56 protein-coding genes and 1 pseudogene (1 of these 57 cut by a window edge) are annotated in these 55,615 nt (G+C 69.8%); 30 read left to right on the forward strand and 27 right to left on the reverse strand.

Annotated elements, in window-relative coordinates:
• The first annotated feature begins 325 nt into the window (after positions 1-325).
• Positions 326-1,246, forward strand: a complete 921-nt coding sequence (locus AB0M67_RS36670) for an AEC family transporter (RefSeq protein WP_365751949.1) — start codon at positions 326-328, stop codon at positions 1,244-1,246.
• A 67-nt stretch (positions 1,247-1,313) separates the two neighbouring features.
• On the opposite strand, the gene AB0M67_RS36675 is transcribed toward AB0M67_RS36670, so the two are convergent.
• A complete protein-coding gene (locus AB0M67_RS36675; protein WP_365751950.1) occupies positions 1,314-2,324 on the reverse strand; it encodes a 1-aminocyclopropane-1-carboxylate deaminase in 1,011 nt (336 codons plus the stop codon).
• Between the two features lie 297 nt (positions 2,325-2,621).
• On the opposite strand from AB0M67_RS36675, the gene AB0M67_RS36680 reads away from it, so the two are divergent.
• From AB0M67_RS36680 to aspA, 10 genes are all read left to right on the forward strand, one after another.
• Positions 2,622-3,119 (forward strand): SPW repeat protein, encoded by a 498-nt coding sequence (locus AB0M67_RS36680; RefSeq protein WP_365752011.1) that lies wholly within the window; start codon positions 2,622-2,624, stop codon positions 3,117-3,119.
• 106 nt (positions 3,120-3,225) lie between these two features.
• Positions 3,226-3,873: a peptide deformylase gene (locus tag AB0M67_RS36685; protein ID WP_365751951.1), complete on the forward strand. Its 648-nt coding sequence runs from the start codon at positions 3,226-3,228 to the stop codon at positions 3,871-3,873.
• Positions 3,874-4,031: 158 nt separating this feature from the next.
• Complete coding sequence (locus AB0M67_RS36690) at positions 4,032-4,895, forward strand: helix-turn-helix transcriptional regulator (protein ID WP_365751952.1); 864 nt, start codon at positions 4,032-4,034, stop codon at positions 4,893-4,895.
• A gap of 271 nt (positions 4,896-5,166) precedes the next feature.
• Positions 5,167-6,117: a TauD/TfdA family dioxygenase gene (locus tag AB0M67_RS36695; protein WP_365751953.1), complete on the forward strand. Its 951-nt coding sequence runs from the start codon at positions 5,167-5,169 to the stop codon at positions 6,115-6,117.
• A 126-nt stretch (positions 6,118-6,243) separates the two neighbouring features.
• Entirely contained in the window at positions 6,244-6,732 is a 489-nt protein-coding gene (locus AB0M67_RS36700; protein ID WP_365751954.1) for a carbonic anhydrase, read from the forward strand.
• A gap of 215 nt (positions 6,733-6,947) precedes the next feature.
• Positions 6,948-7,103 (forward strand): hypothetical protein, encoded by a 156-nt coding sequence (locus tag AB0M67_RS36705; protein WP_365751955.1) that lies wholly within the window; start codon positions 6,948-6,950, stop codon positions 7,101-7,103.
• Positions 7,104-7,135: 32 nt separating this feature from the next.
• Positions 7,136-7,945 (forward strand): FadR/GntR family transcriptional regulator, encoded by an 810-nt coding sequence (locus tag AB0M67_RS36710; RefSeq protein WP_365751956.1) that lies wholly within the window; start codon positions 7,136-7,138, stop codon positions 7,943-7,945.
• Positions 7,946-8,061: 116 nt separating this feature from the next.
• On the forward strand, positions 8,062-9,453 hold the full coding sequence (locus AB0M67_RS36715) for an amino acid permease (RefSeq protein ID WP_365752012.1): 1,392 nt from the start codon (positions 8,062-8,064) through the stop codon (positions 9,451-9,453).
• 2 nt (positions 9,454-9,455) lie between these two features.
• Positions 9,456-10,526, forward strand: a complete 1,071-nt coding sequence (locus tag AB0M67_RS36720; protein ID WP_365751957.1) for an asparaginase — start codon at positions 9,456-9,458, stop codon at positions 10,524-10,526.
• A 78-nt stretch (positions 10,527-10,604) separates the two neighbouring features.
• Positions 10,605-12,023: an aspartate ammonia-lyase gene (aspA, locus tag AB0M67_RS36725; protein WP_365751958.1), complete on the forward strand. Its 1,419-nt coding sequence runs from the start codon at positions 10,605-10,607 to the stop codon at positions 12,021-12,023.
• Positions 12,024-12,066: 43 nt separating this feature from the next.
• On the opposite strand, the gene AB0M67_RS36730 is transcribed toward aspA, so the two are convergent.
• Positions 12,067-12,699 carry a winged helix-turn-helix domain-containing protein gene (locus AB0M67_RS36730; protein WP_365751959.1) on the reverse strand — a complete coding sequence of 211 codons (633 nt, stop codon included), beginning with the start codon at positions 12,697-12,699 and terminating at the stop codon, positions 12,067-12,069.
• 87 nt (positions 12,700-12,786) lie between these two features.
• On the opposite strand from AB0M67_RS36730, the gene AB0M67_RS36735 reads away from it, so the two are divergent.
• The 3 genes from AB0M67_RS36735 (at position 12,787) to AB0M67_RS36745 (ending at position 15,027) form a co-directional block, all read left to right on the forward strand.
• Complete coding sequence (locus AB0M67_RS36735) at positions 12,787-13,044, forward strand: hypothetical protein (protein ID WP_249950002.1); 258 nt, start codon at positions 12,787-12,789, stop codon at positions 13,042-13,044.
• 175 nt (positions 13,045-13,219) lie between these two features.
• Positions 13,220-14,092, forward strand: coding sequence for a serine protease (locus tag AB0M67_RS36740; protein ID WP_365751960.1), 873 nt, complete (start codon positions 13,220-13,222; stop codon positions 14,090-14,092).
• Between the two features lie 71 nt (positions 14,093-14,163).
• Positions 14,164-15,027 carry an SMP-30/gluconolactonase/LRE family protein gene (locus AB0M67_RS36745; RefSeq protein WP_365751961.1) on the forward strand — a complete coding sequence of 288 codons (864 nt, stop codon included), beginning with the start codon at positions 14,164-14,166 and terminating at the stop codon, positions 15,025-15,027.
• An 11-nt stretch (positions 15,028-15,038) separates the two neighbouring features.
• Here AB0M67_RS36745 and AB0M67_RS36750 read toward each other — a convergent pair whose 3' ends face one another.
• The 4 genes from AB0M67_RS36750 to AB0M67_RS36765 all read right to left on the reverse strand — a co-directional run bounded on the left by AB0M67_RS36750 (position 15,039) and on the right by AB0M67_RS36765 (position 19,982).
• Complete coding sequence (locus AB0M67_RS36750) at positions 15,039-15,623, reverse strand: hypothetical protein (RefSeq protein WP_351395341.1); 585 nt, start codon at positions 15,621-15,623, stop codon at positions 15,039-15,041.
• Between the two features lie 61 nt (positions 15,624-15,684).
• Entirely contained in the window at positions 15,685-16,590 is a 906-nt protein-coding gene (gene htpX, locus AB0M67_RS36755; RefSeq protein ID WP_365751962.1) for a zinc metalloprotease HtpX, read from the reverse strand.
• A 147-nt stretch (positions 16,591-16,737) separates the two neighbouring features.
• Positions 16,738-18,480 (reverse strand): glycoside hydrolase family 6 protein, encoded by a 1,743-nt coding sequence (locus tag AB0M67_RS36760; RefSeq protein WP_365751963.1) that lies wholly within the window; start codon positions 18,478-18,480, stop codon positions 16,738-16,740.
• On the reverse strand, positions 18,477-19,982 hold the full coding sequence (locus AB0M67_RS36765; RefSeq protein ID WP_365751964.1) for a cellulase family glycosylhydrolase: 1,506 nt from the start codon (positions 19,980-19,982) through the stop codon (positions 18,477-18,479). Before AB0M67_RS36765 ends, AB0M67_RS36760 begins: the two co-directional genes overlap by 4 nt.
• Positions 19,983-20,242: 260 nt before the next feature.
• Here AB0M67_RS36765 and AB0M67_RS36770 point away from each other — a divergent pair, with 260 nt between their 5' ends.
• The 4 genes from AB0M67_RS36770 to AB0M67_RS36785 all read left to right on the forward strand — a co-directional run bounded on the left by AB0M67_RS36770 (position 20,243) and on the right by AB0M67_RS36785 (position 27,852).
• The gene (locus tag AB0M67_RS36770; protein ID WP_365751965.1) at positions 20,243-23,200 is read left to right on the forward strand and encodes a glycoside hydrolase family 48 protein; all 2,958 of its coding nucleotides are present in this window, start codon (positions 20,243-20,245) and stop codon (positions 23,198-23,200) included.
• Positions 23,201-23,613: 413 nt separating this feature from the next.
• A complete protein-coding gene (locus AB0M67_RS36775; protein WP_365752014.1) occupies positions 23,614-25,170 on the forward strand; it encodes a M4 family metallopeptidase in 1,557 nt (518 codons plus the stop codon).
• Between the two features lie 148 nt (positions 25,171-25,318).
• Positions 25,319-26,833: an MFS transporter gene (locus AB0M67_RS36780; protein ID WP_365751966.1), complete on the forward strand. Its 1,515-nt coding sequence runs from the start codon at positions 25,319-25,321 to the stop codon at positions 26,831-26,833.
• A complete protein-coding gene (locus AB0M67_RS36785) occupies positions 26,830-27,852 on the forward strand; it encodes a glutathione S-transferase C-terminal domain-containing protein (protein ID WP_365751967.1) in 1,023 nt (340 codons plus the stop codon). The genes AB0M67_RS36780 and AB0M67_RS36785 overlap by 4 nt, the downstream gene beginning before the upstream one ends.
• A gap of 71 nt (positions 27,853-27,923) precedes the next feature.
• Here the strand turns inward: AB0M67_RS36785 and AB0M67_RS36790 are convergent, their stop codons facing one another.
• The 4 genes from AB0M67_RS36790 to AB0M67_RS36805 form a co-directional block, all read right to left on the reverse strand.
• The gene (locus tag AB0M67_RS36790; protein ID WP_365751968.1) at positions 27,924-29,117 is read right to left on the reverse strand and encodes an MFS transporter; all 1,194 of its coding nucleotides are present in this window, start codon (positions 29,115-29,117) and stop codon (positions 27,924-27,926) included.
• A 50-nt stretch (positions 29,118-29,167) separates the two neighbouring features.
• Positions 29,168-29,323: a hypothetical protein gene (locus AB0M67_RS36795; protein WP_365751969.1), complete on the reverse strand. Its 156-nt coding sequence runs from the start codon at positions 29,321-29,323 to the stop codon at positions 29,168-29,170.
• A gap of 165 nt (positions 29,324-29,488) precedes the next feature.
• Positions 29,489-30,211 (reverse strand): hypothetical protein, encoded by a 723-nt coding sequence (locus AB0M67_RS36800; RefSeq protein ID WP_365751970.1) that lies wholly within the window; start codon positions 30,209-30,211, stop codon positions 29,489-29,491.
• 3 nt (positions 30,212-30,214) lie between these two features.
• Complete coding sequence (locus AB0M67_RS36805; RefSeq protein WP_365751971.1) at positions 30,215-30,838, reverse strand: sigma-70 family RNA polymerase sigma factor; 624 nt, start codon at positions 30,836-30,838, stop codon at positions 30,215-30,217.
• A gap of 329 nt (positions 30,839-31,167) precedes the next feature.
• On the opposite strand from AB0M67_RS36805, the gene AB0M67_RS36810 reads away from it, so the two are divergent.
• On the forward strand, positions 31,168-31,977 hold the full coding sequence (locus tag AB0M67_RS36810; RefSeq protein ID WP_365751972.1) for an SAM-dependent methyltransferase: 810 nt from the start codon (positions 31,168-31,170) through the stop codon (positions 31,975-31,977).
• Here the strand turns inward: AB0M67_RS36810 and AB0M67_RS36815 are convergent.
• From AB0M67_RS36815 to AB0M67_RS36840, 6 genes are all read right to left on the reverse strand, one after another.
• Positions 31,950-32,879 carry an ion transporter gene (locus AB0M67_RS36815; RefSeq protein WP_365751973.1) on the reverse strand — a complete coding sequence of 310 codons (930 nt, stop codon included), beginning with the start codon at positions 32,877-32,879 and terminating at the stop codon, positions 31,950-31,952. The genes AB0M67_RS36810 and AB0M67_RS36815 overlap by 28 nt on opposite strands.
• A 156-nt stretch (positions 32,880-33,035) precedes the next feature.
• Positions 33,036-34,067: a hemolysin family protein gene (locus AB0M67_RS36820; protein ID WP_365751974.1), complete on the reverse strand. Its 1,032-nt coding sequence runs from the start codon at positions 34,065-34,067 to the stop codon at positions 33,036-33,038.
• Entirely contained in the window at positions 34,064-35,398 is a 1,335-nt protein-coding gene (locus tag AB0M67_RS36825; RefSeq protein WP_365751975.1) for a hemolysin family protein, read from the reverse strand. The genes AB0M67_RS36820 and AB0M67_RS36825 overlap by 4 nt, the downstream gene beginning before the upstream one ends.
• A 188-nt stretch (positions 35,399-35,586) precedes the next feature.
• Positions 35,587-36,888 carry an LCP family protein gene (locus AB0M67_RS36830; RefSeq protein WP_365752015.1) on the reverse strand — a complete coding sequence of 434 codons (1,302 nt, stop codon included), beginning with the start codon at positions 36,886-36,888 and terminating at the stop codon, positions 35,587-35,589.
• A 231-nt stretch (positions 36,889-37,119) separates the two neighbouring features.
• Positions 37,120-38,088, reverse strand: a complete 969-nt coding sequence (locus tag AB0M67_RS36835) for a M56 family metallopeptidase (protein WP_365751976.1) — start codon at positions 38,086-38,088, stop codon at positions 37,120-37,122.
• 3 nt (positions 38,089-38,091) lie between these two features.
• Entirely contained in the window at positions 38,092-38,517 is a 426-nt protein-coding gene (locus tag AB0M67_RS36840; protein WP_365751977.1) for a BlaI/MecI/CopY family transcriptional regulator, read from the reverse strand.
• Positions 38,518-38,706: 189 nt separating this feature from the next.
• Between AB0M67_RS36840 and AB0M67_RS36845 the strand changes: the two genes are divergently transcribed.
• The 3 genes from AB0M67_RS36845 to AB0M67_RS36855 all read left to right on the forward strand — a co-directional run bounded on the left by AB0M67_RS36845 (position 38,707) and on the right by AB0M67_RS36855 (position 40,450).
• Positions 38,707-39,282 (forward strand): TerD family protein, encoded by a 576-nt coding sequence (locus tag AB0M67_RS36845; RefSeq protein WP_365751978.1) that lies wholly within the window; start codon positions 38,707-38,709, stop codon positions 39,280-39,282.
• A gap of 66 nt (positions 39,283-39,348) precedes the next feature.
• On the forward strand, positions 39,349-39,927 hold the full coding sequence (locus tag AB0M67_RS36850; RefSeq protein WP_365751979.1) for a TerD family protein: 579 nt from the start codon (positions 39,349-39,351) through the stop codon (positions 39,925-39,927).
• 67 nt (positions 39,928-39,994) lie between these two features.
• Positions 39,995-40,450, forward strand: coding sequence for a TerB family tellurite resistance protein (locus tag AB0M67_RS36855; RefSeq protein WP_365751980.1), 456 nt, complete (start codon positions 39,995-39,997; stop codon positions 40,448-40,450).
• A 43-nt stretch (positions 40,451-40,493) separates the two neighbouring features.
• On the opposite strand, the gene AB0M67_RS36860 is transcribed toward AB0M67_RS36855, so the two are convergent.
• The 4 genes from AB0M67_RS36860 to AB0M67_RS36875 all read right to left on the reverse strand — a co-directional run bounded on the left by AB0M67_RS36860 (position 40,494) and on the right by AB0M67_RS36875 (position 44,183).
• Entirely contained in the window at positions 40,494-41,327 is an 834-nt protein-coding gene (locus tag AB0M67_RS36860; protein ID WP_365752016.1) for a YhjD/YihY/BrkB family envelope integrity protein, read from the reverse strand.
• Positions 41,328-41,516: 189 nt separating this feature from the next.
• Positions 41,517-42,269, reverse strand: a complete 753-nt coding sequence (locus AB0M67_RS36865; protein ID WP_365751981.1) for a PIG-L family deacetylase — start codon at positions 42,267-42,269, stop codon at positions 41,517-41,519.
• Entirely contained in the window at positions 42,266-42,958 is a 693-nt protein-coding gene (locus tag AB0M67_RS36870) for a DUF1796 family putative cysteine peptidase (RefSeq protein WP_365752017.1), read from the reverse strand. Before AB0M67_RS36870 ends, AB0M67_RS36865 begins: the two co-directional genes overlap by 4 nt.
• A 28-nt stretch (positions 42,959-42,986) precedes the next feature.
• Entirely contained in the window at positions 42,987-44,183 is a 1,197-nt protein-coding gene (locus AB0M67_RS36875; RefSeq protein WP_365751982.1) for a hypothetical protein, read from the reverse strand.
• Between the two features lie 368 nt (positions 44,184-44,551).
• Between AB0M67_RS36875 and AB0M67_RS36880 the strand changes: the two genes are divergently transcribed.
• Entirely contained in the window at positions 44,552-45,370 is an 819-nt protein-coding gene (locus AB0M67_RS36880; protein WP_365751983.1) for a lipase family protein, read from the forward strand.
• A 59-nt stretch (positions 45,371-45,429) separates the two neighbouring features.
• Here AB0M67_RS36880 and AB0M67_RS36885 read toward each other — a convergent pair whose 3' ends face one another.
• Complete coding sequence (locus tag AB0M67_RS36885; protein WP_365751984.1) at positions 45,430-45,786, reverse strand: PRC-barrel domain-containing protein; 357 nt, start codon at positions 45,784-45,786, stop codon at positions 45,430-45,432.
• Positions 45,787-45,992: 206 nt separating this feature from the next.
• On the opposite strand from AB0M67_RS36885, the gene AB0M67_RS36890 reads away from it, so the two are divergent.
• Positions 45,993-47,054 carry an acyl-CoA desaturase gene (locus AB0M67_RS36890; RefSeq protein WP_365751985.1) on the forward strand — a complete coding sequence of 354 codons (1,062 nt, stop codon included), beginning with the start codon at positions 45,993-45,995 and terminating at the stop codon, positions 47,052-47,054.
• Positions 47,055-47,103: 49 nt separating this feature from the next.
• A complete protein-coding gene (locus AB0M67_RS36895; RefSeq protein WP_365751986.1) occupies positions 47,104-47,592 on the forward strand; it encodes a GNAT family N-acetyltransferase in 489 nt (162 codons plus the stop codon).
• 27 nt (positions 47,593-47,619) lie between these two features.
• On the opposite strand, the gene AB0M67_RS36900 is transcribed toward AB0M67_RS36895, so the two are convergent.
• From AB0M67_RS36900 to AB0M67_RS36915, 4 genes are all read right to left on the reverse strand, one after another.
• On the reverse strand, positions 47,620-47,991 hold the full coding sequence (locus tag AB0M67_RS36900) for a VOC family protein (RefSeq protein ID WP_365751987.1): 372 nt from the start codon (positions 47,989-47,991) through the stop codon (positions 47,620-47,622).
• Positions 47,992-48,099: 108 nt separating this feature from the next.
• Positions 48,100-48,810 (reverse strand): phosphatase PAP2 family protein, encoded by a 711-nt coding sequence (locus tag AB0M67_RS36905; protein WP_365751988.1) that lies wholly within the window; start codon positions 48,808-48,810, stop codon positions 48,100-48,102.
• The gene (locus AB0M67_RS36910; protein WP_365751989.1) at positions 48,807-49,439 is read right to left on the reverse strand and encodes a phosphatase PAP2 family protein; all 633 of its coding nucleotides are present in this window, start codon (positions 49,437-49,439) and stop codon (positions 48,807-48,809) included. The genes AB0M67_RS36905 and AB0M67_RS36910 overlap by 4 nt, the downstream gene beginning before the upstream one ends.
• Complete coding sequence (locus tag AB0M67_RS36915) at positions 49,439-50,161, reverse strand: DedA family protein (protein ID WP_365751990.1); 723 nt, start codon at positions 50,159-50,161, stop codon at positions 49,439-49,441. The genes AB0M67_RS36910 and AB0M67_RS36915 overlap by 1 nt, the downstream gene beginning before the upstream one ends.
• Before the next feature lie 125 nt (positions 50,162-50,286).
• Between AB0M67_RS36915 and AB0M67_RS36920 the strand changes: the two genes are divergently transcribed.
• Positions 50,287-50,661, forward strand: coding sequence for a BlaI/MecI/CopY family transcriptional regulator (locus tag AB0M67_RS36920; RefSeq protein ID WP_365751991.1), 375 nt, complete (start codon positions 50,287-50,289; stop codon positions 50,659-50,661).
• Positions 50,658-51,611, forward strand: coding sequence for a M56 family metallopeptidase (locus tag AB0M67_RS36925; protein ID WP_365751992.1), 954 nt, complete (start codon positions 50,658-50,660; stop codon positions 51,609-51,611). The genes AB0M67_RS36920 and AB0M67_RS36925 overlap by 4 nt, the downstream gene beginning before the upstream one ends.
• 201 nt (positions 51,612-51,812) lie before the next feature.
• On the opposite strand, the pseudogene AB0M67_RS36930 reads toward AB0M67_RS36925, so the two are convergent.
• Positions 51,813-52,220: pseudogene (locus AB0M67_RS36930) on the reverse strand (hypothetical protein); the annotation flags it as partial.
• Between the two features lie 352 nt (positions 52,221-52,572).
• Here AB0M67_RS36930 and AB0M67_RS36935 point away from each other — a divergent pair.
• Positions 52,573-53,481 carry an SRPBCC family protein gene (locus AB0M67_RS36935; protein ID WP_365751993.1) on the forward strand — a complete coding sequence of 303 codons (909 nt, stop codon included), beginning with the start codon at positions 52,573-52,575 and terminating at the stop codon, positions 53,479-53,481.
• A gap of 183 nt (positions 53,482-53,664) precedes the next feature.
• Positions 53,665-54,765 (forward strand): acyltransferase family protein, encoded by a 1,101-nt coding sequence (locus AB0M67_RS36940; protein WP_365751994.1) that lies wholly within the window; start codon positions 53,665-53,667, stop codon positions 54,763-54,765.
• An 84-nt stretch (positions 54,766-54,849) separates the two neighbouring features.
• Here the strand turns inward: AB0M67_RS36940 and AB0M67_RS36945 are convergent, their stop codons facing one another.
• Complete coding sequence (locus AB0M67_RS36945; protein WP_351395259.1) at positions 54,850-55,305, reverse strand: TerB family tellurite resistance protein; 456 nt, start codon at positions 55,303-55,305, stop codon at positions 54,850-54,852.
• 176 nt (positions 55,306-55,481) lie between these two features.
• Here AB0M67_RS36945 and AB0M67_RS36950 point away from each other — a divergent pair, with 176 nt between their 5' ends.
• A protein-coding gene (locus tag AB0M67_RS36950) for a dienelactone hydrolase family protein (RefSeq protein ID WP_365751995.1) crosses the window boundary here: on the forward strand, positions 55,482-55,615 show its 5' portion. It continues 616 nt past the right edge of the window; 134 of the gene's 750 nt are visible here — the first part of the coding sequence; its start codon is at positions 55,482-55,484; its stop codon lies off the right edge, out of view.

The following is a 55,615-nucleotide window of genomic DNA, read 5'->3' on the forward strand; positions in this document are numbered from 1 at the left end:
GTACTGGGGAGACCCTCCGCCTTGCGATCGCACGCACCGGACGCCGCAGGCCCCGCCCTGCGGGCGGACGGCGCTACTTTCGCAACACGCCCTAGGGCCTGATTCTCGGTGGTCGTGGCCTTGTGCGGATCCGGCCGGAGGAAAGGATCATGGCTTTCACCCGAGTGGCGGAGCGTGCCGTGTTCTTCCGCGCCCCCCGGGCGGGCCGGTCTCGGTGCGCGAGATCACGTTGACCTCGGGGGGCGTTCCTCGGGAAGGTTGGGTGCATGACGCATGTATCCGTACCGTCGCCCGGGGCTGTCCTCTCCACCCACGGGGGCGTGCGGTGCGCGGGGTACTGACCGGATTCGGCGTCATCGCGGTCGTCATCGGTGTCGGTTATCTGATAGGCCGTCGCAGATATCTCGGGGACAACGGGCGCGAGGTGCTCACCAAGCTCGCCTTCCACGTGGCCACGCCGGCACTGCTGTTCACCACGCTCGCCCAGGCCGATCTGTCGGTGGTGCTCTCCAGCAGGCTGCTGATCACCGCGCTCAGTACGGTGGCCGCCGCCGGGGTGTTCGTGGCGGTCGCGGTCGTACGCCGCTGGGACGTGGGGGCCACCACGATCGGCGCGCTCTGCTCCAGCTATGTCAACGCCGGGAATCTCGGCATTCCGATCGCCGTCTATGTCCTCGGCGACGCCTCGCTGGTGGCGCCCGTACTGCTCTTCCAGCAGATCGTGGTCACACCGATCGCGCTCACGGTGCTCGATCTCTCGGGCTCCGGCGAGAAGCGACCGGTGTGGCAGCGGGTGACCACACCGCTGCGCAACCCGGTCGCGGCCAGCTCGCTGTGCGGAGTCGCCGTGGCGGCGACGGGGGTGACGGTGCCGGGCCCGGTGCTTGACCCGCTGGTACTGATCGGCAATATGTCCGTCCCCGCGGTGCTGCTGGCCTTCGGGATCTCGTTGTACGGCAGCGCCCTGCCGGGCCGGGGCCCCGACCGCCTGCCCGTGGTGCTGTCCGCGGTCCTGAAGTCCGTGGGGCAGCCACTGGTGGCCTGGGCGCTCGGGGCGCTGGTCTTCGGGCTGCACGGCGCGGCCCTGCTCGATGTCGTGGTGACCTCGGCCCTGCCGGCCGCGCAGAACCTCTATACGTACGCGTCCCGCTACCGCGTCGCCGAACGGCTGGCCCGTGAATCGATTCTGCTGTCCACGATGCTGTCGGTGCCCGGACTGGTCGTGGTGGCGGCGTTCCTCGGCTGACGGCGGCGGCCCAGCCACCCGGCCGGGCGGCGGCCCAGTCACCCGGTCACTCACTCGCGCGGTCATGTCATCGGTCGAACGCGCCGCTGTACGCGTTGAGCGCGGGCTGGCCGCCCAGATGCGCGTACAGCACCGTCGACTCCGCACCGATCTCGCCCGTACGCACCAGATCGATCAGCCCGGCCATGGACTTGCCCTCGTACACCGGGTCGATGATCATCCCCTCCAGCCGGCCGGTGAGCCGGATCGCCTCCAGCGTCGACGCCACAGGGACGCCATAGCGGTCGCCCGCCCACCCTTCGAGCACGCTGATCTCGTCGTCGCGCAACTCGCGCCGCAGCCCGATCAGATCGGCGGTGCGCCGGGCGATGCGCTCGACCTGCGCGCGGGTCTCGTCGATCCTCGCGGAGGCGTCGATGCCGATCACCCGCCGCGGGCGGTCCTGGCCCGCGAATCCGGCGATCATCCCGGCCTGTGTGGAGCCCGTGACGCTACAGACGACGATCGTGTCGAAGAAGACGTCGTGCTCGGCCTCCTGGCGCTCCACCTCGTACGCCCAGTTCGCGAACCCCAGCCCGCCGAGCGGGTGTTCGGAGGCTCCGGCCGGGATCGGGTACGGTGCGCCGCCCTCGGCCCTCACCTCGTCCAGCGCCCGCTGCCAGGAGTCCTTGATTCCGATACCGAACCCCGCCGGGCCGAGCCGGACATCGGCGCCCATGACGCGGGACAGCAGGATATTGCCGACCTTGTCGTTCGCGGGATCGGGCCAGTCGACCCACTTCTCCTGGATGAGCCGGGCCTTGAGACCGAGATGAGCGGCGACGGCCGCCACCTGCCGGGTGTGGTTCGACTGGTACCCCCCGATCGATACCAGCGTGTCCGCGCCCTGGGCCAGTACATCGGGAACGATGTACTCCAGCTTGCGCGTCTTGTTCCCGCCGAAGGCGAGAGGGGAGTTGCAGTCCTCGCGCTTGGCCCAGACGCGGGCGCCGCCGAGGAACTCGGTCAGCCGGTCCAGCCGGTGGATCGGGCTGGGTCCGAAAAGCAGGGGATGGCGCGGGAAATCCTCGACGGCCACGGGGAAGTCCTCTCTGCGGGAAGGCGTCTCCCGGTACGGCTTTCCCCGTGGCGCGCCCCGCCAAGAGTCGGCCGGGCTCCCCAGCCGCGCCGCCAGCAAGGCCGGCAGCCCGCCCAGCGAGCCCGCCGGCCTGCTGGAGGAGGGCGGAACAGCGGTTGAGACGGTTGAGCAATAAAGGATATTTGGGTCTTCTTATCCCACCACTACACAAAAGCTGCCAAAGCGCGCAGAATGGATCTGGTGCGGCTCGATGCCGCGCACCACGGTCAGACTTCGCGAGCGAAGGAGGCGAGTCGTATGGCCGACGTCTCACACCCGAGGCAGGACGTCTCACAAACGAGGCAGGATGTCTCACATACGAGGCAGGACCTGGCCGGCCACCCAGATGTCCCGGAGATGCGGGAGCGCTACAACCGCATGCTCGGCGGACGCGACGTGGCGCTCGTCGACGGGCCGCTGTTTCTCGTCGGCCTGTTCTGCGCCCTGTCGCCCTGGATCGTCCACTTCAACACCACCCAGCCGGCGCTGGCCACGCACAACCTCATCATGGGAATCGCGCTCGTGGTTCTGGCGGTGGGCTTCACTGTCATGCCGCAGCGCATGTACGGCCTCAGCTGGGCCATGTGCGCCATGGGGGTGTGGCTGATCATCGCGCCCTGGATCGTCGGTACCGGTCCTGACAAGGGCATCATCTGGACAAACGCGGTCATCGGAGCGCTGACCATCCTGCTCGGACTGGTGTGCGCGGGCGCGGCGATGAAGAAGAGGGGCCGCAGCGGCCGGACGGCGGCCTGAGTCGAGTGGTTCGGCCCGTCCCGGGATGCCGGGCGGGCCGGCCATCGCCCCCCACTCTCGCTGTCCCTCTCCCGAAGTCCGGGGTGAAGTCTGGGACAGTGGGGCCATGCAGGCCATCACGCGCACCGAACTCACCGATCTCGTCGACTCCGTTCTCGACGGGCCCACCCCGCTTTCCATCGTCTCCGCGGGCGATCCCGTGCTGCGGCGCCCCGCGGTCCCGTACGAGGGGCAGTTGGGAGAGGCCCGGCTGGAGCATCTGGTGCGTGTGATGCGCGAGACGATGCATGCCGCGCCCGGCGTTGGACTGGCGGCGCCTCAGGTCGGGATTCCCCTGCGGCTCGCGGTCATCGAGGACTCCGCCGAGGTGATTGACGAGGTGCGCACCGCGCGGGGCCGGGTGCCGCAGCCGTTCCGGGTGCTCGTCAACCCGTCGTACGAGCCGATCGGCGACGGCCGGGCCGCGTTCTTCGAAGGCTGTCTGAGCGTCCCCGGCTGGCAGGCCGTGGTCGTACGGCACGCGCGGGTCCGGCTGCGCGGACAGGACGAGCGGGGACGGGAGCTCGACGAGGAGTTCTCGGGATGGCCCGCCCGAATCGTCCAGCACGAGACGGACCATCTCGGCGGAACGCTCTACCTCGACCTCGCCGAGATGCGCTCGCTGTCCAGCACCGAGCACGCCGTCGAGCGGTGGTCGGAGCCCACCCCCGCCCTGGCCGCGGAGGAACTGGGCTTCACCCTTCCCACGTCCTGACGGGTCTTGGCCCACCGCGCCGCGAACACCGCTCGGGCGTCGCTCCAGGAGTTCCGAACGAGCCGTCAGATACCCATGTCCACACGCGAGTCGCTGTGGCAGACTTCCCCGATGTAACGGTGGCGCTCGGGGGGTGCTGTGGTGCGTAGAGGTGGGACGTGAGCGAGCCGCGCTCCGCGCCGACGATCGGCCAACTCGTCCTCAGCAAGCAGTTGCAGACCCTGCGCGAGGGCGCGGGCCTGAGCCGGGAGCAGGCGGGCAGGCTGCTGCGTGTCACCGCCGCCACCGTCCGCCGGATGGAGACGGCCGAGGTCTCGCTCAAGATCCCTTATGTGCAGATCCTGTTACCCGCCTACGGCGTGCCCGCCGACGATGCCGAGATCTTTCTGCGGCTGGCGGACGAGGCGAACGAACCGGGCTGGTGGCAGCGGTTCCACGACATACTCCCCGACTGGTTCAGCGGATACGTGAGCCTCGAAGAGGCCGCCACGACCATTCGCTCCTACGAACCGCACTTCGTGCCCGGACTGCTCCAGACCGAGGAGTACGCCCGCGAGGTCCTCACCGCGGGCGCCCTGGGCCGGATGACCGACCCCGGCAGGATCGACCGCCATGTCGCGCTGCGCAAGCGGCGCCAGGCGCTGCTGACCCGTGCCAACGCCCCTGCCCTCTGGGTCGTGCTGGACGAAACGGTGCTCCGAAGACCCGTTGGCTCCTCGGCGGTGATGCGGGCACAGATCGACCGGCTGCTGGAGGCGACGGAGCTGCCCAATGTGACGATCCAGATAGCCGAGTTCGCCTCCGGCCATCACCCCGGCACCTACAGTCCGTTCGTGCTGTTCCGCTTTGATATGCCAGAAGTGCCCGACATGGTGTACATCGAGTATCTGACCGGTGCCCTCTATCTCGATCAGAACGCGGAGGTCACCGAGCACAAGCAGGTCATGGACCGGATGGTGACCCACGCGGAGTCCGCGAGCCGGACCAGACAGCTCCTCGCCGGGTTCCGCCGGGAGATCTGAGGTACGGTGCCTGTCATGGGTACGTACTCGACCTTCCGTGCAGTGGAGCCGCGCCACAGCGGCCCCCGCGGTGAGTGCGCGCCCCGCGGCCACAGCTTTCTGCGCCGCCGCGGCCGGGTGGGATCTCCCCCGGCCCGTTCCTGTCGCTGATCCGCGACACCGCCCGTAGCGCCCTCCGGCCCGTCGTTGTCAGCGGGCCCGTCCGCTCCGGGATCTCGCCTCCGCCGAACCGCCCTGTGTGATGCCCGCTGTCGTTCCCCCGAGGAGACCCGTGACCATCGCCGCCCCCGCCACCGCCTCCGAACCGTCCCTGTCACCCGTACTGCGTGATCACCGCGTACCCGCCGACGGCCTGTACGAAGGCCCTCGTTCACTGCGCCGTGTCCCGGAGAAGTGGGAGGACCGGCCGTACGAACTCTTCGACGTCGTCCCGCAGGGGCGGATCATCGGCGCCGAGATCCGCGGGCTCGATCTGTCCGTCCCGCCGGCCCCCGCTGTACGCGAAGAGCTCAACCGGGCGCTGCTGGAGTGGGAGGTGCTCTTCTTCCGGGGGCAGCGTCTGTCCTCGGAAGCGCAGCGCGCCTTCGCCCGTAACTGGGGCGAGTTGGAGACCAATCCGCTGCTGGCGACCGGCGACGCCCCGGAGGTGGTCCGCTTCGACCGGAGCGCGGTGCCCACCTTCGAGAATGTCTGGCACGCTGATGTGACGTTCCGCGAGCGACCCGCGCTGGGCGCGGTGCTGCAACTGCGCGAGGTGCCGCCGGTCGGCGGTGACACCATGTGGGCCGACATGGCGGTCGCGTACGACAATCTGCCGCAGGGTGTGAAGGACCGGATCGACGGCGCCCGCGCCGTGCACGACTTCGTCCCGGGCTTCGTCCGGTTCTCCCCGCCCGCTCAACTGGCCGCTTTCCAGGAGCGGTTCCCGCCGGTCGAGCATCCCGTCGTACGGCGCCACCCGGAGACCGGCCGGCGGACGCTGTTCGTCAACACCTCCTTCACCACCCGGATCGTGGGGCTGGAGCGTGCGGAGAGCGACCGGCTGCTGCGCCTGCTGTTCCAGCAGGCCCATGTGCCGGAGTACCAGGTGCGGTTCCGCTGGCAGGCGGGGGACGTCGCCTTCTGGGACAACCGCGCCACCCAGCACTACGCGGTCAATGACTACGCTCCGCACCGCCGGGTGGCCGAGCGCGTCGCCATCGCGGGCGACCGGCCCTTCTGACCGCCGGCGGTGGCCCCCGCGGATTGCCGGAGCGTTGCAATGTCGTGGCGGGGCGGATTGTCGCCTTCTGTAGTCGAATGCCGGGCCTCTACCCTGACCCCGTCAGCTACGGAAAGTGGGACAGACATGTCCGTCACCGACGAATACCTCGCCAACAACGCGAAGTCCGCGGCTTCCTACGGGGGCGCTCTGCCCCTTCCCCCCTCCCGGCGACTCGCCGTGCTCGCCTGCATGGACGCGCGCCTCAACGTCTACCGGATCCTCGGTCTGTCGAACGGCGAGGCGCACATCATCCGTAACGCCGGGGGAGTGGTCACCGATGACGTGATCCGCTCTCTGACCATCAGTCAGCGTCTGCTGGGCACCCGCGAGATCATCCTCATCCACCACACCGACTGCGGAATGCTCACCTTCACCGACGACGGCTTCAAGCGCGACATCGAGGCCGACACCGGTATCCGGCCGCCCTGGGCGGCGGAGGCGTTCCCGGATGTGGAGGACGACCTGCGTCAGTCACTGCGCCGGATCACCACCAACCCGTTCATCCCGTACACCGACGCGGTGCGCGGCTTCGTCTTCGATGTGGGCAACGGCAGGCTCAAGGAAGTGAAGTGAGGAAGTGAAGTGAGGAAGACCGGTGTGAACCGCGGCGGATCAGCCGTGGACGCCCGCCCGTTCGCTCAGTGACCGCGGGATGAGGGAGAGGGCTTGCTCCTCCTGTGACAGCCCCAGCGCGAAGTGGACCAGCGCCCAGCAGGCCCAGGCCGCCTCGCGCTCGGGCAGCCCCGTGCCGAATCAGGACTCGGTGGCCGTCCGGGCGGAGAGGCCGAGTGGACTGTGGTGCCGGGACCGGGCTGTTCGAGCTGCTGCGTGACGGCTGTCATGTCCTGCTCGATCTCACCGGCGGCCTCCACGGCGATCCGGCCGGCGACCCCGCCCACCGACTCACCGTCCACAGCGCGCCCCCGGCCGGACGGAGTTCTTGACAGCGATCTCCCGGGGGGTTCAGGATGCGCGGGTGAACCTGTCAGACAGCCAGACAGCTGGCGAGGCGCCCAAGCGGATCAGCGCACTGGAAGCGGTGCTCGGTCATCTTCGCGGTGCCATCGAGCGCGGTGAGTACGCCGTGGGGGAGAAGCTCCCCTCCGAGGCGGAGCTCTGCCGCCGCCTGGAAGTGAGCAGACCCGTGCTCCGGGAGGCGCTGCGCGCGCTCCAGACCATGGGGCTCACGGTCTCGCGCACCGGCAAGGGCACCTTCGTCCTCTCCCACGGCCCGGTCGAGGACCCGACCTTCGGCGACTACTCGGCGAGCGACCTCCTTGAGGTGCGCCGCCATGTGGAGATCCCGGTGGCCGGGTACGCGGCGCTCCGCCGCACCCCCGAGGACCTCGACCATCTCGCGCATCTGCTGGAGCGGATGGAGCGGGAGACCGACACCACCGCGTGGGTGGCGATGGACACCCTGTTCCATCTCGCGGTCGCGCGGGCCGCCCAGAATCCGGTCTTCCGGCGGGTCATCGAGGAGATCCGGGACGCGCTGGCCCGCCAGTCGGCGTTCCTCAACGATCTCGGCGGCCGGCGCGAGCAGTCGAACCAGGAGCACCAGGCGATCGTCGACGCGCTCGTCGACCGTTCCGAGCACGACGCCGTGGAAGCCATGACCCACCATCTGGCCCGTGTCGAGTCGACGCTGACCACCATCGTGGGCTCGCCGCGGCGCGCGGTTCCCTCCGCGGAGGACGCCCTCGCGATTCCCTCCGCGGGAGTTTCCCCCACAGCGGTACCCCCCACCGCAGTTCCCCCCACAGAAGGCGAAGCCCGCGCGTGAGTGAACAGTCCCTTGAGAAGCCGCGACCGTCAGGGCGGGAGCCGCAGCAGCACGGCGTGCACATCGACGCCGGTGACGCCGGATACAGCAAGTCCCTGAAGTCCCGGCATATCAATATGATCGCCATCGGCGGAGCCATCGGCACCGGGCTGTTCCTCGGCGCGGGCGGCAGACTCGCCGACGCCGGGCCCTCGCTGGCCGTGGCCTACGCCGTCTGTGGAGTCTTCGCCTTCCTCGTCGTGCGCGCCCTCGGAGAACTGGTGCTGCACCGGCCGTCCTCCGGGGCGTTCGTCTCGTACGCCCGTGAGTTCCTCGGTGAGAAGGGGGCGTTCGTCGCGGGCTGGATGTACTTCCTGAACTGGGCGACCACCGGAATCGCCGACATCACGGCGGTGGCCACCTATACCCACTACTGGGGCATGTTCACCGATGTCCCGCAGTGGGTGATCGCCCTGATCGCGCTCGCGGTCGTGCTGACCGTGAATCTGATCTCCGTGAAGATCTTCGGCGAACTGGAGTTCTGGTTCGCGATCATCAAGGTCGGTGCGCTGGTCCTCTTCATGCTGATCGGTATCTTCCTGCTGGTCACCCAGCAGCCGGTGGACGGCCACACCCCCGGTCCCTCGCTGATCACGGACAACGGCGGCCTCTTCCCGGCCGGGATGCTCCCGATGCTGCTGGTCATCCAGGGCGTTGTCTTCGCGTACGCCTCCGTGGAACTCGTCGGCGTCACGGCGGGCGAGACCGCGCACCCGGAGAAGGTCATGCCCAAGGCGATCAACTCCATCATGTGGCGCGTGGCCCTCTTCTACGTCGGGTCGGTCGTGCTGCTGACGATGCTGCTCCCCTGGAACGCCTACTCCGCCCACGAGAGCCCCTTCGTGACGGTGCTGTCCAATATCGGCGTGCCCGCGGCCGGTGGGGTGATGAACCTCGTCGTCCTCACCGCCGCGATGTCGAGTCTCAACTCCGGGCTCTACTCCACCGGCCGCATCCTGCGCTCCATGGCGATGTCGGGGTCCGCGCCGAGGTTCACCGGGGTGATGAGCCGCAGCCAGGTGCCGTACGGCGGCATTCTGCTCACCTCCTCGATCTGTGTGCTGGGCGTCGGCCTCAACTACCTCGTACCGAGCGAGGCGTTCGAGATCGTGCTGAACTTCGCCGCGCTCGGCATCCTCAGCACCTGGGCCATGATCATGGTCTGTCATCTGCTCTTCTGGCGGAAGACACAGGCCGGGCAGCTCGTACGCCCCGGCTACCGGCTCCCCGGCTCGCCGTGGACCGAGATCGTCACGCTGGCCTTCCTCGCGTCCGTGCTGGTCCTGATGTACGCCGACGGCGGCGCGGGCCGCACGACCGTCCTGTCCCTGCCCGCGATCGGGGCGGCGCTGGTCGTGGGCTGGTTCCTGGTACGGGGCCGGGTCGGGACCGTACGGGAAGCCGCCGGTAACGCTCCCCGTACCGGTACCGGGACATCCCCCGGCACCAAGAACGACAACGAGAGCTGAGCATGAGCCACCCCACCCCAGCCGGTGCCACCCCGTCGCACCCGCCCCGTCCCGCGCGCCCGACGAGCCCCCTGCCGGGCGAGCCCCCCGTCGTCCGCGAGCCGGCCCATGTCCCCGTCGCGCGTGTCGTACGGGGAGGCGTTGTCGAGGGCGTTCACTACGGCTCGGTCGTCGTCCTCGCGGCGGACGGTGGTGTGGAGTACCAGGCGGGCGACATCGAGGCCGCGTTCTACCCGCGCTCGGCGCTCAAGCCCGTCCAGGCGGTCGGACTGCTCCGCGCGGGACTGCCGCCGCTCGACAGCGAGTCGCTGGCCCTCACGGCGGCCAGCCACTCCGGCGAGGAACGCCATCTGGCCACGGCCCGGCGCATCCTGGACGCCGCCGGGCTGACCGAGGACGACCTGCGCAACGTGCCCGATCTGCCCTACGACCCGGCGGTGCGGGACGAGTGGATCCGCGCCGGGCGCGGCCCGAGCCGGCTCGCCCAGAACTGCTCGGGCAAGCACGCCGCCATGCTGATGACGGCCAAGGCCAGGGGCTGGTCGCTGGAGAACTACCTCGACCCCGGGCATCCACTCCAGCGGGAGATCGCCTCGGCCGTCGAGGAGCTGACCGGACAGGGCATCGCACGGGTGACGGTCGACGGCTGCGGCGCGCCGCTCTTCGCCGTATCCCTGCACGGTCTCACCCGGGCCGCGGCCCGGATCGCGACGGCCGCGCCCGACAGTGACGAGGGCCGGGTCGCGCACGCCATGCGCACGCATCCGGAGCTGGTCTCCGGCAGCGGCCGGGATGTCGCCCGGCTGATGCGCGCGGTGCCTGGACTGCTCGCCAAGGACGGCTTCGAGGGCGTACAGATCGCCGCGCTGCCGGACGGGCGGGCCGTCGGCGTGAAGATAGCCGACGGCGCCGACCGCGCCAGGATGCCGGTGACCGCGGCGGCGCTCGCGAGGTGCGGGGTCGATCCGGAGGTCCTGGCCGCGTTCGACCACGCACCGGTCATCGGGGGCGGACGGGAGGTCGGAACCCTGCGTGCGGCGGGCGCGCCGCCGGCCGCCCCGTCCGCCGCGTAACACCGTTCCACCGCTTCGCCGTTCCGCTCTGCCGCTCTCCGCTCTCCCCTGCCTCCCCCCTGACGAAGGACCCGCGACATGACTGCCGGCCACCGCCGCGAACACGATCTGCTGGGCGACCGCGACATACCCGCCGACGCGTACTGGGGAGTCCACACCCTGCGCGCCTCGGAGAACTTCCCCATCACCGGTACGCCGATCGCCGCCTACCCCCATCTGATCAACGCGCTCGCCGCCGTCAAGGAGGCCGCGGCCCGCGCCAACCAGGATCTCGGGCTGCTCACCACCGAGAAGGCCGACGCCATCTCCGCCGCCTGCCGGGAGATCAGGGACGCGGGCCTGCTGCACGACCAGTTCGTCGTGGACGTGATCCAGGGCGGCGCCGGTACGTCGACCAATATGAACGCCAACGAGGTCATCGCCAACCGCGCGCTGGAGATCCTCGGTCACACCAAGGGCGACTACCAGGAGCTGCACCCGAACGAGGACGTCAACCTCAGCCAGTCGACCAACGACGTCTACCCGACCGCCGTCAACGTCGCCACGATCCTCGCCGTACGGGAACTGCTCGACGCGATGACGATCCTGCGCGAGGCGTTCGCCGCCAAGGCCGAGGAGTTCCGCGAGATCCTCAAGATGGGCCGGACCCAGCTCCAGGACGCGGTGCCGATGACGCTGGGCCAGGAGTTCTCCGCGTACGCCGTCATGCTGGAGGAGGACGAATGCCGGCTGGCCGAGGCCGTCTGCCTCGTCCATGAGATCAACCTCGGCGCGACCGCCATCGGCACCGGTCTCAACGCCCCGGTGGGGTACGCGGAGGCCGCCCGCCGCCATCTCGCCACCATCACCGGACTGCCCCTGGTCACCGCGGCCAATCTCGTCGAGGCCACCCAGGACTGCGGCGCCTTCGTCCATCTCTCCGGTGTGCTCAAGCGCATCGCGGTCAAGCTCTCCAAGAGCTGCAACGATCTGCGGCTGCTCTCCTCGGGACCGCGCGCGGGCTTCGCGGAGATCAATCTCCCTCCTGTGCAGGCCGGTTCCAGCATCATGCCGGGCAAGGTCAATCCGGTGATCCCGGAAGTCGTCAATCAGGTCGCGTTCGAGGTGATCGGCAACGACGTCACCATCACCATGGCGGCGGAGGCCGGGCAGCTCCAGCTCAACGCCTTCGAACCGATCATCCTGCACTCCCTCTCGGAGTCCATCACCCATCTGCGGGCGGCCTGTGTCACGCTCGCCGAGCGCTGCGTGTCCGGTATCACCGCCAATACGGAGACCCTGCGCGCGAGCGTGGAGAACTCCATCGGGCTCGTCACCGCGCTCAACCCGCACATCGGCTACCTCGCCGCGACCGAGATCGCCAAGGAGGCGCTCGCGTCGGGGCGCGGCGTCGCCGAACTGGTCCTGGAACGGGGGCTGCTCCCGGCCGACCGGCTCATGACGCTGCTGCGCCCGGAGGTGATCGCGGGTACGGGCACCGATACGGACGCGGCCTGATACGGAGCCGCGACCACGCGGCGCGCCCCGGCCGGTCCCCCGGTCACGGCGAGCCGTGCTCCCTGCGGGGGAACGACTGGAGCTGTACGACGACCGGGAGCGCGTCCGGGGCGGGCTCGGCGTCGGGGGCGGGCTCGGCGCCGGGCGACGGGAGATGGCGGGCGATGACCGCCGCCAGCTCCTCGTTCAGGGCCCGCAACTGGTCCGGTGTCATCCGCAGATCACGCCAGTCCGAGATCGTGCCGGCGTTGCGCCACTCGTCCTCCCACTCCTCGCCCAGGTAGTGCGTGACCCGGTCGAAGTGCTGTCGCAGGAGCTCATGGGTGAAGACCGACACCGCGCCCCGGGCATCGGGATCGTCGCGGAAATCGGCGGTGTTGAGAACGTTCGTCACATTCACCGTGCGCCACCACCGCTCCCGTTTCGTACCGCGTCCCGTCTCCTCCTCGATGAAGCCGTGCTCGGCGAGATGGCGCAGATGCCAGCTGATCGTGCCGGTGTTCTCGCCGAGGCGTTCGGCGAGCAGGGTGGCGGTGGCAGGGCCGTCGAGCCTGAGCAGTTCGAAGATGCTCATCCGCAGGGGATGGGCCAGCCCTCGCAGGCTGCGCGCGTCGAGGCGCCGGGTGGGCTTGGCGGCGGGCGGTGCGGCGCGCTCCGGCGTGGGTTCGTCGGTCATGCCGGAATCGTATGGTGCGCGTCCGTGGGGTCCCCCCGCCGGTGGAGGGTCGCGTGTCCTACGCCGTCTCCACGCGTTACACCGCTCATGAACGCGTATCGATTTCTCACCGCCGCCGCGGCAGGCTCCGCGCTGCTCGCCGCTGTCGCTCCCGCCGCCCAGGCGGTCGAATTCGGCTCCACGCTCAGCAGTGCGGCGCAGACCGCGGCGACCGTGGGCACCAAGGCCGAGCCTGTCGTGGAAGGCGTCCTCGGGAACAAGGTCGACAAGAAGGTGGGCGCCGTGAAGAGCGCGGTGAAGGCCGGGGCCGACGCGGTGAAGGCCGGGAACGATCTGATCAACTGAAGGGAATGACGGTGGGGGCGGTGCCGGTCGGCGCCGCCCCCACCGTCATGTCGGGGGCCGGGGTCCCGTGGTCCGCGTGGGGGAGTTGGTCCAGGCATGGTTGCCCGCAGCCGGACATGCGTCAACAATGCCCATGACAAAACCGAAGGAACTTCGGTCACAGAGGGGACCCCACATGAGAAAGCCTCTCCTCGGCGCGCTGCTCGCCGTTCTGCTCCTCGGAGCGGGAGCGGCACCCGCCATGGCCACGAGCCATGACGCGGGCGCGCCCACGAAGACCGCCGGGACCGCGGCAACCGCCCAAGCCAAGGTCCAGGCAGTCGACTTCGCCGGAACGGTGGCGCTCAGCAACTGTTCCGGCTCCGTTGTCCGTACGCCCGCCTCGCAACCGAGCGACCCCGCTCTCGTGCTGTCCAACGGCCACTGCCTGGAGAGCGGTATGCCCGCCGCCGGCCAGGTCATCGTGGACAGGGCGTCCACCCGTACCTTCAGCCTGCTGAACTCCTCGGGCACCGGCGTCGCGACCCTGCGCGCCAGCAAGATCGCGTACGCGACCATGACCGACACCGATGTCTCGCTGTACCAACTCACCAGCACCTACGCGCAGATACAGAGCGCGTACGGGATATCGGCACTGGAACTCAACGCCACCCGCCCGGTCCAGGGCACCGCGATCAAGGTCGTCTCCGGCTACTGGAAGCGGATCTACAGCTGCAACATCGATGGATTCGCCTATCAGTTGAAGGAAGGGAGCTGGACCTGGAAGGACTCGGTCCGCTACACCTCCGCGTGCAACACGGTCGGCGGCACCTCGGGCTCGCCCGTCATCGACAACACCACGGGCAAGGTCGTCGCCGTCAACAACACCGGCAATGAGAGCGGTGCGCGCTGCACGGTCAACAACCCGTGCGAGGTGGACGAGAACGGCACCGTGACCGTACGCCAGGGCATCAACTACGCCCAGGAGACCTACGGGATCGTGCCGTGCGTCGGTACCGGCAGCAAGATCGACCTGACCCGTACCGGCTGTACCCTGCCCAAGCCGTAGGAAGCGGGGAGCGCGTACACGGCAGTGGCGCCGCCGGGGGACCGGCGGCGCTGTCGACGAGAGGGGCCGCCATGCGCGCCGAGCAGTGGACCGGGATCGTCACCCGGCACGGCGAGGGGCCCGGCTGGGACCCCCACACCGGGCAGTTGAGGATCGTCGACCTGCTGGCCGGAGACCTGCTCACCTTCGACACCGGAGCCAACGGCGGTGACGCGTACGAGCGGTGGCATCTCGGGGCGGTCGCGGCGGCCTGGCGGCCCCGGCGCTCCGGGGGCGTGGTCGCGGCGGTCGAGCGGGGCTTCGTCCTGGTGGCCGAGGACGGCACCGTCACCCCCGGCGACGAACTGTGGACCGACCCCACGGTGCGGATGAACGACGGGGCCTGCGATCCGGCCGGCAACTTCTACTGCGGTTCCATGGCGTACGACACCCGCCCCGGTGCGGGTTCCGTCCACCGCCTCACCCCTGACGGCGCCACCTCGGTCGTGCATACCGGGGTCACCATCTCCAACGGCCTCGCGTGGGCCCCGGACGGTGGCTTCGCCTACTACGTCGACACTCCTACGCAGACCGTCGCCCGGATCACGGCCGACCCGTCGACCGGACACTTCTCCACCCCCGAACCCTGGGTCACCATCGACCCGGACGACGGCTCCCCGGACGGCCTCACCCTGGACGCCGAAGGGGGAGTGTGGGTGGCCCTGTGGGGCGGCTCCGCCGTCCGCCGCTACGCCGCCGACGGCACCCTGGACGAGGTGGTCGAGGTCAACGCCCGCCAGGTCAGCGCCTGTTCGTTCGGCGGTGACGGCTACCGCCGGCTCTTCATCACCACCTCGCGCCAGGACCTCGTGGACGGCGACGACCCGGCGGCGGGCGCCGTGTTCACCGTCGATCCGGGCATCGCAGGACTCGCCCCGCTGCCGTACGCCGGGTGACGACGCGGCTGTCAGAGCCCCGGCGCACCCCAGACGGGGAACCAGCGCGCGAGATCGGGCTCGATGCGCAGATCGTTCCCGAGCACCGCTCTGACCTGGAGTTCCCGCTGATTGTCACGCTTCTCGGCGCTGCCCGGCAGGGGCGCGAAGGGGTAGAAGCTGCCGCGTTTGTAGAGATACACGAGCGCCAGGGGCCGCTGTTCGGTGTCCCGGAAACTGAGCAGTGAGCAGAGCAGCTGCGGGCCGAAGCCGCCGTCCTGGAGCAGGGTGTTGACCGCGTGCAGATCGTTGACCAGGGTGGCCGTGTCGTCGGGCGCCCGGCGCGCGAGCAGCCAGGTGTAGCCGTAGGAGTCCTGGCTGAACTCCACCGGGCGGCTGTCCTGGCCGGTGTCCGCGTCCAGCAGCTCCCGCACGTCCTGCCGGATCCGGGCGAAGCCGCCGCCCTCGACGCCCGCGAAACAGACCGAGCCGAGGCCGGTGGGGGTGTATCCGGCCCCGGCCTGGAGGGTGAGGGCGGCTGACGGGAGGGCGAAGAGCTGGTCGAGATCGGGGCTGACCGGTTTGCTCCGGCCGAGGATGGCGTCGAGAAGGCCCACGGGACCAGCTCCTCAGAGTGACGGCGGTGACGGCAGGTGACGACAGGGGATGGCAGGGGGCTCACGGACGGGCGAGTTCGGCGGAGATACGGGCGAGCTGGTCCAGCCGCTGTTCCAGCGTCGGGTGCGAGGCGAGCAGCCGTCCCAGGCTCTCCTTCGAGGCGAACGCGGGCACGAAGTAGAAGGCGTTGTACGGCTCCGCCTTCCGCAGGTCCTCCGTCGGGATCCGCGCCATCTGACCGCTCACCTTGGTCAGCGCCGAGGCGAGCGCCGAGGGCCGGCCGGTGAGCAGCGCGGCCGTACGGTCGGCGGAGAGCTCACGGTAGCGGGAGAGCAGCCGGGTCAGCAGGAAGCCGATCGCGTACACCACCGCGCTGACCAGCGGAATCAGCAGAATCGCGAGCCCGGCGGGGCCGGCGTTCCTGGCGCTCCTCGACAGCCCGCTGTAGAGCGCGATCCGGGTGATCAGGCCCGCGAGCACGCCCAGGAACGAGGCGATGGTCATCACCGCGACATCGCGGTGCGCGACATGTGACATCTCGTGTGCGAGGACGCCTTCCAGCTCCTCCGGCTCCAGTCTGCGGAGCAGGCCGGTGGTGGCGCAGACCAGCGCGCTGCGTTCGCTCCGGCCGGTGGCGAAGGCGTTCGGTATGTCACTCCGCGCGATCGCCACCTTGGGTTTGGGCATATCGGCCAGCGCGCAGATCCGGTCGACGGCGCCGTGCAGCTCGGGCGCCTGCTCGGGGGTGACCTCGTGCGCGCCCATGCCGAAGGCCGCGATCTTGTCGCTGAACCAGAACTGCGCGATGAACAGCCCTCCGACGAGGATCAGGATGATCGGCCAGAACTTGCCCAGCACGGCCAGCAGCACACCGACCAGAACCACGTACAGCAGCCCGATCAGGAACATGGTGGTCACCATGCGGGTGGTCAGACCGCGGTCCTGGGTGTAGCGGGTCTGTGTCATCGCTCGCCTCCATTAGTTCTTTCTTCTTTCATTTTCCCCCTTTCCTGGCGAAACGGAATAAGCGCACTATATGGAAGGCGTAGGACCGGCCCCCCGAGGCGCCCCCCGGCCGGTCCTACGCCCGTCTCGCGGCCTGTTCCGCGACCGCTACAGCGCCGGGTTCGCGTTCTTCAGCAGCTCCTGGAACTGCGCGGAGAACCAGTCACCGGACAGCGGCGCGTTCGGCAGCGCACCGGACATGTGGTTGTTGTTCCGGGGATTGCCGGTGTACGTCGGGTCGCACATCCGGTCGAAGCCCTTGCCCTGGTCGTTCGGGATCTCCTTGCTCGCGCCGTCCGACTCGCCCGGGGGCTTCATCCACACGTACGCGTCGATCCCGGCGGCGGGCGACACCTTCGGCCGCTCGCCCAGTCCGGCTCCGGACTGGTTGCACCAGTTCCCCAGGTGGATCCGGCGGTCGTAGCGCCCGCCGTCCACATAGGTGTCCACACTTGTCTGCGGTCCCGGGCCGGTGGGCCGGGCCGAGCCGCCCCAGCCGTTGCGGGAGGTGTCGATCAGCATGCCGATGCCCGACGGGAAGCCGACGTTCACCAGCTCCTGCCGGAAGGCCTGGGCGAACGACTGCTCGTCGACGTAGCGGTTCCAGTCCACCCACGTCGACTCGCGGACCGATTTGCCGGCCACGTTGTCGTTGATGGTGAAGTTGTTCTCCTTGAGCGCGCCGTAATTGGCGGTGTTGGCGATGAAGCCGTGCACCTTGTCGACCGTGCTGCCCTCGGCGGTCGCGGCCTGCTTGAAGATCTGCGCCGAGGCGTTGAAGTTGTCGTCCCAGCCGATCCAGCCATGGTGCCCCGCGTCGACATAGTTGTAGACGTTGGGGACGGCGCCGAGGTGGTTGAGCGCGTAACCGACGCCCTTGACGTAGTTGCCGTTCGCCTTCATCACATCGCACTGCGGGGTGACGGTCGGCCGGGGTGTGACATTGGTGACCAGATTGGGCAGCGAGTCGATCTCGACGGTCGTCACGATCCGCAGCCCGGCGTACTTGCTGTCGGCGAGTATCGCGGCGATCGGATCGATGTACTCGCTGCGGTACCGGCCGATCTCCGTCGGGCCCAGCTCCCCGTTGGAGGCGAGCGCGGCGCAGTCACGGCCCGGCAGGTTGTAGATCACGAGCTGGACGACGAGCGGCTTGCCCGCGGCCTGCCGTAACGCCTCGTCGAGATGGTCGCGCAGCCCCATGCCCGTGCCGACACCCTCGATGGCCGCGATCCGGTCCAGCCACACACCGGTCGGCTGATGGGAGATCTTGCTGCCGCCGGGTTCGGCGGCGGCCTTCGCGGACCACTCCGGGTTCACGTACACCCCGGCGCCCACGTACGGGTTGTCCACCTTGGAGCCGGCGGGCGGGTCCGTCGGCGGGTCGGTCGGGGGATCCGTGGGATCGCCGCCACCCGGGGCGTTACAGGTGACCCCGTTCAGCTTGAAGGCGGCCGGAACGGCGTTGGATCCGGTGACCGAGGCATTGAAGCCGAAGGTCGCCGAGGCGCCGGTCGCCAGCGAGCCGTTGTACGACACATTGGCGGCGGAGACGGCCGTACCGCTCTGGGTGATCGTGGAGTTCCAGCCCTGCGTCACCTTCTGGTTGCCGGCGTAGCTCCACTCCAGCTTCCAGGAGATGATCGCGTCTCCTGTGTTGGTGACGCTGACGTCGGCCGTGAAGCCGCCGTTCCAGGAGGTCTGGATCCGGTAGTCGACGGTGCAGCCGGCCGCGGCGGCGCCGAGGGGCGCGTCCAGCGCGGTCGCGGTCCCGGCCGCGGCGGCGACCAGCGCGAACGCGGCGAGCGCCGCGCCTCGCGCACGTCGCGGAGGGGTGGTGGTGCGGCTCATGAGAGTCCCTTCAGATGGTCACGGAGTCCTACGCCGAAATTGGTGGGCGTGCCGTTGTAGTCGCTGATCAGAGCGGGCCCCGAGGAGCAGTCCCAGGTGTTCCAGGTCCACCCGAGATACGAGGCGCCATGGCCGTCGAGCCAGGCCATCACCCGGTCGATATAGCCGTGTGAGCAGGTGTTCTCGCCGATCTCGCCCGCCACCAAAGGCACGCGGGCGGCGACCGGCGCGAGCTGTTCGTTCCAGCAGCTCTCGCTCGCGCAGACGTTGAAGTTGTACGTGTGCCAGGCGGCGGCCAGATTGCCCGTGGGGTCGGTGGGCCGGTACGTCAGCCACTGCCGCATGTCGTTGGAGTAGGCGATGCCCGGCACCAGCACCAGGTTCCGGGCGCCGGTGGCCCGTACCGCGTTCACCAGCGACTGCATTCCGGCCACCTCGAAATCGATCCCCGGACAGCTGCCGCCATCGCGCCAGCAGGTCCAGGCGGCGTCGAGATCGCCGGTGGCCCGGTCCGGGAACGGCTCGTTGAAGAGGTCGAAGACCACCGCCGGGTCGTCCTTGAAGGTCTGCGCGACCGAGGTCCAGAAGGCCGGTGTGTACCGGGCGTTCGGCATCGGCTTCTGACAGGTCGCGTACTCGGTGTCCGGGCAGTGGTTGTCGTTGCCCGTGTATCTGCCGTGGGTCCAGTGCAGTTCGACGACCGGCGTGATGCCGTACGCCTCCAGCCCGGTCACGAACTGCTTGACCGCGGCGATGTAGTTCGCGCCGGCGTACTCCGGCTTCACATGCGAGAGGCCGAGCCAGCACTCCTCGTTGAGCGGTATCCGTACGGTGTTGACCTTCCAGTCCGCTATGGCCCGTACCGACGCGTCGTCCACCGGACCGTCGAAGATGCCATAGCCCTGGATGCACGCGAACTCGCCACCGGAGCGGTTCACCCCGAGCAGGCGGCGGGTCGCGCCGTTCTCGTCGACCAGTTTGTTGCCCGAGACGCGCAGCTCCGGTGGGGCGCCGCCCGGTCCCGGCGGATCGGTCGGTGGATCCGTCGGTGGATCAGTCGGCGGGTCGGTCGGGTCACCCGGTCCCGGACCGCCGTCGCACGCCACGCCGTTGAGCCTGAACGCGGTGGGCGCCGGGTTGGCCCCGGACCAGGAGGCGATGAAACCGGCACTGATCGAGCCGCCGGTGGCGATCTTCCCGTTCCAGCTCTCGTTGACGGCGGTCACGGTCTTCCCGGACTGCGACCACTTCCCGTTCCAGCCCTGGGTCACCTTCTGGCTTCCGGGGAAGTCGAAGGTGAGTGTCCAGTTCTCTACCGGTGAGCCGTTGTTGGTGAGCGTGACAGCGCCCTGGAAGCCACTGTCCCATGCGCTGGTGGTGCTGTATGCGACGGTGCAGCCGGCCGCGGTTCCCGACGCGGTCGGCTGCGGTGCGAGAGCGGTGCCCGCCACGGCCAGGGCCGCGGCGGCCAGCAGTGCGGTGAGGCGCGGTGGTGCTCGCATGGAGCGACTCCTCGATGGCCGATACGCCGCCTGACACGGCGTATGACTGATGGAAGCGCTCCCACTGGTTGGCTTCCGACGGTAGCGCCGAAGTCGCGTGAGTCAACAGTCCAGTTGAATTCTTTTATCCGGCAACTCGCCCGGACGTGCGTCGTGTTCAAACTCTTGACAGGTGCACGGTCCCGCTCAAGGCTTGGGAGCGCTCCCACTGGTTCGCACCCCCCACACCACCCGCACCGGACCGCGAGGAGGACCACCCCATGACCGGCTTACGAGGCTCACCACCAGGGGCACCACCGCCACCCGGAAGATCCGGCCGATCACGTGGAGTCCGGCGCCTGCTCACCGCGCTGGCCGCCGCCCTCTCCCTGCCGCTCGGTCTGACCGCGGTCAACAGCACCCCCGCGCACGCCGCCGCCGTCCAGTGCGGCGTCGACTACAAGACCAATGACTGGGGCACCGGCTTCACGGCCGACCTGACGATCACCAATCGTGGTACGGACCCCATCGACGGCTGGACGCTGACCTACGACTACACCGGCAACCAGAAGCTCACCAACGGCTGGAACGGCGGCTGGACCCAGTCCGGCAGGACCGTCACCGTCAAGAACGCCGCGCACAACGCCAGGATCGCGCCAGGAGCGGCGGCGACGGCCGGTGCCAACTTCGACTACAGCGGCGCCAACGCCGCGCCCACGGTCTTCGCCGTCAACGGTGTGAGCTGCACGGGCGCGCATCAGCCGCCCCTCACCGTACTCACCAGCCCGGCGCCCGGCGCGGTGTTCACCGCGGGCGGCACCATCCCGATGGCCGCCACCGCTGTCGCCGCCGACGGCGCGGGGATCTCCAAGGTCGAGTTCTACAGCGACACCCAGCTGCTCGGCACGGACACCACGTCCCCGTACACCTTCGACTACGCGAACGCCCCCGCGGGAGATCTCTCGCTCTACGCGAAGGCGTACGACGGCCAGGGCGCCGCGGCGGAGTCCACCCCGGTCGGGGTACGGGTCACCGCGGGCCCGTCGCTGGTCGCGAGCCCATCCCAACTGGGCGTGCGGCAGGGCGGGACCGGCACCTTCGGGGTGAAGCTCTCCACCCGGCCGGCCGCCGATGTGACGGTCACCGTGGCCCGCACCGCGGGCAACACCGGCCTCACCGTCACCTCCGGCTCCACTCTCACCTTCACCGCCGCCAACTGGAGCACCGCCCAGCAGGTGACCGTCTCCGCCGCGGCCACCGGCACCGGCGCCGCCACCTTCACCGCGACCGCGCCCGGCCGGACCAAGGCGGAGGTGACCGTCACCCAACTGGCGGCGGCCGGTACCTATGACGCCCGGTTCCTCGATCTGTACGGCAAGATCACCGACCCGGCCGCCGGCTACTTCTCGCCCGAGGGCATCCCGTACCACTCGGTGGAGACCCTGATCGTCGAGGCGCCCGACCAGGGCCATGAGACGACCTCCGAGGCGTACAGCTATCTGATCTGGCTCCAGGCCATGTACGGCAAGGTCACCGGCGACTGGAGCAAGTTCAACGGGGCGTGGGCCACCATGGAGAAGTACATGATCCCCACCCACGCCGACCAGCCCACGAACAGCTTCTACAACGCGTCGAAACCGGCCACCTACGCTCCCGAGTGGGACCTGCCCTCGCAGTACCCCTCACAGCTCAACAGTAATGTCCCGGTGGGCAACGACCCCCTCGCGGGCGAACTGAGGAGCGCCTACGGCACCGATGACATCTATGGCATGCACTGGATCCAGGACGTCGACAACGTCTACGGCTTCGGCAACTCGCCCGGGAAGTGCGAGGCGGGACCGGCCGACCAGGGGCCCTCGTACATCAACACCTTCCAGCGCGGACCGCAGGAGTCCGTCTGGGAGACGGTGACCCAGCCGACCTGCGACGCCTTCAAGTACGGCGGCAAGAACGGCTATCTGGACCTGTTCACCGGGGACGCGGCCTACGCGAAGCAGTGGAAGTTCACCAACGCCCCGGACGCCGACGCCCGTGCCGTCCAGGCCGCCTACTGGGCCTCGGAATGGGCCAAGGAGCAGGGCAAGGGCGGCGAGGTCGCGGCCAATGTCGCCAAGGCGGCCAAGATGGGGGACTACCTCCGTTACGCGATGTACGACAAGTACTTCAAGAAGATCGGTGACTGTGTCGGTGAGACGGCCTGTCCGCCGGGCAGCGGCAAGAACAGCTCGCACTATCTGCTCTCCTGGTACTACGCCTGGGGAGGCGCCACCGACGCCTCGGCCGGCTGGGCCTGGCGTATCGGGTCCAGTTTCAGCCACAGCGGCTACCAGAACCCGATGGCCGCCTGGGCGCTGAGTTCCTACGCCGATCTCAAGCCGAAGTCCGCCACCGGTCAGCAGGACTGGAACACCAGCCTCAAGCGGCAGTTGGAGTTCTACCGCTGGCTCCAGTCCGCGGAGGGCGGCATCGCGGGCGGCGCCACCAACAGCTGGCAGGGCCGCTACGCGGCGCCCCCGGCCGGCACCCCGACCTTCTACGGCATGTACTACGACGAGGCGCCCGTCTACCACGACCCGCCGTCCAACCAGTGGTTCGGCTTCCAGGCCTGGTCGATGGAGCGCGTCGCGGAGTACTACCACCAGACCGGCGACAGCGCCGCGAAGGCCGTGCTGGACAAGTGGGTGGCCTGGGCCCTGTCCAAGACCACCGTCAACCCGGACGGTACCTACCGGATCCCGTCGACCCTCCAGTGGTCCGGCAAGCCCGACACCTGGAACGCGACCACGCCCGGCGCCAACACCGGTCTGCATGTGACCGTCGCCGACTACACCAATGACGTCGGGGTGGCCGCCGCGTACGCCAAGACCCTCTCCTACTACGCGGCGAAGTCGGGCAACGCGGCGGCCAGAACCACCGCGAAGGCGCTCCTCGACGGGATGTGGGACCACCACCGCGACGCGCTGGGGATAGCGGTCCCGGAGACCCGCGCCGACTACAGCCGCTTCGACGACCCGGTCCACGTACCGAGCGGCTGGACCGGCACCATGCCCAACGGCGACGCGATCAACGGAAGTTCCACCTTCGCGTCGATCCGGTCCTTCTACGAGAGCGATCCCGCCTGGTCCAAGGTCGAGGCGTATCTGAACGGCGGGGCCGCGCCGAGCTTCACGTATCACCGCTTCTGGGCGCAGGCCGACATCGCGCTGGCGCTCGGCTCGTACGCCGATCTCTTCGAGTAGCGGCGTCCTTTCGAGGCGTATGAGCGATTGCTCACGGAGGGCCCCGGGCGTCAGCCGCGCGGGGCCCTCCCACTGTCAAGGGCCTTATCAATGCGACCGATTGATGTCTGTATGCCGCACTGAATTGACAACACCAGGTCAAATCCTGGTATCTGATCTGTTCCTACGAGTCCGATCGATGCCACTCTCTGGACGGCTCAGGGCGCGTCGATCACGCGGTGAGCCTGTTTGGCATTCGCACAGCTCAGCACCATCGGGCGGCGGTCCACCCAAGGCCGTCGCTTCCCCACACAGGGCCGTTCCCGCGGCCCGGCACTCTTGGAGACTGAGTGAGACTCGTAGCTTCCACCCTCCGCTCCCACACCCCCCGCAAGAACGTCGTCCGTGTCGCGGCCCTGGTCGCCTCCGCCGCCATGGTGGTCGTCGGCGTCCAGTCGGGACCGGCCGCCGCCCAGCCCGACCCCACCCGGGAGAGCGGCGCCACGGCTCTGGAGCTGAGCCCGGCCCAGCGCGTCGACGCCATCAAGTCCGCTCAGGCGGACGCCGCGAGCGAGGCCGGTGCTCTTGGCCTCGGCGCCCAGGAGAAGCTGGTCGTCAGGGACGTCATCAAGGACGCCGACGGCACCGTCCACACTCGTTACGAGCGGACCTACGCGGGCCTGCCCGTCCTCGGCGGCGACCTCGTCGTGCACGAGGCCCCGGCCGGCGGGCGCAGCGTGACCAAGGCGACCACGGCCCGCATAGCCGTGCCCTCCACCGACGCCGAGCTTCCCGCGGCCACCGCCAAGTCGAGCGCCCTGAAGGCCGCTTCGGCGGAGAAGACCGCCAAGGCGGCGGCGGACACCGCGCCCCGCAAGGTGATCTGGGCCGCGACCGGCAAGCCCGTGCTGGCCTGGGAGACCGTCGTCAAGGGCGTCCAGCCCGACGGCACCCCGAGCGAGCTGCATGTCGTCACCGACGCGGCCACCGGCGAGCGGCTCTTCACCGACGAGGCCATCGAGGCCGGCACCGGCACGGGCAAGTACAACGGCTCGGTGACGCTCGGCACCACCAAGAACGGCACCACGTACAACCTCACCGACGGCGGTCGCGGCGGCCACAAGACGTACGACCTGAACCAGGGCAGCTCGGGCACCGGCACGCTCTTCACCGACGCCGACGACGTCTGGGGCGGCGGCAGGCAGAGCGCCGCCGTCGACGCGCACTACGGCGCGGCCGAGACCTGGGACTTCTTCAAGAACGTGCTGGGCCGCAACGGCATCAAGAACAACGGTGTCGCCTCCTACTCCCGCGTCCACTACGGCAACAACTATGTGAACGCGTTCTGGAGCGACAGCTGCTTCTGCATGACCTACGGCGACGGCTCAGGCAACGCCAACCCGCTCACCTCGCTCGACGTGGCCGCGCACGAGATGAGCCACGGTGTCACCGCCGCCACCGCCAACCTCACCTACAGCGGTGAGTCCGGCGGACTCAACGAGGCGACCTCCGACATCTTCGCCACCGCGGTCGAGTTCTACTCCAACACCGCGAGCGACCCGGGCGACTACCTCATCGGCGAGAAGATCAACATCAACGGTGACGGCACACCGCTGCGCTACCAGGACAAGCCGAGCAAGGACGGCGCCTCGAAGGACTACTGGTCGTCCACCCTGGGCAACATCGACGTCCACTACTCCTCGGGTCCGGCCAACCACTTCTACTACCTGCTGTCCGAGGGCAGCGGCGCGAAGACGATCAACGGTGTGAGCTACAACAGCCCCACGTACGACGGCTCCACGGTCACCGGCATCGGCCGCGACAAGGCCACGCAGATCTGGTACAAGGCGCTCACCACGTATATGACGTCCTCCACCAACTACGCGAAGGCGCGCACCGCGACGCTGAGCGCGGCGGGCGCCCTGTACGGCACGACCAGCGCCGAGTACAAGGCGGTCGGCGCCGCCTGGACCGCCATCAACGTCAAGTGACCTCGATGGCCCGGTACAACGGCTGATCTCCGGGGGTACGGGCCCGCGCGCTCCGAGCGTGCGGGCCCGTACCCCTTCCGCTCCCCCGGATCCACCGGTCGGCGCGCTCCGGATGAGGGATCGGGGCGCGCGAACTAGGGTGCGATTCATGGCCGGAGATACAGGGCTGGGGAGCGGAGGGGACGCCGCCGTGGCGCCGGACCCGCGCCGCTGGAAGGCGCTGGCCGTATGTCTGGTGGCGGGCTTCATGACGCTCCTGGACGTCTCCATCGTCAATGTGGCCCTGCCGTCCATCCGCGAGGGGCTGCGTACCCCGGTCTCCGACCTCCAATGGGTGCTGTCCGGCTACGCGCTCGCCTTCGGTCTCTTCCTGATCCCCGCCGGGCGGCTGGGCGACGCCCACGGGCGGCGGCCGGTCTTCATGATCGGGCTCGCTCTCTTCACCCTGGCCTCCGCCGCCTGCGGAGCGGCCCAGTCCAGCCTCTGGCTGGTGATCGCCCGGCTGGTCCAGGGCTTCGCGGGAGGCATGGTCACCCCACAGATCTCCGCGCTGATCCAGCAGATGTTCGCCGGCCGTGAGCGGGGCCGGGCCTTCGGCATGTTCGGTGTGGTGGTCGGCCTCTCGACGGCCGTGGGCCCGCTGCTCGGCGGTCTTATCATCCAGCTGGCGGGCGCGCGGGAGGGCTGGCGCTGGGTCTTCTACGTCAATCTGCCGCTGGGCGTCGTCTGTCTGCTGCTGGCCCGGCGACTGCTGCCGGACACCCCCTGTGCGGGCCCGGCGCGCATACGCGATCTCGACCCCGTCGGGGTACTGCTGCTCGGCACGGGCGTCCTGGCGCTGCTGCTGCCCTTCGTCCAGTCGCAGCAGTGGCACGGCGGGGAGAAATGGCTGCTGCTGATCGTCGCCGCCGCGCTGCTGGCCGGGTTTGTGAAATGGGAGTCCCGGTGCCGGCCCGGCGGTACCCAGCCGGTACTGGACCTGCGGCTCTTCCGCGTCCGCTCCTACTGGCTCGGGTGTCTGCTGATTCTGCTGTACTTCGCCGGGTTCACCACGATCTTCTTCATCACCACTCTCTATCTCCAGAGCGGACTGCACTACACCGCCCTGGAAGCCGGACTGGCCATCACTCCCTTCGCGGTGGGCTCCGCCGCGGCGGCGGGCATCGGCGGACGGCTGGTCAACCGGTTCGGGAGACCTCTGGTCGTGGTCGGACTGATCATGGTCACGGTCGGGCTCGCGGCCACCACGCTCGCCGTCCATCTGGTCCCGGGGCGCGGCGCGGGCTGGGCGATGGCGGCGCCGCTGCTGGTGGCGGGCCTCGGCAGCGGCCTCGTCATCACACCGAACCAGACCCTGACCCTCGCGGAGGTACCGGTGCCCATGGCGGGCAGCGCGGGCGGCACGCTCCAGACCGGCCAGCGGGTGGGATCCGCGATCGGTATCGCCGCCGTGGGCTCGGTCTTCTTCGCCCAGGTGGGGCCGGAAGGCTGGGCCACCGCGTTCGACCACGGGCTGATCGTCTCGGTGGCGTTCGTGATCGCGGCCCTGCTCGTCGCCGTCGCCGATGTGCTCACCGCGCACCGGGAAGGAAAGCGGGGTACGGGACAGAAGAGGCACTTCACCCACCGGACATCCGCACCGCCGGAAGGAGACCAGCGATGAGCGGCACGCGCACGGAGAGCAACGCGGAGTACGGAAAGAAGCCCTTCAAACGTTCGAGGAGCCATTTCGCCGACCGGATCACCGCCGACGGCAGGGACGGCTGGCCCGTCGAGGCCGGCCGCTACCGGCTCGTGGTCAGCCGGGCCTGCCCCTGGGCGAGCCGGGCCCTGGTCTCCCGGCGGCTCCTCGGTCTGGAGGACGCGCTCTCTCTGACGATCGCCGACCCGATCCAGGACGACCGCAGCTGGCGCTTCACCCTGGACCCGGACGGCCGTGACCCCGTCCTCGGCATCCGGTTCCTGAGCGAGGCGTACGACGCGCGGCAGACGGGCTACCCCGGCGGGGTCAGCGTGCCCGCGATCGTCGACGTACCGAGCGGGAAACTGGTGACCAACGACTTCCAGCGGATCACGCTGGACTTCGCCACCGAATGGACGGCGCTGCACCGGCCCGGCGCGCCCGATCTCTACCCCGAGCCGCTGCGCGACGAGATCGACGAGGTCATGGAGGGGATCTACCGCGATATCAACAACGGTGTGTACCGCGCCGGGTTCGCGGACGGGCAGAGCGCCTACGAGGACGCCTATCGCGCGCTGTTCCGCCGTCTCGACGAGGTGTCGCGGCGGCTGGCGGACCGCCGCTATCTGGTGGGGGACGCTCTCACCGAGGCCGACATCCGGCTGTTCACCACGCTGGTGCGCTTCGACGCCGTCTACCACGGACACTTCAAATGCAATCGGTCCAAACTCACCGAGGACCCGGTGCTGTGGGCCTACGCCAGGGATCTGTACCAGACCCCCGGGTTCGGTGACACGGTGGACTTCGACCACATCAAACGGCACTACTACCAGGTGCACTCCGGTATCAACCCGACCGGCATCGTGCCCCTCGGCCCCGATCTGTCCGGCTGGCTGACCGCGCATCACCGGGAGGAGCTGGGCGGACGGCCGTTCGGGGACGGGACACCGCCCGGTCCCGTGCCGAGGGGCGAGGAGGTGCCGCCGGCGGGACGCCCGTGAGACAGCCGCTTCCACCGCGCGTGAGACAGCCGCTTCCACCGCCCCTGGGACAACCGCTCCACCGGTCCCCGTCAGCTCACCACCAGGGGACGGCGCAGCAGATACACCGCCGCGCACGCCACCAGCACCACCACACAGGCCGTGAATGTCAGCCCGGCGTCCTTCAGCCCCAGCCCGAGCGTCAGCGCGCCGACACCGACGACGGGCAGCGAGATCCCCGTATAGGCCACGACGAACAGCGCGGAGACCGTGCCGCCCCGGTGCTCGGGCGGCGCCGCGCCGCTGACGGCGGTCATCGCCGCGCGGAAGGCCAGCCCCTGGCCCAGACCGCCCAGGACCGCGCCCACGACGAGCAGTGCCAGCGACTCCACCGCCAGCGATGTGCCGACCAGCACCAGACCGGCCACCAGCACCAGACAGCCGATCGGCAGCGCCCGGCTCACCCCCAGACGTCCCATCAGCGACTGGCCGATCGTGGAGGCGAGAAAGACGGAGAAGACGACCGCTCCCGAGACGGCCAGATTGTGCACGTTCAGGGTCTGGGCCACAAAGGACGGCGTCACCGCGGTGAACAGACCCAGCAGGGCGAAGCCCGCGAACGCGGCGAGCGCGGACGGCGCGAACACCCCACGCACCTCGGGCGGCACCACCAGCCCCTGCGGTTTCAGCCGGGGCCGCCGCTTCGGATGCGCGACGGTCTCCGGCAGGAGCCAGGTCAGTACGGAGGCGACGGCCACCAGCGCGAGATGGACGAGAAACGGCAGCCGCAGCGGCCATGGCGCGTACTGCGCGAGCAGCCCGGCCAGCAACGGGCCACAGCCCAGGCCGCCCATGTTCGCCGCGGTGGCGGCGAGCCCCGCCCGTGCCTCATGGCCGGGCGGGGCCAGCTCCAGCACGGTGACGGTGGCCGCGCCACTGAGCAGCCCGGCGGCGAAGCCCGACAGCAGCCGGCCCGCGAACAGCAGCGGAAGACCGCCCTCGAACAGGAAGCAGAGGGCGCTCGCGGCGGACAGCCCCAGCGCGGCCAGCAGCACCGGCCGCCGGCCCACCTGGTCCGAGAGGTCGCCCGCCAGCAGCAGTACGGCGATCACCCCGAGGGCGTAGACGGCGAAGACGACCGTCACGATCAGTTCGGAGAAGCCGAGTTGTGCGCGATAGAGCCCGTACAGCGGGGTGGGCAGTGTCGTACCGGCCATACCGACGGCGAACACCCCGGCGGCCACGGGATAGCCGAGGCGCCGGCTTCCAGGAACGCGTTCCGTCATACCAGCCCCGTCCTTCGCGCCCAGTGACCCCGTCCGCCAAGCAGGGGGAATCAGCTGTCGTTGGCCGTACCGGCGGTCCTCCGGCGGCGCATCAGGACCGAACCGCCGACGAGCGCGGCGACCTCGTCCACTGGCCGGGCGGTCGCCGCCGTCCGGAGCAGGGTCCGTATCGGTGCGTCGTCGGAGGGCATGCGATCAAGAGACATGGCGCTGCTCCCTTTACCGGACTCCACGGGCGGCACACTCTCACCGTGAAGGGCCACCGCGCGCCAGAGGGGCGCACGCTTGGATACATCAAATGCCCCTGTCGGACTTCTGTGCCATCCGGGACCGGCATACGAGGTGACCGGCCCCCTCGCCGCTCCCGCGCGCTATCCGACGGGACGGCCGCCGGTGCCCCGGGTGAGGTCGGTGGTCAGAGAGGGGTCGGGCTGGGGGACCTCACCGAAGTCCTCGTCGGCGCTGTCGACACGGAGCCGGTTGATCACGGCCTCCAGCGCAGCCGGCAGCGTGGGGTGACGTCCGCGATGGCACTGGCCGAGCAGATCGTGCCTGACCGTCTCGGGCAGCAGCGAGGAGAGCGCGGGCGGCGCCGCGGACCTTCCCGGCCCCGGCAGACGGCGGGACTGGCGGCGCCAGTACGCCGCGTCCTTGAACTCGGCCCGCTGCTGATGGGCGAGGAAGAGACAGAAGGCAGCGGTGCGATTGCCACCGCCCGCGGCGAACTGCCACCAGAACTGGGCCGCGTCACGGTGCCCGGTCAGATGCAGGAGCGCGGCGAAGACGACGGCGCCCTCGGGGTCGATACGGTCATGGTCCACCAGCCGGGACAGACTGGCCGCCGCCTCGGGCGCGTTCAGGACGAGGGCCACGGCGAGGCTGAGATCATGCGCGGCCTGTTCGTGGGCCGAGGGATAACGGTGCGGCGCCGCGCCCGGATCCGGACCCGGCGCCGCACCCCGGATTGTCCGCCGCGCCCCGGCCCGGTTCCACGCCGCGGCGGTGTCGTAGTCGTCATAGGTGGCGGTGAGGACTTCCGCGTCGTCCAGCAGCGCGTCGATCGGTCCTGGATCGGGTTCGTCGGTGTGGCGCACGGTCTACTCCTCCCCCTCGGTCTCTCGTACGTCGAGGTCCTTGGCCAGTCGCCTGCGGGCATGCCGTACATGGGACCGCACGGTGGCGACCTCGATACCCATGTACTCGCCGATCTCCTCGTCCGGGACCTGGAGGACATGGCGCAGTACGATCACGTCGTACTGCCGCTCGGGAAGCCGGGCGATGGCCCGGTACAGCCGCATCTCCCCTTGCAGCACGTCGAATTGATCGCGCTGATCGTGGTGGAGCAGCTTGCGGACCGCGGCGTGGAAGGCGGCGGTGTCGACCAGCGCCGGTTCCCTGTCGTGGTCGTCCAGCCACCATGCCACCTCCTCCTTGAGGAGCGCCCACGCGTACCGGGCCACCGACTCCTGTGTCAGCACATGCGGCCAGTGCTCCAGCAGCCTGGCGCAGGTGGCGTCGACCACCGTCTCGGCGGCGGCCCGACTGCCCACCTGTGTATGGGCGTAGCGCAGCCACAGCGTGTGGTGGCGCGCGTCGAACGCGTCAAAGGTCAGCGCCAGTCGATGGACCGTCCCGTCCGGGGAGGCCGGATCGCCGTCGTCGTCCACGCCCTGGGCGCCGTGGGAGACGCGGACCACCGAACGTTCCGGATCGACGTGCACGCATGCCCCGTTCTCTGGACACCGCGCCGCTCCACGGCGGAGGGCGTCGGTGCGAGAGGTGCGCCTCTCTCGACCTGTCAGCCAACCGGATGAGCGCCCTCAATGTGCGGGACACACCCGGGGTTTGTCACGGACAGCCATCATATGATTACCGCGCGGTTGGGCGGGTGGAGTTTCCGGATTGTTTCGCCGCCGCATGCGCTGACGCTCTCTCATATGGCCTGCCCACGAGGAGAGTTGGGGCGTCTCGTACGGTTGTCCGCATGCGGTGGCGGGAAGCCACCGACTGTTATCCGGTGTTGTCCGGCGATGAGGACGGGGGTCGCGCGATGAGCGACAACGGTGCGGTGGATCTTGAACTGGACCGGGCGCATTCAGCCCGGATGTACGACTACTACCTGGGCGGGACGACCAACTTCCCCGCGGACCGCGAGGCCGCCGCGAGGGCCATTTCCGCCTTTCCTGCCATTCTCTCCACGGCCCGGATCAACCGGCGCTTCATGCACCGCTCCGTCCGCTTCCTCGCGCGGCGGGGTATGCGGCAATTCCTCGACATCGGCACCGGAATCCCCACCTCCCCGAATCTCCACGAGGTCGCCCAGCGGGAGGTGCCCGAGGCACGCGTCGTCTATACGGACAACGATCCGATCGTGCTGGCCCACGCCCGCGCGCTGCTGCACAGCCACCCCGAGGGACGCACGGCATACGCGGAGGCCGATGTCACCGCCCCCGAAGCCCTGTTGGCCGCCGAGGAGATACGCGCGACGCTCGACTTCACCCGCCCCATAGCGCTCAGCCTCAACGCGCTGCTGCACTTCGTCACCGACGAGCACGACGCCCATGACATCGTCGAACGGCTCAAGTCCGCGCTGCCGTCCGGCTCCACGCTCGCCATCGCGCATGTCACCACCGAGTTCGACCCCGAGGGCATCGCGCGGCTCACCACCGCCTACCGCGCCGCGGGCACGCCGGGACAGGCGCGCACCCGCGAGGAGATCGCCCGTTTCTTCGCCGGCTGGCAGCTCCTCGACCCGGGGATCACGCCCTCGCACGAGTGGCGCCCCGACCCCAACGAGCTGAGCGGGAACGTCACCAGCAAGGAAGCCGCCTGCTACGTCGGGGTGGCGCGCAAACCCTGACCGGCACGCGGCGCCGTGCGGTGGTGCCCGTCGCTCTCGCCGTTCACCACGGCGAGTTGGGCCTCGACATCATCCAGCGCACGGCGCGCGGCGGCCAGCCGGGCGAGCAGCACGGCCCGCGACTCGTCCATGGCCGGTGCCACCGGGAGGGCAGGGCTCTCACGGGTCCGCTCGTCCTCCAGTTCGCGGGCCTCCTCAAGGGAGTTGATGACGACCCCGATCAGCAGATTGACGAGCAGGAACGACCCGAGCAGCACGAACGAGGCGAAGTAGACGATCGCCCAACGGGAGACCTCAAGGCCGCCCCGCACCGCGTCACCGAGGCCGTCGAGCGTGATCAGCAGAAAGAGTGTGAGGGCGGCGCGGCCCAGCGAGCCGTAGTGTTCCGGGTCGGCCGCGGCGAAGAAGACCCAGCCGAGCATGGCGTATACGTACAGCAGCAGCGCACCGACCAGGACGAAGCTCAGTGTGCCCGGCAGGCTCTTGCCGACGGCGACGATGACGATGCGCAGTTGGGGCAGGAAACGCGCGGCGCGCAGCACACGCGCGAGCCGGAGCAGCCGCAGGACGGTGGCGTTCTCGCGGGCGAGGGGCGTGAGGGCGAGCCCGACGACCGCCAGATCGAAGATGTTCCAGGGATCGCGGAAGAAGTCCTTGGGGCGCTCCGCGTAGGTGGCGGCGCGCAGCAGGATCTCCGAGGCGAAGGCGGCGAGGAAGAGACGCTCGGCGACCTTCAGCTCCGCGTGCCATTGGTCGACCGCGCCGGTGTAGGTCTCGATGCCGAGCAGGACGGCGTTGCCGATGATGAGGCAGAAGACCGCGGTGTCGAAACCGGCGGACTCCACGACACGCCGGCTGCGATCGGCGAGAGCCGGCTGTAACCGGCTCGTCCTGTCGGACATCAGATGAACCCATTCCCCAATACGGAAGCTGACACAGACACGGATACAGAAGCTGATACGACCCGGACCGGACCCCGACCGAAGCCGGATCCGGAGCAGGGCAAGAGAAGCGGCCGGTGCCCGGGGCGGGGCACCGGCCGCTCTTCCACCGCGCGGCTACGCGGCGGTCGGTGAGCCGGCCGCGGGGCCGACCAGTTCCTCCAGGACGTCTTCCATGGTGACGAAGCCGATGACGGTCCCCTTGTCACCGCTGACCGCGGCGAGATGCGTACCGGCGGCGCGCATGGCCGTCATGGTGTCGTCGAGCGGGGTGTCGATCTCGACCCTGATCACCGTGTGCAGCGCACTGCGCGGGAAGGGCAGGGTCCGGTCGGCGGCACCGAGGGCGTCCTTGATGTGGAGATAGCCGAGGATCGTGTTGTCGGGCCCGGTGACCGGCAGCCGCGAGAAGCCGGCGGACGACGCGGTGCGCTCCAACTGCTGCGGAGTGACCTGGTGGTCGACGGTGATCGTCCGGTTGAGCGGGACCATCACCTCACCCACCGGACGCGTGCCCAGCTCCAGGGCGTCGCGCAACCGCTCGCCGTCCGCCGGGTCGAGCAGCCCCGCCTCGCTGGAGTCCTTGACCAGACGGGCGAGTTCGTCGTCGGTGAAGACCGACGCGACCTCGTCCTTGGGCTCGACCTTCAGCAGCCGCAGGATGGCGTTGGCGAACGCGTTGATCCCGAAGATCGCCGGGCGCAGCGCCCGGGTCAGCCAGACCAGCGCGGGCCCCAGCGCGAGCGCGGTCGGGGCCGGCGCGGCCAGCGCGATGTTCTTCGGCACCATCTCGCCGATCAGCATGTGCAGATACGTGGCCAACGTCAGCGCGATCACGAACGCGATCGGGTGGATCAGCGCTTCCGGCACGCCGATCGCCTCGAACGGCGGCTCCAGCAGATGGGCGATCGCCGGTTCGGCGACGGCGCCGAGCACCAGCGAGGAGATCGTGATACCCAGCTGAGCCGTGGCCATGGCCGCGGACAGATGCTCCAGGCCCCACAGGGTGCTCTTGGCCCGGCGGCTGCCCTTGATCGCCTGGGGCTCGATCTGGCTGCGCCGTACGGAGATCAGGGCGAACTCGGCGCCGACGAAGAACGCGTTGGTGAACAGGGTGAGCACGCCGATGGCGAGCTGCAGGCCGGTCATCGGTTCCCCTCCATGAGACGGTCGGCCGGGGCGGGCTCGGTGACCCTGACCCGGTCGGCCCGGTGATGTTCGATCCGCAGGACCGCGAACTGCCAGCCCTCGATCTCCAGCGTGTCGGTCAGTACGGGCAGCCGCTCCAGTCGGGTCGCGAGCAGCCCGGCGAGGGTCTCGTACGGGCCCTCCGGCGCGCCGAAGCCGATCTCCGCGAGCTGGTCGAGTCGGACACTGCCGTCCGCCTCCCATACGCGGCGTCCGTCGGCGGTCGGCCGGCCCGGTGCCAGGTCGGGGGTCTCATGCGGATCGTGCTCGTCACGCACCTCGCCGACGACCTCCTCGACGATGTCCTCGACGGTGGCGACGCCCGCGGTGCCGCCGTACTCGTCTATGACCACGGCCATCGTCCGCGACTCGCGCAGGCGCCGCAGCAGCCGGTCCACCGGAAGGGAGTCCGGGACGAGCAGCGGGCTGGTGGCCAGCTCGGTCACGAGGGTGCTGTCGCGCTTGCTCTCGTCCAGGGCGAGGACATCGCGGATATGGATGGTGCCGATCACCTCGTCGAGACTGTCGCGGTAGACCGGGAACCGGGAAAGGCCGGTGGCCAGCGTGAGGTTCGCCGCGTCGGTGGCGGTGGCGTGGGCCTCCAGGGCCCGCACGTCCACGCGCGGTGTCATCACATTCTCCGCGCTCAGATCGGCCAGATGCAGGGTCCGTACGAACAGCTCGGCGGAGTCCGCCTCTATGGCGCCCTCCCGCGCCGAGTGCCTGGCCAGGGCGACCAGTTCCTCGGGGGTACGGGCGGAGGCGAGCTCTTCGGCGGGCTCCAGCCCGAAGCGGCGTACCAGACGGTTCGCGGTGTTGTTGAGATGCCTGATCAGCGGGGAGAAGGCGGCGGTGAAGCCGCGCTGCGGCCCCGCCACGACCTTGGCGACCGCGAGCGGGCTGGAGATCGCCCAGTTCTTGGGGACCAGCTCGCCGATGACCATCAGTACGACGGTGGACATGGCCACGCCCAGCAGCGTGGCGACGGTGGGCACCGCGCCGGCAGGCAGACCGGTCGCCTCCAGCGGGCCGCGCAGCAGCACGGCCAGGGAAGGCTCGGCGAGCATGCCGATGACCAGCGAGGTCACCGTGATGCCCAGCTGGGCGCCGGAGAGCTGGAAGGTCAGCCGCTTGGCCGCCGCCAGCGCGCTCGCGGCGCCACGCTCACCAGCGGCGGCGGCGCGTTCCAGCTCGCCGCGCTCGATGGTGGTCAGAGAGAACTCGGCCGCAACGAACACCGCACAGGCGAGGGTGAGCGCGAGGGCGAGGAGCAACAGAAGTACTTCGGTCACCGTGCCACCTCCGGTCCATCGCTCGACGGGACGGGGACGGCACGGCTCGTACTGGGAGGCTCACCCATTGCGGGACCGCAGCTCCTTCTCGGGACAGAGGGTAGGGACGGGGTGGGCACCCCGTCCATCAATAGTAAAGGAATCGCAAAGCAGCGCAATGTTGTGTCCGGCACACGACATTGTGCGGATCATCGGACCGCGTCGAAATCCTTGCCCACGGTCAGTGTCACCACTCCCGGGGCGGCCTCCGCGTCCTGCCTGGCGACACTGCCGGGCAGTCGTGAGGCCAGTACCTCGGCCGGTTCCGCCTGGTCCTGCGGGTAGCCGACCGTGGTCTTCTTCGTGTCCTCGGGTGCGTCGCCGATGCCGACGACAGTGAATCCCGCCGACCGCAGCGTCTCCGCGACCTTCGCCGCCCGGCCCGTCGTGCCGGAGCCGTTGAGGACCTGGACCCGCACCGTACTCGCGTAGACCGGGCCCTTCGCGTCGGCCTCCAGTTTCTCCTTGTCGACCTCGGTGTCCTTCGCCAGGGAGGTGAACAACTGCGCCGCCTGCGGGTACTGCCAGACGACATTCGCCTTGTCGGTCGGCACATCGGCCTCCCGCGGGTAATTCGGCACTGTGAGGAACGTCAGCCGGTCGGTGGGGATTCCCTTGACCTCGGACGCGAGACCCATGAGGGGCTTGATCCCCGCCAGCGCCTTGTCCGTGGTCAGCGACTTCGTCGCCGAGTCCAGGAACCCGTACAGCGCGTTCGGGCTGGTCAGCTTCTCCTGGGCCTTGGCGGCCAGGGCCTCCATGAACTCCTGCTGCCGGCCGATACGCCCCAGATCGGAGCCGTCGCCGACGCTGTAGCGCGTACGTACGTACCCGAGGGCCTCCTCGTCCCTGACCGTCTGGCACCCGGCGTCCAGGTTGATATGTGCCTTCTTGTCATTGATCGCGGTCTCGGGGCAGACCTCGATGCCGTCCAGCGCGTTGACCATGCCCTTGAAGCCCTGGAAATCGACCGACATGAAGTGGTCCATGCGCAGCCCGGTGTTCTGCTCCACCGTCCGGATGGTGCAGGCGGCGGCGTCGGGGACCTCGCCGGTCGTACCGCCCAGGGCGAACGCCTCATTGATCTTGAATTTGTGTGGAGCCGACTTGCTGCCGTCCCCCTTGTCGCAGGACGGTATGTCCACCCACGAGTCGCGGGGGAGCGAGACGACCGTGGCCCACTTACGGTCGGCGGACACATGCAGGACCATCAGCGTGTCCGACTGCATGGTGGTCAGGCCCTTGCCGTACTTCGCGTTGTCGCCGCCGCGTGAGTCGGACCCCACCACGAGGATGTTCTTGGACCCCGGGCTCAGATTGACCGGCCGGTCGCCGCCGATCTTGTTGTCCACGTCGGCGGAGTGGATATTGCCGTTGAGGTCCTGGTAAACCCAGGCCGCGGCGCCGGACACACCGATGAGCAGAACGGCCAGTGTCCCGCCCGACCACACGGCTATTCGGCCCCGCCGGGTCAGCCTGGCCCGTCGGCGCGCCCTCCGGCCGCCGCGGTGACCTCCGCCCGTCGAGCGACCCCGCCGCCCGCTGGATTCCCTGCCCACGCTGATCCTCCGTGCCCCGTTACGGCCGCCGTTCGTCCGGACAGGCCGGTCATCGCCCCGTGCGACGGATGCACTCTACTGGCTCTACAAGTCTGTAGAAGCAACTGGGTGTTCCGTCGGGGTTCACAGTGGCGTGGCCGCTTCGAGGGCGACGAAGAGCGCGAGGGACGCGTTGAGGGCGGACAGCGTGGACGCGGCGGTACCGGCCGCCGCCACACAGGCGGCCATCCCGGCGCGGGTCAGCGCGGGCGGCCAGCTCCCGCGCGGCGGCACAGGACCGAGCAGGGCGGCCACCCGGCGGGGCACGGGCCCCGCCGCGGCGAACGCGGCCAGTCCCGGTGTCGCGACCCGGCGCGAGAACAGCGCGGCCTTGCCCACCGCGCGCGCCGTGATGTGCCGGTCGCCGGTGATCCGCGCCGCCTCCTCGTCCGCCCAGCGCTCCGTGGCGTACATCACCGCGGCCCGCAGCGGCCGCAGGAAGGGGTTGGCGCAGCCGGCCAGCTGAACGGCGAGCAGCAGCCGGTGATGCCGTCCGGTCAGATGGGCGCGCTCATGGGCGAGCAGCGCCCGCCGCTCCGCCTCGTCCAGACAGGACAGCATCCCCGTGGAGACGACGATTCGGCCGGGTGAGCCGGGCAGCGCGTACGCGTAGGGCTCCTCGTCGTCCAGGACCGCCACCTCGGAGTCGGGACCGGAATCGGCTCCGGCTCCGGCTCCGAGGCCGGGCCGGAGCCCGGCCAGCGCCCGGTGCGCGCGGAGGCGGAAGCGCACATGCCGCCGTACGGTCAGCGAACACGCCACGACGACCAGGGCGAGCGCGACGATCGCCGCCTTGCCCGCGACCTCGTCGTACGGCACGGCCGCCCGTACCTCCGGATCGGACCAGCTGTCCGGGAGCGGATTCCCGGGCAGCTGCGCGGTACCGACGACCACGAGCAGACCGAGACAGAACGTGCTGCACGCCGCCAGCACCACGGCGACGGAGGCCAGGAACACCGACGCGCCGCGCGGATGCAGATGGTGCTCGGCCAGCCGCGCGAGCGGCAGCGCGGTCAGCGGCAGGACGAGCGGCAGGAAGACGAAGACGCCCATGGATCAGCTCTCGGGGCCGGGTTCGGATCGGGTTTCCGGGCCGGTGTCCTTGAGCAGCGAGCGCAGCACCTGCTCGTCATGGGGCGACAGCGCCGACACGAAGCTGGAGAGCACCGCGTCGCGGTCGTCCCGTTCATCGAGCAGACGCCGCATCCGCAGAGCCGTGAGGCCCGCCTCGTCCGCCACCGGTGTCCACAGGAAGGAGCGCCCCGAACGGCTACGGGTCACGGCCTGTTTGCCGAGGAGGCGCGTGAGGATGGTGATCACGGTGGTGTACGCCAGTTCCCCGTCGAGCCGTTCCTGCACCCAGGTCGCCGCCACCGGGGAGGTCGCCGAGCCCAATACGGCCAGCACCTGGGCCTCCAGCTGGCCCTGGCCGCGTCTGCCGCTACGGGACGCCCCGTCCCGGTCGTCCGTGTTCCCGACCACGAAATAGCCCTCCTCCCACACCACAGCCCCAGCCGCCCTGGGGCCGGGGCATCCTCATCAGCTCTTCGCGGCACACCTTTACGGCGGCCAATTTCTACAGTGTTGTAGATTTACGATGGTGCCACACGGCGCCGTCTCGCGCCGGAACGTCAGGTGTGCCCGGTTCCGGGACCGAAGAAGGGAAGCAATATGGGTGTGAGCCTCGCCAAGGGCGGCAACGTCTCGCTGAGCAAGGAGGCTCCCGGTCTGACCGCCGTTCTGGTCGGCCTCGGCTGGGACGTTCGGACCACCACCGGCGCCGATCACGATCTGGACGCCAGCGCCCTGCTGGTGGACGGCTCCGGCAAGGTTGCCTCCGATCGGCACTTCGTCTTCTACAACAACCTGACCAGCCCGGACGGTTCGGTCGAGCACACCGGGGACAACCTCACCGGTGAGGGCGAGGGCGACGACGAGACGGTCAAGGTCGATCTGGCCGGTGTGCCCGCCGAAGTCACCAAGATCGTCTTTCCGGTGTCGATCCATGACGCGGAGTCCCGCGGCCAGTCCTTCGGGCAGGTCCGCAACGCGTACATCCGGGTGGTCAACCAGGCGGGCGGCGCCGAGCTGGCGCGCTACGACCTGAGCGAGGACGCCTCGACCGAGACCGCGATGGTCTTCGGTGAGCTGTACCGCAACGGCGTCGAGTGGAAGTTCCGCGCCATCGGCCAGGGGTACGCCTCCGGCCTCGCCGGTATCGCCTCCGACTACGGCGTCAACATCTGACCCCCGTACCCGTATCCGCCGTACCGACCGGCGCGCCCTACCCCCACGCCTTCCCAGGAGCGAACGATGAGCGTCAACCTTGCCAAGGGCCAGCAGATCAGCCTGACCAAGTCCGGCGGAGGTGAACTCACCGTCGTCCGCATGGGCCTGGGCTGGCAGGCGGCCCGCAAGGGCTTCTTCGCCCGAATGACCGCCCGCGAGATCGACCTGGACGCCTCGGCGCTGCTCTTCGCCGGGAAGGAGGCCGTCGATGTCGTCTTCTTCCAGCATCTGACCAGCGACGACGGTTCGGTGCGGCACACCGGCGACAACCGCGTCGGCGGCGCGGGACAGGGCGGTGACGACGAGTCGATCGTGGTGGACCTCCAGCGGGTCCCCGTCCATGTCGACCAGATCGTCTTCACCGTCAACTCCTTCACCGGCCAGACCTTCGAAGAGGTCGAGAACGCCTTCTGCCGGCTGGTCGACGAGACCAACGGCCAGGAACTGGCGCGCTACACACTCACCGGCGGTGGCAAGCACACCGCGCAGATCATGGCCAAGGTGTACCGCTCGGGCGGTGGCTGGCAGATGTCCGCCATCGGCACCCCCGCCGAGGGACGGACGTTCCAGGACCTCATGCCGACCGTCGTCCCCCACCTGTAGCCGCTGTGCCCCGGACATCCCGTCCGGCATCCATCACCCCCGCCACTCACTACCCAGGAGACTCCACGTGGCCCTGTGGGACCGCATCAAGGATTCCGCCGCGTCGATGCAGACGCAGCTGAACGCGAAGAAGAACGATCTCAAGAGCGGCGCCTTCCGTGACGCCAGCATGGCGATGTGCGCCCTGGTCGCGGCGGCCGACGGATCCATCGACCCGTCCGAGCGCCAGCGCGTCGCCTCGCTGATCATGACCAACGACGTACTGCAGAACTTCCCCGCGAGCGATCTGCAGACGCGCTTCAACGACTACTGCCAGAAGCTGACCGCCGACTTCGACTTCGGCAAGGTCGGCGTGTTGCAGACCATCGGCAAGGTCGCCAAGAAGCCCACCGAGGCCCGTGCGGTCATCCAGATCGGCATCGTCATCGGCGGCGCCGACGGCGACTTCGACGAGAGCGAGCGCGCGGTCGTCCGCGAGGCCTGTTTCGCGGTCGGTATCGCGCCGAGCGAGTTCGACCTCTGACGGTCATGGACCGGGGCGTGCCGTCCCCCGTACGGCACGCCCCTCAGGAGCCCCCGGCCTCTCCCGGCCGGTCCGTTCCTCCGCCGCGATCGGGCTCGTCGTCCGCGTCGATACAGCTCTGGATCCGCTTGTGCGTGCGGTGCTCATGGAAGAGACGGCCCACCAGCGCGCCGCCGTAGACGACGAAGCCCACGCCGACCAGCCAGGACTGGATGACCAGAACCGTTCCGAACGGGCCATAGGTGACCGCGTTCGCGGCGATCAGCGGGGAGAAGACGACGCGCGAGAACACCCGCAGCCCGAGCAGCCCCAGCGCGGTCGCGACGGCGCCCGGCAGGAGCGCCGGCCAGCGGACGCGGCCGGCCAGGAGCACCCGCTGCGACCACCAGAAGAAGAGGCACGTCCCGATCAGATCGCCCAGGGTGGCGAACACGATCTCGACGACGGACTCGGAGGTGACGGGTGTGTTGACGAAGGCCAGCAGGAAGACAACGAGCCCCGCCAGCCACAGGACATGGCGCCACATGGTGTGCCAGCGCGCCGTCGGCAGCTCCCAGACCCGCTCGTAACCGGTCTGTACGGCGGATCCGAACGTCAGCCCGAACACGGCGAGCGCGGCGAGCCCGAAGGCCGTCGTACGCTGCAACGCCTGACCCGGCCTGCCGAACAACTGCTGGATCTCCGCCTGCGCGGAGGACGACACCCCCAGCCCCTGCCCCAGCCAGCGGGCGAAGCCCTGACCGCTCGCCGGGTCGGCCGCGGCGACGAGGATCAACAGGGGCACAAGAGTGAGAAATCCGAGCGCGGCGAAGCTCATCGCCCGGTGCATCAGCTCCATCTCACGCCCGCGGTTCCAGGCGAGCACGGCGGCAGACATGGCGATCGAGCGATACAGGCTCTTGAACCGGTGTCTGTGCTCCGTCGCACCGGAACGCTTGCGGGTCATAGGTCGTCTACTACCCGCCGGGGGCGCCGGGGCCGTGCTCGGCCCCCCGGATGGGTGTCGCGTGCCCCGCCCGGTCCTGTCCACGCGGACAGGCCGCGGGCGGGACTTCGAAGAACCGCCCTACCCGGGCTCTCCAGGGGACGCGGCCTCCTCCAGAGCCCAGACACGTTCGGCACGCAGCGGCCCGCCCCGGGCCATCACCGTTCCGTGGTCGATGGCGAGCGGCGCCAGCTGCGAGGCGTAGCAGAGCACCACCGCGCGCTTGGCCGCCCACTGCTCGTCGGACAGGGTCAGATCGTGCACGGCCCGTGTCCGGTAGCGGCTCGCGAGGTACCGATAGGCGGATCCGAAGTGCTCGTCCCCGACGAGGGCCGCGTCGGTCTCCGGGCCGCCCCACTCCTTGAGATGGCCCGTATAGGGGAGGTCGGCGTAGACGAGGGGGAGCGGCCTGCCGAGTTCGCCGAGGACCCGCAGCGCACGGTCGCGTACCTTCGTGTGATCGGCCTGGTTGGTGCCCAGGGGAAGCAGCAGCCGTGTGTCGGGGGCGAGATCGGCGAGATACGTGTCGATCTCGTGGAGCGGTCCGCCGTCCCCGTAGGGACCGTCAGGATGTCCCAGGACGACCCGCTCGACACCGAGCAGCGCACAGGCCCGGGTGTCCTCCGCCACCCGGGCGAGATGTGCCTCGCCGCCGGATGAGAACCCGCAGGTGCTGTCCCACCAGGAGACCTCCTGTCCAGGACATGGCGCGCCGCCGTAGACGGTCACGACGGTGACGGGCGAGTCGAGCGTGGGGATCAGACCCGCGAGTGACAGCGCGGCGTCGTCGAAGTGCGGGGAGAGGATCACGGTGGCGGGCGGGGGCGGTGTCATACGGACGTGCTCCTGTCGGTGACGGACGGTACGGGCGTCGTGAAGGCTTCGCGCGATACGGATGGCTCCGTCGACGGCGGGGGCGAGGCGAAGCGGAGATCGCGGAAGGCGGCGTCCCACTCGGCGTCGTCGCCCTCCCACCGCCCCGGGGCGGTCGCGACCGTGCCCCAGCTGATCCCGGGGCCGAGAGCGCCGCCGTCCGACGGCGGGGTCCGGCGAAGCCAGAGCAGATCGAACCGGTGGCGTGGATACGCCGTCGCGATGACCAGCCGCAGCCTGCGCAGATCGGCCGCGGTGAGTTCGTCGAAGGCGTCGTGGTGGACGTACAGCACATACGCCGACGACCGCGCGAGCGTACGCCAGCGGTCGGCCAGCGCCCGGAACTTGGCGCGCACCCTGTCGAATTGCCGGTCGATGTCGGACTGCGTGAGCGCCGTGCCCGAGGTGGGGCGGAAGTCATGGAAGAAGCGGATGTCGGAGCCCCGGTCCAGCGCGCAGAGACCGTCGCTGAACGGTTCGACCATCCCTGGCCGCAGTACATCGGCGAAGTCACCGGCGATCGTCTCCATGACGGACTCGAAGTCGAGATCGAGCCAGTCGAAGAAGTGCGCGCGGTCGTCGCCGGTGATCCGGCGGATCTGATGGGTGGACTCGCAGTGGTAGCCCAGCCCGGCACAGCGGTCGTACATGTCGTCCATCTCCGGTCTCCCCGGGCGGTCAGCCGTTCGTACGCCGCAGGAGCAGTCCCACGCTGCCGCGCTTGCTCAGATAGGCGCGTCCCGCGCAGACGGTCTCCAACTGCGGGGGCACGAGAACGGTTTCCTCGTCCGCCCGCCAGGTGGTGGACCGCTCCAGCCAGGGGCGTACGCGCGAGGCCAGCGCGTCGGGTTCGAGCGCGACGAAGACGAGATCCGTGGCCAGATCGTCGAGGAGCCCCAGATCCTGGCCGTAGTAGAGCATTTCGATCAGCAGGTGCGCGGTGGCGCGGGGAGCGTCTTCCTTGGCCAGTTCGGCGAGATCGGCGCCATCCACGGTGACCGCGTCGGTACCGGCGAGCGCGGCGGTGAGCCGGGACCGGAACACCGCGTTGGGTTCGGTGGCCCGTACGGTGAAGCCGGCGGCGACGAGCCGGTGGGTCAGCGCCCCCTCACAGGCCCCCACCTCCACGAGCGCGGAGCCGGAGCCGAGGTCGGCGCAGCGCTCCCGTACCCAGGCCGCGGTGGCGTCCAGCCGTCGCGCCTCGTACCGCGAGCTGCCGAACTCCCAGGGGTCCACCACGGACGCCGCCTCGTCGTCCAGGCTGGCGAGCAGCGCGAACAGCCGCTCACGCTGCTCGGGGTCGGTGTCGAAGAAGCGCTCGACGGCGGGGACACGCGGTGTCTGTACGACGAACTCGGGGTCGGCCTCGGCCAGCAGATGCCCGCACGAGCCATTGACGAAGTCCAGCTTGGCGGCGATGTGTTCCGGCCCCAGCGGACGGTCGAGATCGCTGAGGATCTGAAGGTACGGCGAGAACCCGACGGCATGCCGCAACTCGGTCCTCATGAGGCCGGCGCCGGAATCCTCGGCGTCGGCGGCGCGGGCGAGGGCGGTGTCACGGCCGAGACGCCCGCGACTGCGCCGGTTGTCCGCGGGGGAGTGGGCCCAGATCCGGCAGGGCCCTCCGGCCGCCGCCCGGCGCAGGAGCGTGGCGAGTACCTCTGGCCCCGGCGAGGTGATGCCGTCCGTCACGGGCCCGACATGGGACGCGATCAGGGCGAGGCGTTCCGGCGCTTCCATGCCCGCGGCGAGGACGAGCGTCTCGGCGCGATCGGCGAGGATCACCCGGGTCTCGCCACCGCCGTCGTCGGTGAGTACGGAAAGGAAGTCGAGGACGGCGTCCTCGGCCCGGAGTACGACAACGATATCGATCACGGTACTTCGGTCCTTGGTACGGAGCCGACTGGGGGAGCGGGGCAGGGTGGGGCCGGTCGGGGGGTGCTCGGTACGAGGTGTCGGCTGGCAGGGACCCTAGCGGTCACCGTCTATGTGGTCCAGACCAATTGGACGAATGATCGTCGAGTTTCGGCCACCTCGGCCGCCGACGGACTGAGCACGCCGAGGACATGAGCCGACGGCGGCCGGGGTCCGGTTCGTGCGCCGGGGTGGCGAGCCGGTGCGTCGCGAGCGCTCCCGCGCGCCGCCCGCGTGGGTGAACACGGTGAGGTGGCCCGTCCGGAGAGTGATCGATCATCGGACGCGTCACCTCACGCCCGTGTTCGTGTACGTCCCGGAGGTTCGCCGTGCCCGTAGCCCCGCTCGACCATCAGACGACCGGCTATCAACTGGCCCATGCCTACTGGCTGGCGAAGGCCGCGGAACTCGCCTACCGCGGCGAGGACGAGGCGCGGGCCGTCCTCGCCGACTGGGGGTTCGACCGGTTCCGGCACTTCGAGGCCCGCCATGAACTGCCGTTCCCCCTGGAGGACACCCAGGCGTATGTCGCCGCGAGCGACCGGATGATCATTACCGCGTTCCGCGGCACCCAGCCGCAGGAGATCCGTGACTGGCTGACCGATGTCAACACCCCGCCGGTGCCGGGGCCGGGCGACAAGGGCTTCGTCCACTTCGGCTTCCACCGGGCACTCGCGTCGGTGTATCCGGACGTACGCTCCGCCATCGAGACGTTCCGTACCGGCGGACAGACGGTGTGGTTCACCGGGCACAGCCTCGGCGGCGCCCTCGCCATGCTCGCCGGCGGCCGGCTCTGCTTCGAGGAGCCGAGGATCCTCGCCGACGGCATCTACACGTACGGACAGCCCCGCACCTGCGACCGGCTGCTCGCCGCCGCGCACAACACCGCGCTGAAGGGCCGTACCCACCGCTTCGTCAATAACAACGACATCGTTCCGCAGGTCCCGCCCGCGCCGGTGTTCACCCATGTGGACCACGTCAGGTATTTCGATGCCGACGGCCGGCTCCACGACCGGATGCCGTTGATCGACGGGCTCAAGGACCGTATCAAGGGGCGTACCGCGGATCTGTTCGCGCCCGCCTCCGACGGAATTCGCGACCACTTCATGCCCGCGTATCTGGCGAATATCGAGAAAAACCTCGCCTGATCCCGGGCGGCCCCGGCGGCGCGTGGCGCGGTACGCACACCGCGCTCCGCGCCGCTTTCTCAGCGGCGGCCGAGCCGGCGCTCGCCCTGCGCCCCGGTCGAGTAGGGCAGTCCGTAGTGGGCGAAAATCAGCGGTTCGTCCTCGGCGAGCAGTTCTCCGTCGGTATCGATCGACGGGGCGTTCTTGGCCAGTTGCCGGTCCCACGGGATCTTCAGATAATTCGGCCCGACGGTGGCCTCGGCCAGCGGAACAAAGACGAGCCGTCGTTTCGTGGGCAGACCGACCGTGACCGTGGCGAACGACGGAGCGTCCGTGGCGGTGTCGACATAGATGGCTTCCAGCGAGCCGATCTTCCGCTTCTCGCCATCGACCACATCGTGGCCGCGGTACTCCCGGATGTCCTCAGCTTCGAACACGAGCGACTCGCCTCTTCTCCGCTTATCCTCTGCTTATCCGTCTTTTCGGGACGGTACCCGGCCGTGCCATCGGACCGATGCCGACCGCGCCCGTATCCGCCGTTCGAGGTGGCGGACGGTTACACTCGAAAAACATTCCCGGTCGGTGTACGAAATCAACACAGCCGGCTCAAGACGGTCGTGATCGACCCGAAAGGCGAGGCTGAATGCCGATCCATCCCTCAGGTGAACCCGCGCTACTCGAAAAGCGGCGGGAAGCCGGCAGTGATTTCGCCTGCCTGTCCAGGAAAATCACCGCGGCCGGCCTGATGCGCCGGCGGCCCGGGTATTACCTGGTGCGGATGTCACTCATCGCCGTGCTCTACGCGGCCGGCTGGGCGGCCTTCGCCCTCCTCGGCGACAACTGGTGGACGCTCGCCGTCGCCGCGTTCCTCGCCGTCGTCTTCGGACAGGTCGCTCTCGTCGCGCATGACGTGGGCCATCGCCAGGTGTTCCGGCTGCGCCGGTCGAGCGCCTGGGCCGGCCGGATCGCCGGGAATCTCGGTATCGGCATGGGATACGGCTGGTGGCAGGACAAGCACTCCCGGCACCACGCCAATCCGAACCATGTGGAGCTGGATCCGGACGTCGAGCCCGACGTACTGGTGTGGACCCGCGGCCAGGCGCGCGAAGCCAAGGGGCTGCCCCGGCTGATCGGCGGCTCACAGGCCTATCTGTTCTTCCCGCTCCTCGCGCTGGAGGGCATCAATCTCCATGTGGCCGGGGTACGGGCGCTGGCGGACCGTTCGCTGAAGCAGCGGCGCCTGGAGGGCCTGTTGCTCTTCACCCACTTCGCGCTCTACCTCGGCGCGCTGTTCGTGGTCCTGCCGCCCGGCAAGGCCGTGGCCTTCCTCGCTGTTCACCAGTGTCTGTTCGGCCTCTATCTGGGCTCGATCTTCGCCCCCAATCACAAGGGCATGCCCACCCTGACCGGCGACGACCGCCCCGACTTCCTCCGGCGCCAGGTCCTCACCTCGCGCAATGTGCGGGGCGGCTGGTTCACCGATCTCGCGCTGGGCGGGCTCAACTACCAGATCGAGCACCATCTGTTCCCGAGCATGCCGACCCCGCATCTGCGCCGGGCGCAGCCGGTCGTCCGGCGCTACTGCCAGGAACTCGGGATCGACTATCTGGAGACCGGCCTCCTCACCTCCTACCGCCAGGCGCTCAGAAGCCTCCACGACGCGGGTGCCCCACTCCGGTCGGCCGTGGCCGCCACCAAGGGCTGAGCGGGTAAAGCGTTGGCGGGCGCGTGACGCGTACGGGCATCCTGGCCGCATGTTGATCAGGGAAGCCACCGCCAAGGACTGGGCCGCCATCTGGCCGTTCTTCCACCGGATCGTCGCCGACGGCGAGACCTTCACCTACCCCCTCGGGCTCGGTGAGACCGACGCGCGTGACATGTGGCTCGTCGCGCCCCCGAACCGTACCGTCGTCGCCGTGGACGACGCGGGTACGGTCCTGGGCACGGCGAAGATGAACCGGAACCATATGGGCAACGGCTCGCACATCGCGAGCGCGAGCTACATGGTCGACCCGGCGCACGCGGGGCGCGGGGTGGGCAGGGCGCTCTGTACGTACACGATCGACTGGGCCCGTACGGCGGGGTTCCGCGCGATGCAGTTCAACGCCGTCGTCGAGACCAATACGCACGCGGTGAAGCTGTACAGGTCACTCGGCTTCGAGGTGGTGGGCACGCTCCCGGAGGGCTTCCTGCACCCGGAGCAGGGCTATGTCGGGCTGCACATCATGTACCGCGCGCTCTGAGGACAGGTCCGACGTAGGCGACACGTCCTAGCGGTCCTGGAGCACGGACAGGATGTTGCCCGCCGGGTCCGTGAACCACGCGATGTACGGGCCGCCGCCCCGGAAAACGGCCCTGTCGTCGGCCTCCATACCGGGGTAGCGCTCGAAGGTCACACCGCGGCGGCCCAGTTCGTCCACCGCCGCGTCGATGTCGTCCACCGGGAAGTTGAGAATCGTGAACGACGCGGGGGTGTGGTCGGGCTTCGGGTAGACGAGCACCTCGGCGCCGCCCGCCAGGCGCAGACGCAGCAGGCCGTGCTGCTCTTCGACCTTCAGTCCCAGCGTCTCCCCGTAGAAGTGCCTGGCCTTCTCGATGTCGTTCACGGCGAATCCGCTGAACGCTCTGCTGTTGCCGAACATGACGGCCGTCCTTCCTTGATGTGGGGCTCTCGAAGAGGTAGACCCCCGCGGGGTCCGAGACTCATCGGCCGTTCCGGCGGCCGTGTCGGCGGTGGACGTGGCCGGTGCTCACGGATGCGACTTTCGGGCCCGTCGGGGCCGTCCGGGCCGCCCCGGCGGTATGAAGGACGCGCCCAGGCCGAGCCAGGTGGCGGCGAAGAGCCATCCGCCCATGACATCCGTCGCCCAGTGCACCCCGAGATAGACCCGGCTCAGCCCCACGGCGACGGCCCAGCAGACGAGGAGCGCGATGAGCACCCCTCTCAGCCATCCGGGGAGCGCGTCGGATCCGCGGCCGAACCGGACGAGGCCCCAGATCAGCAGACCCGCCGCGATCGCCGACGTGGTGGTGTGTCCGGAGGGGAACGCGAAACCGGAGGCATGGGTCAGCCAGTCCGCCCTCGGCGGCCGGGGACGCGCCGCCGCCGCGAGCAGGCCGTAGCGGGCGGCCTGTCCCGCGAGGAGGAACACCAGCGCGCCGGCCGCCGCCAGTAGCCGGTGCCGTAGGTCGCGGCCGGCGAGCAGCCCGGCCACGACGGCGCAGAGATAGGGGTACGGACCGGTGCCGCTGGCCGTTACGGCCCGCGCCGCCGTGATGCCCGCGGGGGACGAGCGGTGCCTCACCGACCAGTCGAGCGCGGTCGTGTCCAGCGGGAAGGGGGCGCCGCCGCGTGCGGTCGCGAAGACGGCCAGCAGGGCGAGGGCCGCGGCGCAGAGCGCGGTGACGGCCAGCGGCGCCGTACGTACGGCCCTGCGGACCGGCGGTGCCGTACGGCTCACCGGCGGGCGACCAGCGGGCGCAGCGGGGTGTCATGGAGCCGTTCGGCCGGCGGAGCGGTGCGTCGCGCGAGACTCATCAGCGCCCAGGCCACCACCGCCCCGACCAGCAGCCCGAGGACGACGTCGTGCGGGTAGTGCGCCCCGACCCAGACCCGTGATCCGGCCATCAGCAGCGCGGCCGGGACCGCGAGCGCCGCGAGCGCGGGGTCGACGAAGAGCAACGCGACGGCCGCCGCCCCCGCGATCGCGGCGTGGTTGCTCGGCAGCGACCAGTCGCCCAGCGGAGGGCACGCCTCGATGGTGATCGTGTGCAGCGTCTGACAGGGCCGTTGCTCCCGCATCACCGACTTGAGGGCCAGACCGGTGACGTACGCCAGGATCAGCGCGAAGGGGGCGGCGAGCGCCATGACGGGCCGCGCCGAGGGCCGCGGAGCCGCGGCCGTCGGTCGGGCGCGCCACCACGCGGCCAGCAGGAGCGCGCCGAAGAAGAGCAGACCGTACGTGGACCAGAGGGAGACGGCGGTGTCCAGCGGGCCGGGCGAGCGGTCCGCCAGGCCGGTCACGGACCTGTACAGACCCTCGTCGAACCATCGGTCCTCGGTGGCGTACGCCACCCGCGCGCTCGCCATCAACGCGCCTCCTCCGGGGAATCGTGCACGGACCCGGCGGCTCCGGTCCCGGCGGCTCCGGACCCGGCCGGCGAGGTGCCCGCCCGGCGCGAGCGCACTACCTCCAGGGCCAGCGGAATGAGCGAGATGATCACGACCACCGCGACGATGGGCAGCAGATAGCGGTCGACATTGGGTACGGACGAGCCGAGCGCGTATCCGGCCAGTACGAGCCCCACGGTCCAGACCACGCCGCCGAGGACCTGCCAGAGGGCGAAGAGACGAGCCGGCACGTTCAGAGCGCCGGCCAGCGGGTTCAGCACGGTGCGCACGACCGGGACGAAGCGGGCGAGCACGATGGCCTTCGCGTGGCCGTACCGGTCGAGCAGCTCCTCCGCGCGGGCCGCTCCCTCGTGGAGCTTGCGGGCGCGGCTGCGCGCCAGCAGCGCCCGGCCGCCGCGCCGGCCGATCCAGTAACCGGTCTGCGCGCCCAGCAACGCCCCGAGTACCGAGGCGATCAGGACCTGCGGGAGCGAGAGACTCGCGGTCCCGTCCGCGCCGGAGACACAGAGCAGCCCCGCGGTGAAGAGCAGCGAGTCGCCGGGGAGGAAGAAGCCGACGAGGAGGCCGGTCTCGGCGAAGAGGACGAAGGCGATGCCGAGGGCGCCGAACGCGGAGAGCAGTGATCCCGCGTCGAGAGGGTTCACGGCCTGCGCCATCGTCGCGAGGGTGGATACGTCCATTGAAGGGCTGCTCCCATAATGGTGGACGGAGGATGGACAGGGATGTCCTGACGACGATCCGGTCGACTACAGTTCTGTAGACGGTCTACTTCACTGTAGACGAAGAGAACGGGAGGAGCGTTCCCATGGGCGACGACGGCGCGGAGCGGCGGCCGGCGGGGGAGCTGGAAGCCGGTGTGCTCGCGGCGCTGTGGGCGGCCGAGGAGCCGCTCACGCCCGGACGCGTTCAGGAAGCGCTCGGTGGATCGCTCGCCCGCACCACCGTCACCACGATTCTGTCCCGGCTGTACGAGAAGGGCAGTGTCACGCGCACCCGATCGGGGCGCGGCTACGCGTACTCCCCGACCGAGGACGCCCCCGGGCTGACCGCCCGCCGTATGCACTCCGAGCTGGCGAAGGACGAGGACCGCAGCGCGGTGCTCGCTCGTTTCGTCTCCCAGCTCAACGACGAGGACGAGCGCATGCTGCGCGCCCTGCTGGACGGCGGAGAGGCCGGATGACCTACCTCGTACTGATCCCGCTGCTGATGCCGTTCCTCGCGGCCCCCGCCGCCTGCCGGGTCGCCGCCGTCCTCCCGCCGCGCCACGCGGCCCGGCTGCTCACCGCCGCCGCGCTGATCCTGGCCGTCAGCAGCTCGGCGGCCCTGGTGCTGCTGGTCGTTCCGGGCGCGTCGTATCTGCCCGCCGTCGCCGTTCTCGGTGAACTCGCGCAGCCGCTGACGGCCGGACCGCCTCCTGTGACCATCGCGCTCGCGCTCGTCGCCGGCGCTCTGCTGGTGTGGCGTACGGCGGTGCTCACCGCCGCGGCCCGGCGCGACCGGGCGGAGCTGCGCCGGGCCAGGACCGTCACCGGCGGTACGGACGGCGAGCTGGCGGTGGTGCGGGACGACCGGCCCGACGCGTACGCGCTGCCCGGGCGCCCCGGCCGGATCGTCGTCACCACGGGCATGCTGCGCGCTCTGGAACCGCCCGAGCGCGAGGCGCTGTTCGCCCATGAACGCGCCCATCTGCGCGGCCGTCACCATGTCCTGCTCGTGGTGGTGGAACTGGCCGCCCTCTGCCACCCCGCCCTGCGCGCGCTGCGCGAGCCGCTCGGCTACGCGCTGGAGCGCGCCGCCGACGAGGCCGCCGCGGCGGCGGTCGGCGACCGGCGGCTCGCCGCCCGCGCGATCGGGCGCGCCGCGCTGGCCGCCCGCGGTGGGCCGGGACTGCCCGGGTCGGTCAGGCCCCGGACCGTACTCGCGGCGACCGCGGGCCCGGTGCCCCGGCGGGTCGCCGCGCTGCTCGGCACCGGCGCGATCGGCCGGCCCACGCTCACGCCCAGGACCCGCCGCCTCGTCGCGGGCGCCGTGCTGGTGTGCCTGACGCTGTCCGGCGTCTCGGCCGTGGGGGCGGCGAACGACCTGCACACCCATATCGAGATCGCGCAGGGAGAGAATCCCGGGCGCTGACCGGCGCTGCCGTCGCCGATAACCCGGGATTCCCCCGTAACGCGCCCTTCACCGGGATGCCCGGCCGAACTCCAAGGTGTCCCCGAAGGAATCATCACCCCCTGTCCTCCGGCCGGGGCCGCCGCCGTGTCTTCGATACTCATGGGCGGAGGCTGGCGCGGAGGCGACCAGTGGGCGTTCCCGACGAAGCGGTTCCGGCAGGGCTTCCGGTGTGATCAGAGCCGGCAGCGCGCGGTCCATACGCAGCGCGTCCACCGATTCCGCCAGCAACTCGTATTCCGTGGTGTCGTCGCGGGTGGCGACACGGATGAGACGCCCGGCCGCCAAATGCTCGGCGACCATGTCCTGATGGGCCGTGTCGTCCCGCCAGCTCCGGAGTGTCGTCGGTACGTCCGGCACGCTTCGCGCCACCGGAGTGAGTGCGGCGGCCGGAAAATGCTCGCTTTCCGGGCTGGGATCCAGCCGTTCCGCGATCCAGGTCGCGCGATCCCGCAACCACCACAGTGCAAGTGCCAGAGTGGGAGCGCGATATGTTCCCAGCGGAACGCCGATTCGCTGTCCACCGCAGATTCCGTACGCGGTGACATGGCACAGGAATTCGTCATGCACGGCCGCTCTCCTTGCGCCGTTCTGTGGGCCTGATGGCCTGGGCCGCAGTGCTTTTGCAGTGACGTTGCGCGGGTACTTCCGGGCGCCGTGGCGGAGCGATTTCCCGGGGGAGTGGAAAACGACCCTGGAATGCCCGAACTTCCAACTATGAAGCCTTTACTGACGTCCTGTCACGACGCGGATCCGGCCAGATTCGGAGCGTAATCACCGCCGCGTATGGCGGAAATTTCATGACACCGCGCCGCGCTGGAGCGCTCTTGGGCACCCGCTCTTATGCCAGCATCTGCGGGTACTGCGCGACGCCGGCCTCGTCGGGGTCCGGCAGGTCTCGACGCGATGGAGGACATCCCTCATGAATACGAACCCGCACGACGGCACCCCGTACGACCACACCTGGCACGACATCTCGCAGGACGACACGCTGATGACCGCCGCCGACGGCCGGACCGCCCTGCGGATGGAGCGCAGGCTCCCGCACCCTCCCGAGAGGGTCTGGGCCGCGCTCACCGAACCCGCCGCTCTCGCCCAGTGGTTCCCCTCCGAGGTGACCGTTGATCTCACCCCCGGCGGCGCGATGGGCTTCCACTTCCCCGGCGTCAGCGGACCGGGCATGACCGGCACCGTCACGGACGTCGACGAGCCCCGGCTCTTCGCGTTCACCTGGGGTGGCGACCATCTGAGCTGGTCCGTCGCGCCCGACGGCGAGGGCTCGCTGCTCACGCTCGTGCACACCTTCGACGACCTCCCGGGCGCGGCGAGCTTCGCCTCCGGCTGGCATCTCTGTATCACCGCCCTGGCCCAGCTGCTCGCCGGCGGCCCGGTCACCGTCGGCCGTGACACGGGCGAGCTGCACGAGACATACGTACGGCGGTTCGGTCTCGGTCGTGGGACCACCGAGACCGCCGAGGGTGACGCCACCGTTCCGCGGATCCGGCTGGAACGTCAGCTGGTGCGGCCGGTCGCGACCGTCTGGGACGTCGTGTCGGCCGGTATCGAGCCGGTGGCGGGCCTGCCCGTCCCCGCCGGGTTCACCGCCGGGGATGTCCCGGCAGGCCATGTCACGGAGGTGCGGGCGCCGAAGTCGCTCACCTACACCTGGGAGCCGGCGGGGTCGGTCACCTGGGAGCTGAGGGAGGGGACGGGCCACGGCGCCCGGCTGGTGCTGACCCAGACAGGTCCCGAGGGCGTCGACGCGGACGCGGCCCTGGCCGCCTGGCGGACACGGATCGACCAGCTCGCGGCGGACCTGCTCAAAGCCTGACCTCGGAAGGAGGCCGTGTGACGAGCGTGTGACGGCTCGGTAGGGGCTGTCCGATCCAGGCCACTCGGGTGGAGGGGCGGCGGGAGCCCTGGTTAGGGTGCCTTGAATGTTCGCCCCACCGATTCCCCCCACATTTCCTGTAAGAGGCGCGTTCGCCGATCCGGGTTCCCTCCGGGAGGTCATGTGACGCAGCTCACTGATCAGTCGCCACGGGTCACGGCCACCGCGAACCCGGCGGAAGCCGGGTCGGCCGCGCCCTCGGCCAAGAAGCGGGACGCGTTCTTCGACAACGCCAAGTATCTGGCGATCGTGCTGGTCGCGATGGGACACGCGTGGGAGCCGCTGCGCGACGGCAGCCGGGCGGTCTCGGCGCTCTACATCGTCGTCTACACCTTCCACATGCCGGCGTTCATCGTCATCTCCGGCTATTTCTCGCGGAGCTTCGACTTCCGGCCGGACCAGGTGCGCCGGCTGATCACCGGCATCGCCGTGCCGTACATCGTGTTCGAGGTCGCCTACAGCCTCTTCCGCCGATGGGCCGCGGACGATCCGTCCATGGAGATCACCCTGCTCGACCCCTGGTATCTCACCTGGTTCCTGCTCGCGCTCTTCGTCTGGCGGATGACGGCGCCCATCTGGCGGCTGGTGCGGTGGCCGGTACCGGTCGCGCTGGTGATCGCCATGCTCGCCACCCTCTCGCCGGACATCGGCGACGACCTCGATCTCCAGCGGGTCCTGCAGTTCCTGCCGTTCTTCGTGCTCGGCCTGCGGCTCAAGCCCGAGCACTTCCTGATCGTCCGCCGCAAGGAAGTGCGCCTCCTGGCCGTGCCGGTCTTCGCCGCCGCGGTCGTCTTCGCGTACTGGGCCGTCACCCGGATGAACATGGCGTGGTTCTTCCACCGCGACAGCGCACGGGAACTGGGCGCGCCCTGGTGGAGCGGGATCCCGATGACGCTCGCTCTCTTCGGCTGCTCCCTCGTACTGACCGCGTGCTTCTTCGCCTGGGTCCCCGGCCGCCGTATGTGGTGCACGGTGCTGGGCGCCGGCACCCTCTGCGGCTATCTGCTGCACGGATTCCTCGCCCAGAGCGCGAGCACCTGGGACTGGTACGACGCCGACTGGCCGCACCGGCCCATCGGCGCGGTGGTCATCACGGTCCTCGCGGGCGTGGCCGTCACGCTCCTCTGTACGCCCCCGGTCCAGCGGCTCTTCCGCTTCGCGCTGGAGCCCGAGATGGCGTGGGCATTCAGGACCGACCCGGTCGGGCGGCGCGGAAAGAGCTGAGCGAGGTGCCCGGGAGGGCCGGGAGTGCGCGCGGGGCGGTGGCCGGCAGCCACCGCCCCGCGCGTCCATGACCGGACGACCCGATCAGAGGTCGAACTCGTGCGGCGGCAGGTCCAGGGCGAAGCAGGCCTCGCGGACCACGGCCTGCTCCGTCTTGTCGAAGTCGCCGTCGGCGCCGCCGATCACGATGCCGATCTGGATGACGGCCCGTGCCTCGACGGGCTTCTTCCTGGCCTTTCCCACCTCCTGGAGGAGGCCCACCTTGCCGAACGTGAAGTCGGCGGCCAGCTTGTTCAGATAGTCGTCGAAGCGGCGCTGGAGGTCTTCCGCGGGGAAGTTCCGCAGCACCTCATTGGTGGCGATCAACGAGGCGACCCGCTGGCGCTCGGCGGGGTCGACGGAGCCGTCGGCCGCCGCGACCAGCGCGCACATCGCCATGCTCGCGTCGCGGAACGAGCCGCTCTTGAGGTCGTTCTTCTTCGCCATGAGCTGCGTCTGCATCGTCGCGGCGGATTCCTTGAACCGGTCCCACAGGGCCATTCCGTCATCTCTCCTCAGGTGTCACACAGAGCCACTCCGACAACGCGCGAGAGCGCCGCCGCGTGCCCGCCGGGTGGACCCGGTCGCGGCCCGGAGAGGCGTTCGCCCTCGGGGCGCCCCCTTTCATACGATCACGATGTCGCCCCGTCACCGCACCAGAGCTGGGAGCATCTGCCATGGCCACCGAGCCGATCGACTCCAACGACTCCACCGCGCCGAACGAATCCTCCGAATCCTCGCTGCAGAACGTCTCGTTCCCGAGCGCGGGTACGACCGCCTACGGTTATCTCGCCGTACCGCCCGCCGGACA

The organism is Streptomyces sp. NPDC051662, from assembly GCF_040681655.1.
GTDB lineage: Bacteria > Actinomycetota > Actinomycetes > Streptomycetales > Streptomycetaceae > Streptomyces.

Excerpts from the sequence above, each read along its gene's own strand:
- AB0M67_RS36680 (WP_365752011.1), top strand. The coding sequence starts at position 2,622 with ATGGCCGACGTCTCACACCCGAGGCAGGACGTCTCACAAACGAGGCAG.
- AB0M67_RS36685 (WP_365751951.1), top strand. The coding sequence starts at position 3,226 with ATGCAGGCCATCACGCGCACCGAACTCACCGATCTCGTCGACTCCGTT.
- AB0M67_RS36700 (WP_365751954.1), top strand. The coding sequence starts at position 6,244 with ATGTCCGTCACCGACGAATACCTCGCCAACAACGCGAAGTCCGCGGCT.
- AB0M67_RS36715 (WP_365752012.1), top strand. The coding sequence starts at position 8,062 with ATGATCGCCATCGGCGGAGCCATCGGCACCGGGCTGTTCCTCGGCGCG.
- AB0M67_RS36720 (WP_365751957.1), top strand. The coding sequence starts at position 9,456 with ATGAGCCACCCCACCCCAGCCGGTGCCACCCCGTCGCACCCGCCCCGT.
- aspA (WP_365751958.1), top strand. The coding sequence starts at position 10,605 with ATGACTGCCGGCCACCGCCGCGAACACGATCTGCTGGGCGACCGCGAC.
- AB0M67_RS36730 (WP_365751959.1), bottom strand. The coding sequence starts at position 12,699 with ATGACCGACGAACCCACGCCGGAGCGCGCCGCACCGCCCGCCGCCAAG.
- AB0M67_RS36735 (WP_249950002.1), top strand. The coding sequence starts at position 12,787 with ATGAACGCGTATCGATTTCTCACCGCCGCCGCGGCAGGCTCCGCGCTG.
- AB0M67_RS36740 (WP_365751960.1), top strand. The coding sequence starts at position 13,220 with ATGAGAAAGCCTCTCCTCGGCGCGCTGCTCGCCGTTCTGCTCCTCGGA.
- AB0M67_RS36745 (WP_365751961.1), top strand. The coding sequence starts at position 14,164 with ATGCGCGCCGAGCAGTGGACCGGGATCGTCACCCGGCACGGCGAGGGG.
- htpX (WP_365751962.1), bottom strand. The coding sequence starts at position 16,590 with ATGACACAGACCCGCTACACCCAGGACCGCGGTCTGACCACCCGCATG.
- AB0M67_RS36760 (WP_365751963.1), bottom strand. The coding sequence starts at position 18,480 with ATGAGCCGCACCACCACCCCTCCGCGACGTGCGCGAGGCGCGGCGCTC.
- AB0M67_RS36765 (WP_365751964.1), bottom strand. The coding sequence starts at position 19,982 with ATGCGAGCACCACCGCGCCTCACCGCACTGCTGGCCGCCGCGGCCCTG.
- AB0M67_RS36770 (WP_365751965.1), top strand. The coding sequence starts at position 20,243 with ATGACCGGCTTACGAGGCTCACCACCAGGGGCACCACCGCCACCCGGA.
- AB0M67_RS36775 (WP_365752014.1), top strand. The coding sequence starts at position 23,614 with ATGGTGGTCGTCGGCGTCCAGTCGGGACCGGCCGCCGCCCAGCCCGAC.
- AB0M67_RS36780 (WP_365751966.1), top strand. The coding sequence starts at position 25,319 with ATGGCCGGAGATACAGGGCTGGGGAGCGGAGGGGACGCCGCCGTGGCG.
- AB0M67_RS36785 (WP_365751967.1), top strand. The coding sequence starts at position 26,830 with ATGAGCGGCACGCGCACGGAGAGCAACGCGGAGTACGGAAAGAAGCCC.
- AB0M67_RS36790 (WP_365751968.1), bottom strand. The coding sequence starts at position 29,117 with ATGACGGAACGCGTTCCTGGAAGCCGGCGCCTCGGCTATCCCGTGGCC.
- AB0M67_RS36795 (WP_365751969.1), bottom strand. The coding sequence starts at position 29,323 with ATGTCTCTTGATCGCATGCCCTCCGACGACGCACCGATACGGACCCTG.
- AB0M67_RS36810 (WP_365751972.1), top strand. The coding sequence starts at position 31,168 with ATGAGCGACAACGGTGCGGTGGATCTTGAACTGGACCGGGCGCATTCA.
- AB0M67_RS36815 (WP_365751973.1), bottom strand. The coding sequence starts at position 32,879 with ATGTCCGACAGGACGAGCCGGTTACAGCCGGCTCTCGCCGATCGCAGC.
- AB0M67_RS36820 (WP_365751974.1), bottom strand. The coding sequence starts at position 34,067 with ATGACCGGCCTGCAGCTCGCCATCGGCGTGCTCACCCTGTTCACCAAC.
- AB0M67_RS36835 (WP_365751976.1), bottom strand. The coding sequence starts at position 38,088 with ATGGGCGTCTTCGTCTTCCTGCCGCTCGTCCTGCCGCTGACCGCGCTG.
- AB0M67_RS36845 (WP_365751978.1), top strand. The coding sequence starts at position 38,707 with ATGGGTGTGAGCCTCGCCAAGGGCGGCAACGTCTCGCTGAGCAAGGAG.
- AB0M67_RS36850 (WP_365751979.1), top strand. The coding sequence starts at position 39,349 with ATGAGCGTCAACCTTGCCAAGGGCCAGCAGATCAGCCTGACCAAGTCC.
- AB0M67_RS36860 (WP_365752016.1), bottom strand. The coding sequence starts at position 41,327 with ATGTCTGCCGCCGTGCTCGCCTGGAACCGCGGGCGTGAGATGGAGCTG.
- AB0M67_RS36865 (WP_365751981.1), bottom strand. The coding sequence starts at position 42,269 with ATGACACCGCCCCCGCCCGCCACCGTGATCCTCTCCCCGCACTTCGAC.
- AB0M67_RS36870 (WP_365752017.1), bottom strand. The coding sequence starts at position 42,958 with ATGTACGACCGCTGTGCCGGGCTGGGCTACCACTGCGAGTCCACCCAT.
- AB0M67_RS36890 (WP_365751985.1), top strand. The coding sequence starts at position 45,993 with ATGCCGATCCATCCCTCAGGTGAACCCGCGCTACTCGAAAAGCGGCGG.
- AB0M67_RS36895 (WP_365751986.1), top strand. The coding sequence starts at position 47,104 with ATGTTGATCAGGGAAGCCACCGCCAAGGACTGGGCCGCCATCTGGCCG.
- AB0M67_RS36900 (WP_365751987.1), bottom strand. The coding sequence starts at position 47,991 with ATGTTCGGCAACAGCAGAGCGTTCAGCGGATTCGCCGTGAACGACATC.
- AB0M67_RS36910 (WP_365751989.1), bottom strand. The coding sequence starts at position 49,439 with ATGGCGAGCGCGCGGGTGGCGTACGCCACCGAGGACCGATGGTTCGAC.
- AB0M67_RS36915 (WP_365751990.1), bottom strand. The coding sequence starts at position 50,161 with ATGGACGTATCCACCCTCGCGACGATGGCGCAGGCCGTGAACCCTCTC.
- AB0M67_RS36920 (WP_365751991.1), top strand. The coding sequence starts at position 50,287 with ATGGGCGACGACGGCGCGGAGCGGCGGCCGGCGGGGGAGCTGGAAGCC.
- AB0M67_RS36925 (WP_365751992.1), top strand. The coding sequence starts at position 50,658 with ATGACCTACCTCGTACTGATCCCGCTGCTGATGCCGTTCCTCGCGGCC.
- AB0M67_RS36935 (WP_365751993.1), top strand. The coding sequence starts at position 52,573 with ATGAATACGAACCCGCACGACGGCACCCCGTACGACCACACCTGGCAC.
- AB0M67_RS36945 (WP_351395259.1), bottom strand. The coding sequence starts at position 55,305 with ATGGCCCTGTGGGACCGGTTCAAGGAATCCGCCGCGACGATGCAGACG.